This is a genomic window from Blautia sp. MCC269 (genome assembly GCF_018785655.1).
Taxonomy (GTDB): domain Bacteria; phylum Bacillota; class Clostridia; order Lachnospirales; family Lachnospiraceae; genus Blautia_A.
In genome coordinates this window covers 1-57,671 of record NZ_WQQE01000010.1, presented here as the reverse complement: position 1 = coordinate 57,671, position 57,671 = coordinate 1, and the positions used below count along the sequence as shown (strand labels likewise).

Genomic DNA, 57,671 nt, shown 5'->3' with positions numbered 1-57,671 from the left:
AGGGAGATGTGGCTGTACGGAAGGGAAATCCGATAGGATGATGTGTGTGACTGGATAAAAGGGGGATCAGATGGTCTGGTATGAGTGGTTGAAGTGGAAAGATGGTTCAGGGTGGAATGTAGAGTGGTTTCCCGAGAGTTGGATGAGTCATCAGCGCTGCGCTGGATGACCGGGACGAAAGGCTGAGTTTCCCTGTGGTCTGACGGGAGATGTCGAGTCGAGGTGCTGCGCTTTCGACTTGGGTGTAAATCGGCGTAACGTTACATTGCCAGCACCGTAGAATCCATCGCCCCACCAGTATATATTCACATTTCCACAGCTTTGAAAAGCCAAAAACTTTATTATCAAAAATTAAAAACAATTTTCCCTACGCTTTTATCACAAAAGCGAAATATCCTCCTCCGGAGGAAGCAGCTTCTTAAAAAATCGATACAACAGCATCGAATTTATAAAAGCTACAAGTCCAAATCCAAAGAAAAACCAGCAGCATGCGTAAAGTGGCTGCAGCTTTGCATCGAGATAGGTCATATATAATGGAAAGATCGTGATCACCGCAATGGCGATCGTTGTGGGGAAATGCATAAATGCCAGCAGAAATGCATTTCTGCAAAGTGCCCCCAGTGTATTGGCAAAGGTTGCGATCACCGGGAATATGTATAAAGTAAAAATTATCAGCAGAGTCAGAACTCCCACAGAAAGATAAAACAGCATATGTGCAGCGCTTCCTTCTGCATGGAGCAGAAAGCGGATATTCAGGATGATCATGGCTCCGGCAGCAAGGATCAGCAGCCATATGATCAGTGACTGTTTGAAGCTTTCCTTAAAAGCTCTGAAAAATGTTTTTGTTGTGCCGTTGTTATTTCCTTTTACTGTACGCATCATGCAGTGATAAAGGGCAGTCAGTGACGGCCCGATGGTGATCACGGGGATGCAGCAGAGAATAAAAAGAAGATTGGCGATCACGATGTCACCCAGCTTGTTGAGAAATACATGGACGACATTATCTTCATTTAAAAGATTCATAACGAAATACCTCCTTATATAGAAATGTAGAAATGAAAAACGGACCATATGGGGAAAGTCCGATACAGCTAATCTTAGCACAGTTTTTGATTGTGTGTAAAGAGAGGGAACGCAGATAAGCATCCAGCGTATCACGAAGCGTGTTGCCGGTTACAGGGTGAACAGTAATACGCCTCACAGAGAATATGGATCGTAAATATAAATATCCATCTGACTGTGAAAAAAACGATATTGATGGGGATTTTTGCGGGAAAAATGGAGGATACAGAACGTTTTATGGGACTGTACAAAAAAACATGGAACTTTGCGTGCACATGTGAAAATGATGGCACGCATGGAATTATGTTAGGAAAGGAAAAGTGTGTTTTTCGGAAAATGACATTTATACATGTGCTGAGTTAGTAAAAACATACAAAAACAGATATGTAAAAATGTTGGTTTTGCTACAAGGAAATAAATGGGTGCCAAAATATGCTCATAAATAGTGAAAAATATGAAAATATATGTAAGAAATGAAAGAAAACATATAAAAATGACGAATAATTAACAAAGTATGAACAAAAAATGGATAAAATGAATAAAAAGTAACATTTTTCCATATTGAAATGACAATAATCCATTTATCATTTTTCCATGTGCAATTATAATAATATCAACGGCCAGGGACGTGGAAAAATATAAAAACTGACCAAAGAAAGAGGGAAAATAAGAAAGATTTAAAAGGAGGAAGAAGTTATGAATTTTAAAAGAGTAGCAGCATTATTGTTAGCAGGTGCCATGGTAATGACAGCAGTTCCGGTATATGCCAAGGGCGACGATGTTACACTTTCCGTATCCATCTGGGACACCAACCAGGAGCCGGGAATCAAAGAAATTCTCGCAGACTTCACAGAGAAGACAGGAATCAAGACAGAGATCTCCGTTGTTAAATGGGATGAGTACTGGACAATGCTCGAGGCCGGTGCACAGGGTGGTTCCCTTCCGGACGTATTCTGGATGCACTCCAACGAGAGTCAGAGATACATGTCCAACGATATGCTTCTTGATCTGACCGATAAGATCAAAGACAGCGATCTGATCGATCCGGAGAACTATCCGGAGGATATCTGGGGACTGTATACATACGATGATAAATATTATGCAGTACCGAAGGATATAGATACAATCGCTCTCTGGTACAACAAGACATTATTTGACGAGGCAGGACTTGATTATCCGACAGCTGACTGGACATGGGATGATGTTACAGAGGCAGCTAAGAAGCTTACTAAGGATGATGGTTCCCAGTACGGTCTCGGAATGAGAAATGATAACAACCAGGCCGGATACTACAACCTGATCTATGATAACGGCGGATACATCATCAGCGATGACAAGACAAAATCCGGCTGGGATGATGAGAAGACGATCGCAGCTATGCAGACACTGGAAGGATGGATCAAGGATGGCGTGATCCCGTCTCTTGAGACAATGTCCGAGAACAACGAGGACGTACTTTTCGAGGCTGGCAAGATCGCTATGACATGCCAGGGCTCCTGGATGCTTGCAGCATTTAAAGAGAACGAGTACACAGCAGCTAACTGTGATTGTGTAGAGCTTCCTAAAAACGCTGAGACAGGCAGAAGAGCTTCCTCATATAACGGACTTGGATGGGCAGCATCTGCTTCCGGTGAGCACACAGACGAAGCTTGGCAGCTGATCGAGTACCTCGGATCCAAAGAGGCTCAGGAGAAACAGGCTGAGCTTGGTGTTACAATGAGTGCATACAAAGATACATCTGATGCATGGGCTAAATCCGCAGACTTCAACCTTCAGGCTTATCTGAACATGATGGATGACATGGAGATCCGTCCATACTCCAAATCTACTGTAACATGGGAGAACGAGGACAACGAGATCCTTAAAGGCGTATACACAGGCGACATCACAATGGAAGAGGCTTGCAAGCAGATGGCTGATCAGATGAACGAGAAGCTGGCTGAGGAGTAAGCATTAAGAAACACCGATAATTAAGTGCAGTAATGAGAGGGGCCGCCGCACTCAGGTGCAGCGGCCTCATACATAGAAGGAATAGAAGGAGTGATTCTTATGGCTAAAACTACCAAGTCACAGGCACGGACAAAGAGAGAGCGCAGTGAGTTCCTCTGGGGCTGGCTGTTTATTCTCCCAACAACAATCGGACTGATCGTATTGAACATCATTCCGATCTTCCAGACTATTTACCAGAGCTTTTTCAAGACAGGAGATTTTGGTAAAGGAAATATCTTTATCGGTTTACAGAACTACCAGAAGGTTTTTGCAGATAAAGAGATCTGGCAGGCACTGATCAACACATTCAAATATGCGATCGTGGAGGTCCCTTTTTCCATTGTCATCGCACTTGTTCTTGCAGTACTTCTTAACAGAAAGATGAAGGGCCGTTCTATTTACAGAACCATCATCTTCCTTCCGATGGTAGCAGCTCCGGCAGCGGTAGCCATGGTATGGAGATGGCTGTTCAACTCTGATTATGGTCTTATCAATAACGTTTTCCATGTTCATGTAAACTGGGTTTCTAATCCGAAAATTGCAGTATTTGCAGTTGCGATCATCGGTGTATGGTCTATCATCGGTTACAATATGGTTCTTTTCCTGTCAGGACTTCAGGAAATCCCGAGAGATTATTATGAAGCAGCATCCATTGACGGTGCAACAGGCGTGAATGCATTCTTTAACATCACGGTCCCGCTTCTTTCACCAACCATTTTCTTCGTACTTGTTACCCGTGTGATCGGATCCCTTCAGGTATTCGACCTGATCTATATGGTTATTGACAAGTCAAACCCGGCACTTACCAAGACTCAGTCACTGGTTTACCTGTTCTATAAATATGCATTTATCAATAAGAACATGGGATACGGCGCTACGATCGTAGTAGTACTTCTTATTATCACCATGATCCTGACAGTATTCCAGATGATCGGTCAGAAGAAATGGGTATTCTACAACTAAAAAGGGGGATTAACCATGGATAGTATGGAAACAAAAAAGAAATTAACCACTATTTTAATACATGTCATACTGATCATTGTGTCCATAACGATGCTTGTGCCATTTATCTGGATGATCCTGACAGCTTTTAAAACTGTAACGGAAGCAACATCTGTAGATCCTTTTACCATTTTCCCGAAAATATGGAGAAAAGACGCGTTTATTTCTGTTATCAATAACATGAACTTCCTGCTTCTGTACAAGAATACACTGCTTCTGATCTTCTTCCGAGTAGTGTGTGCGGTTCTTACAGCAACTATGGCAGGCTATGCATTTGGACGACTGAACTTCAAGGGCCGTGATCTCTGCTTCAGTCTTGTACTGTTCCAGATGATGGTTCCGGTACAGATCTTCATCATCCCGCAGTACCTGATGGTCAGCAAGATGGGTATGCTGAATACGATCTTTGCCCTTGTATTCCCAGGTATTGTTACTGCATTCGGTACTTTCCTTCTGAGACAGGGATATATGGGACTGCCGAAGGATCTGGAGGAGGCTGCCAGACTTGACGGATGTAACATCGGTCAGACCTTCCTTTACATCATGGCACCACTTACAAGATCCAGTATGGTCGCACTTGGAATTTTCACAGCTGTATTCGCATTCAAAGATCTGATGTGGCCGATGATCGTTAATACAGATAAGGATATGCTGGTACTTTCTTCCGCACTTGCAAAGATGCAGGGCCAGTACGTATCCAAATTCCCGGAACTGATGGCTGCATCTCTGATCGCCTGCATTCCGATGATCGTGATCTACATGATCTTCCAGAAACAGTTTATCGAAGGTATTGCTACCAGCGGTGGAAAACTGTAATCAGAAATATTACATAAGGTAATACAAGACCGCTGACAATGTATATAACTGAGGATTTGGTTATTGAGGTTGTCAGCGGTATTTTTATCGAAGCAAATGCCAAAATGCACAGTTATTTGATGATTCTTAAGGAAAGAGGCGGATATTTTTATCCGCAGTAAACGAAAAAAGGAGAAAATTATGCCGATCAAATTTCACGAGGGATCAAAGACATTCCACATTTATAACAAACATTTAAGCTACATCACCTGTATCATGGAAAATGGCCAGATGGAGAATCTGTACTATGGAAAAGCTATCCGCGATAAAGAGGATTTCAGTTATCTTCACGAGGAGATCATGCGTTCCCTGATGGCTGTATGCGTTCCGGAACCGGGACTTCTTTCCATGCAGTATACCAAACAGGAGTATCCTGTTTACGGAACCGGTGATTACAGAAATCCTGCCCTTACTGTTCGTCAGGAGAACGGAAGCGAGATCGTAGATTTCAAATATGTTTCTCATGAGATTTACGGCGGCAAGAAGAAGCTTGCCGGTCTTCCGGCAACCTACACAGAGAACGAGGAAGAGGCAACATCTCTGGACATTACACTTCATGATTCTGTGATGGACACAGACCTTGTTCTTACATATTCCGTATATGAGGATTACCCGGTGGTCACCAGAAGTGCACGCCTTGTTCAGAAAGGGAATCAGAAGATCCGTCTTGAGAACGTGATGAGTGCAGCAGTGGAGTTCCCGGATATGGATTATGAGATGATCCATCTTTCCGGTGCATGGGCACGTGAGCGCTATGTAAAAACACGCAAACTTGAGATGGGTATACAGGCTGTACAGAGTCTTGCAGGAACCGGCTCCAGCTCTGAGCAGAATCCGTTTATCGCGCTGAAGCGTCCTCATACAACAGAAGATACAGGCGAGGTTTTCGGCTTCAGCTTTGTGTACAGCGGAAACTTCCTTGCACAGGTTGAGGTTTCCACCTACGAGATGACACGAGTTATGATGGGAATCAATCCTCAGGGCTTTTCCTGGGAACTTTCCAAAGATGAGGAATTCCAGACTCCGGAGGTCGTTATGGTATACAGCGATAAGGGCTTAAACGGAATGAGCCAGGCTTACCACAGACTGTACCGTGACCGCCTGATGCGCGGAAAATGGAGAAATCATGCACGCCCGATCCTTCTTAATAACTGGGAGGCAACCTATTTTGATTTTGATGAGGAAAAAATCCTTAATATTGCAAAAAAAGCCAAAGAGGTTGGGGTAGAGCTTTTCGTTCTGGATGACGGATGGTTCGGAACCAGAAACGATGATTACCAGGGCCTTGGCGACTGGTTCGTAAATAAGAATAAGCTTCCAAACGGAATTTCCGGACTTTCCCGCAAGATCGAGGAGATGGGCCTGAAATTTGGCCTCTGGGTAGAGCTTGAGATGGTAAACAAGAACAGCGACTGCTACAGAGCACATCCGGACTGGCTCATCGGAGCACCGGACCGTTTTGAGTCCCACTCAAGACATCAGCACGTTCTTGATTTTTCCAGACCTGAGGTTGTAGATTTTATTTATGATTCCATCTCCAAGGTTATCGAGGAATCTTCCATTTCCTACATTAAATGGGATATGAACCGCTACATGTCCGAGCCTTTTAGCCGCGGCGCATCTGCAGCAGATCAGGGCAAGACTATGCATAAATATATCCTTGGTGTATATGAGCTGTATACAAGACTGACAGAGAGATTCCCTGACATTCTTTTTGAATCCTGCGCAAGCGGCGGAGCAAGATTTGATCCAGGAATGCTGTACTTTGCACCGCAGACATGGACCAGTGATGATACCGATGCAGCAGAGAGAGAAAAAATCCAGTACGGTACCTCCTTTGTTTATCCGATCGTCAGCATGGGATCTCATGTATCAGCAGTACCGAATCATCAGCTGCATCGTACCACACCGCTTTCCACAAGAGCAAATGTGGCATATTTCGGAACCTTTGGCTATGAGCTGGATCTGAACCTTTTAAGTGCCAAAGAGATCGAAGAGGTAAAGGCACAGGTGGAATTCATGAAGGAACATCGTGACCTGATCCAGGTGGAGGGTGATTTCTACCGTATCTTAAGCCCGTTCGAAGGAAATGATACTGCATGGATGGTTGTTTCCAGAGACAAAAAACAGGCAGTTGCCGGATACTATGAAAGACTGAACAAGGTCAATGCTTCCTGGATGCGTTTGCGCTTCAAGGGTCTTGACGAGGATCAGCTTTACAAAGTAAAATGGGAAGATAAGTGCCTGAAAGCTTACGGAAATGAGCTGATGTATGCAGGAATCCCGGTTGATCGTGACTACTGCAATAAGACAAACGGTGATTTCCATTCTGTATTGTATACAATTGAAGCAGAGGACTGATTTCTGTAAATGATGGAATAAAAATTATCTGCAGAAAAAACATTCGCCTGACCAGAAAAATAACAGGCCGCCGGATATGGCGGCCTGTTATTGGGTGGCGAAGCAGCTCACAGGCAGAAACATAATATATGACATCAGGGAGGTGACAAGTTGCTTCATACAGTTGGTTTTACAAGCTCGGACAGCTTTAAATGTCTGGAGAATTTAAAGAAAGGTGCGGTGGATCTCTGTCTTACTTATTGTGGATGGGAAAAATGCGATCCGGGACATCGATTTGGACCAAATAACAGGATCTCTCATGTACTTCATATCGTGGAATCCGGAAGCGGAGTTTTTGAGATGGATGGCCATCAGTATCATCTGACAGGTGGAGAAGCATTTCTGATCCCATCCAGTGTGGAGGCCTGGTATGAGGCAGACATGGACAATCCCTGGACATATCGCTGGGTAGGATTTGAGGGAATGACTGCGGAGGAAGTGATCCATGTAAGCGGATTCAGCCGGGAAAATCCGGTCCGAAGGATCCACTGTATGGAAAATGCTGCAAAATATATTGATGCAATGGTCCAGACCAACAAGCTCGTTTTTGAAAATGAGCTGAAACGGAACGGACTTCTGCTGCTTCTTTTTTCTGACCTGATCACAGATAACCGGGATGCATGTCTGAGAGAAGGCAAGCTTCTTCCATCCCACAGATATCCCAATTCCGTTTATGTGGAGCAGGCAGTGGATTACATTGCAGCCAACTTTGACAAGCGTCTGAAGATCAATGAGCTGGCAGACCGCATTGGTGTCAACCGGAGCTATCTTACCAGCTCGTTTAAAAAAAGCCTCGGATGCTCGCCGCAGGAATATCTTATGAATCTTCGCATCGAGAAGGCAAAGACTCTTCTGAAAAACGGAGATATTCAGGTCAGTGAAGTAGCTGCAAAAGTAGGGTATGGAGATCCGCTGGCTTTTTCCAAGGTATTCAAGGCAAGAACAGGAAGAAGTCCGAGAGAATACAAGGAAGAAAAGAGAAAACTTGTAGTGAAGGGGAAAAAAGGGGATTATACGGAATCTGAGGACTGATTCTGTGATATATTTCACGAAGAAAAAAACTCTCTGTCTGTGCCAGAATATATAAAATTCTGGTATCGGGCAGAGAGTTTTTTATGTCATAAGAAATGTTATAGAAAATTACTTCCAGGTATCTCATGCAACAAAACAACAATTATTAACATCAAAGTACATATTTTAAACAAGTTTCTGGTAGTATGATAAGATCACAAAGAAAACGAAGCGGGACTGCACCGCAGAAATAGCAGAAAATCAGGAATTTTAAAGAAAAATATAACAATTCCGGATAAGAGATCCAACAAAGAAAGCAGGAGGAAACGAACATGATCAAAATTACATTCATGGGAGCTGGAAGCACGGTTTTCGCAAGAAATGTACTTGGCGACTGTATGTGCACACCGGCACTTCGCGAGAGCGAGATCGCACTTTATGATATCGACGAGAAGAGACTGGAGGATTCCAGGATTATCTTAAGTGCCATCAACCACAACGTAAATGAGGATCGCGCAGTGATCAAAACATATCTCGGTGCTGAGAACCGTAAAGATGCACTTCGTGATGCAGACTTCGTAGTCAATGCCATTCAGGTAGGCGGCTATGAGCCATGTACAGTAACAGACTTTGAGATCCCGAAGAAATACGGCATCAAACAGACTATCGCAGATACCCTGGGAATTGGTGGTATCATGCGTGCACTTCGTACCATTCCGGTTCTGGAAGAGTTCGCACGGGATATGGAAGAGGTCTGCCCGAACACTCTGTTCCTGAACTACTCCAACCCTATGGCAATGCTCACCGGCTATATGCAGCGTTTCACAAAGATCCGCACCGTAGGTCTCTGCCACAGCGTTCAGGTCTGCTCCCAGAAACTTCTTGAGGGAATGGGAATGGAAGACAAGCTTGAGGGACGTACCGAGCTGATCGCAGGTATCAACCACATGGCATGGCTTCTTGAGATCCACGACAAAGACGGAAATGATCTGTATCCGGAGATCCGCAGAATTGCCGAGGAGAAGAATACCTCCGGTGAGAAGCATGAGGACATGGTGCGTTATGAGTATATCCGTCATCTTGGATACTATTGTACAGAGTCCAGTGAGCACAATGCAGAGTATAATCCGTTCTTCATTAAATCCAAATATCCGGAGATGATCGAGGAGTTCAATATTCCGCTTGACGAATATCCGAGAAGATGTATCAAACAGATCGAGGGCTGGGAAAAAGAGCGCGAGGATATTCTCAAGGATGGCAAGATCGGCCATGAGAGAAGTAAAGAGTATGCTTCTTATATCATGGAGGCTGTTGTTACAAACACACCGTACAAGATCGGTGGAAATGTTCTTAACAACGGTTACATCGATAACCTTCCGTCGGATGCTTGCGTAGAGGTTCCATGCTATATCGACGGAACCGGTGTACATCCGGTAAAAGTGGGCAAGCTTCCTACACAGCTGGCAGCTATGAATTCATCCAATGTCAGCCCGCAGCTCCTTGCTATTGAGGCAGCAGTGACCAAAGACCGCCAGAAAATCTATCAGGCAGCCATGATGGACCCGCACACAGGTGCAGAGCTGAACATCAAAGACATCCAGGCAATGTGTGATGAGCTGATCGAGGCACACGGGGATTATATGAAGATGTACCGCTAAGGCAGGAAATGATCGGAAAGCAGCAAAAACTTTGAAATAAATATGCAAGGCGGCATAGAAAGGCCGGAACACCAGAATGGGGAGGGTGTTTCGGCCTTTCTTTATATGGAACTTTTGATAAATAATAAAAACAACTTGTTCGCATGTATATACAAGTTATAAAATAATTACAGATGAAACGAACAGGATAAATACAGATCAAAATACAAACGAAGGGAGGAGCTTATGGCAGAAAACGGAAAAGCAAAATATTATGCACTGATGGAAGAAATGAAAACAGACATTCTTTCCGGAAAGATCCGTCCGGGTGAGAAGCTTCCCTCTGAAAACCAGCTCAGTGTACGCTATGGGCTGAGCAGGCATACGGTGCGAAAGGCTCTGGGGATCCTGGCAGGAGATGGATACATAGAATCCTTTCAGGGAAAAGGAACCTTCTGTGCGGATGTGCTCCGTCAGATTCACGGGACCGGAAACATCGCAGTGGTGACTACATATATCTCGGATTATATTTTTCCAAGGCTGATCCAGGGAATCGATGAGGTGCTGTCCGATAACGGGTACAGTATCATCCTGAAAAATACAGGAAACAGCCGCCAGAAGGAGGCAAGATTCCTGGAAGAGCTGATCAGCAAGGGAATTGACGGACTGATCATCGAACCCAGCAAAAGTGAGTTGTTGTGCAGACATGTAAGCCTGTACGAAACACTGGACAAGTATCAGATCCCCTATATTTTTATCCAGGGACTGTATACGGAGATGCAGGAAAAGCCCCACATCCTCATGGATGACGCAGGAGGCGGTTATCTTGTGACAAAACATCTCCTGGACTCCGGCAGGCGCAACATCGCGGGATTTTTCAAGGCAGATGACCGTCAGGGAATCGAACGGCATAAGGGCTATGTGAAGGCTTTGCAGGAGCATGAAATTGCCTATGATCCGGATAAGGTGGTCTGGTTTCACACCGAGGACCGGCGAAAAAAGCCGGCTCTTATGGTCCGGAACATGGTCCGACAGAACAGCTTTCCGGATGGGATCGTGTGCTACAACGACCAGATTGCTGTCCAGGTAATGGAAGAACTGGAACGTCAGGGCAAAAAGATCCCGGAAGATGTTGCGGTAACCGGCTATGATAATTCACTATATGCAAGACAGGGACAGGGCATTACCACTATCACCCATCCCCAAGAAAAACTGGGAGAGATGGCGGCAAAGCTTCTCCTGGAAAAGCTAGGCGGTGTGCCTGATGAAGAAAGTACCGTAGAACGTCTGATCCGTCCGGAACTGATCATACGGGGCAGCAGCGTGAAAGCAGGGGCATGAGCACAGATACATAACCGTTTTATCAGATCGTTTTATTAGAAAATGAAGCAATATAGCTTACAGAGAGCCTTATAACATTTCAAAAGATCGGACGCATGTTGGCAGCAGAAATGGGCTGCAGATTTTCAGGAATGTTATGCATATGATATTAATTTTATTTTAAGGAGGATCTTTCACATGAAAACAGGAAGAGATTATAAATTCTGGTTTTGCACAGGTTCACAGGATCTTTACGGAGATGAATGTCTCCGCAAGGTAGCCGAGCATTCAAAGATCATCGTAGAGGAACTGAATAAATCCGGTGTACTTCCGTTTGAGGTTGTATGGAAACCAACGCTGATCACAAATGAGCTGATCCGTAAAACCTTTAATGATGCCAATGCAGATGAAAACTGTGCCGGCGTGATCGCGTGGATGCACACATTTTCCCCGGCAAAATCCTGGATCCTTGGCCTTAAAGAGTATCGCAAACCGCTGTGCCATCTTCATACACAGTTCAATGTGGAAATCCCCTATGACACCATTGATATGGACTTTATGAATGAGAACCAGTCCGCACACGGCGGCCGTGAGTTTGGCCATATGGTAACCCGCATGGGAATCGAGAGAAAAGTCATTGCAGGACACTGGGCAGACAAAAAGGTCCAGGAGCGTCTGGCATCCTGGATGCGTACTGCAGTTGGTATCATGGAGAGCAGCCATATCCGTGTATGCCGTGTAGCCGACAATATGAGAAACGTAGCTGTAACAGAGGGCGATAAGGTTGAGGCTCAGATGAAATTCGGATGGGAGATCGATGCTTATCCGGTTAACGAGATCGCAGAATATGTACAGGACGTAAGCCAGGGAGATATTGATGTTCTGGTAGAAGAATATTATAATAAATATGACATGATTCTGGATGGACGTGACCCTGAGGAATTTAAGAAGCATGTAGCAGTCCAGGCAGGGATCGAGATCGGTTTTGAGCGTTTCCTTGAGGAGAAAAACTATCAGGCTATCGTAACACACTTCGGTGATCTGGGCGCCCTGAAACAGCTTCCGGGACTTGCGATCCAGCGACTGATGGAAAAAGGCTACGGCTTCGGTGGCGAGGGCGACTGGAAAACAGCAGCTATGGTCCGTCTGATGAAGATCATGGCAGCCGGCAAAAAGGACGCCAAGGGTACATCTTTTATGGAGGATTACACTTATAACCTGGTACCTGGTAAAGAGGGAATCCTTGAGGCACATATGCTGGAGGTTTGCCCATCCGTTGCTGATGGCAAGGTCAGCATGCGTGTATGCCCGCTTTCCATGGGAGATCGTGAAGATCCTGCAAGACTGGTATTTACTTCTAAGACAGGTCCTGGAATCGCAACATCCCTGGTTGACCTTGGTGACCGTTTCCGTCTGCTGATCAATGAGGTTGAGTGTAAGAAAACAGAGAAGCCGATGCCTGCACTTCCGGTAGGTACTGCATTCTGGACACCGAAGCCGGATCTTTCCACAGCAGCAGAAGCATGGATCCTTGCCGGCGGCGCACATCACACTGCATTTACCTATGACCTTACTGCAGAGCAGATGGGTGACTGGGCAGCAGCTATGGGTATTGAAGCGGTTTATATTGATGGCGATACAACGATCCGGAATCTGCAGAATGAGCTGAGATGGAACAGCATGTATTTCAGCAAATAATATGGGAGGTTTTTTACAATGGGAGTAAATGAGGCAAAAACAGCAATTCTTGAGAATCGCACGGCTCTTGGTATTGAGTTTGGTTCCACAAGGATCAAGGCAGTTCTGGTGGATGATAAGAACCAGCCCATCGCATCCGGAGCCTATGAATGGGAGAACCAGTATGTGGATGGTATTTGGACATACAGCCTGGAGGAGATCTGGAAAGGTCTCCAGGGCAGTTACCAGGATATGGCAAAAGATGTCCGGGAAAAATATGGCGTGGAACTGACAAGCGTAGGTGCTTTCGGTGTCAGTGCCATGATGCACGGATATATGCCGTTTAATAAAGCGGGAGAGCTGATGGTCCCGTTCCGCACCTGGAGAAACAATATCACGGGAGAAGCCTCTGAGAAGCTGGCAGAGCTTTTCCATTACAATATCCCTCAGAGATGGAGCATCGCACACCTGTATCAGGCGATCCTTAACGGTGAGGGGCATGTAAAAGATATCGATTATATCACCACTCTGGAAGCCTATGTGCATTGGAAACTCACCGGAAAAAGAGTTCTTGGTATCGGTGATGCGGCAGGTATGTTCCCGATCGACAGCGAGACAAAGGACTATAACGAAGAGATGGTGCAGAAGTTTGATGAGCTGGTTGCATCTTATGGATTCCCATGGAAACTCCGTAACATTATGCCGGAAGTCATGGTTGCAGGTCAGGATGCCGGAGTTCTTACTGAGGAAGGCGCAAAACTTCTGGATGTAAGCGGAACGCTGAAAGCCGGAATTCCGATGTGTCCGCCTGAGGGAGACGCAGGAACCGGTATGGTTGCCACAAACAGTGTCCGTCAGCGTACCGGAAATGTTTCTGCAGGAACATCCGTATTTGCCATGATTGTCCTGGAAAAGGCTCTTTCCAAACCGTACAAAGAGATTGATATGGTCACCACTCCGGCAGGAGATCCGGTTGCCATGGCCCATTCCAACAACTGTACTTCGGATCTGAACGCATGGGTAAATGTGTTTAAGGAATTTGCGGAAGCCATGGGTATGAAAGTGGATATGAACAAACTGTTCGGAACTCTTTATAACAAAGCCCTGGAAGGGGATCCGGACTGTGGTGGACTTCTTTCCTACTGTTATTTCTCCGGCGAGCATATGACCGGTTTTGAAGAGGGACGTCCACTGTTTGTACGTTCTCCTGAGAGTAAATTTACACTGGCAAACTTTATGAGAAACAATCTTTACACCTGCCTTGGTGCCATGCGTGTAGGTCTGGATATCCTTCTCAATCAGGAGCATGTAAAGATTGATAAGCTTCTGGGACACGGCGGCCTCTTTAAGACAAAGGGTGTTGGCCAGCAGATCCTTGCAGATGCGGTAAATGCGCCGGTATCCGTAATGTCCACAGCAGGAGAAGGCGGAGCCTGGGGAATTGCGCTTCTGGCTTCTTATATGATCAACAAAAAAGACGGCGAAGACCTTGCGGATTTCCTGGATGAAAATGTCTTCAAAGGAAACGAAGGAAGTACACTGGCACCGGAAGCAGAAGGTGTGAAGGGATTTGATGCGTTCATGAATCGGTATATGAAAGGCCTTGGCATTGAGCGTGCGGCTGTAGAATCCAGGATCTGGTAAAGAGCAGAACGGATTGAAATATAAATCTTTGATTTGCAGGAATAATGAAAATGAAATCAGAGGAATATAAATGAAACAGACAGATCATGAAAAGAAACCGGCTCCAGGCCAGATCGTACATGTCGTGATCGATCGTCCGATGAATACTTACCATCCGGAGCACAAGGAGCTTTTCTATCCGGTAAATTATGGATACATAGAAGGAATCATTGCTCCGGATGGCGAGGAGCAGGATGTATATGTTCTGGGCGTGGATCATCCGATAAAGGAATTTACAGGTAAAATCATCGCTGTTATCTACCGTCTTAATGATGTGGAAGATAAATGGGTGGCAGTACCGGAAAACATGACTATGACGGCAAAGGAAATCATGGCGCAGGTAAGCTTTCAGGAACAGTATTTTAAGACAGAGATAGAGATGATTGAATAAAAGGCAGCAAGTGACATTAAATAAGGAGAAAACATCACAATGGAAAAATCAACAGTTTATTTTACAGATTTTCGTTGTCCTGTGGGAACCAGCCAGCTTGATAAGCTGAAAAAACTCTGTGTTGCTGCCGGAATCAGAGACATTGACATGGACGGAAAATTTGTAGCCATTAAGATGCATTTCGGTGAGCTGGGAAACCTGGCATTTCTTCGCCCGAACTATGCAAAAGCTGTGGCAGATCTCTGCAAAGAACAGGGCGGGCTGCTATTTCTGACAGACTGCAACACTCTTTACCCGGGAAGCAGAAAGAATGCTTTGGAGCATCTGGACTGTGCAAACCTCAATGGTTTTAATACCATTACTACAGGCTGCCAGATTATTATTGGAGATGGACTTCGAGGAACAGATGAGATAGAGGTTCCGGTAGTAAACGGAGAATACTGCAAAACTGCGCTGATCGGACATGCGATCATGGATGCGGATATTTTTATCAGTCTCAGTCACTTTAAAGGGCATGAGTCAACAGGATTCGGCGGTGCTCTGAAGAATATCGGTATGGGCTGCGGAAGCCGTGCAGGAAAGATGCAGCAGCATGCCAGCGGTAAACCTGCCATCAACGAAGAAGTCTGTCGTGGATGCAAACGCTGCGCGAAAGAATGTGGAAGTGATGCCATTACTTATGTAAACAAAAAAGCAGTTATTGATTATAATAAATGCAAGGGCTGTGGCCGCTGTATCGGAGCCTGCAGTTTTGATGCTGTTTACAATCCGAATAGCAGTGCTAATGAAATGCTTGACCGCAAGATGGCTGAGTATGCACAGGCTGTCTGTCATGGACGTCCACATTTTCATATTGCACTGGTACAGGATATCAGCCCGAACTGCGACTGCCACGGTGAGAACGATGCGCCGATCCTTCCGGATATCGGAATGTTCGCAAGCTTTGACCCGGTAGCTCTGGATCAGGCATGTGCAGATGCCTGTCTCAAGGCAACGCCGATCGAAAACAGCCAGCTTGGAGAGCATCTGGCAGAGCCAGAATGGCACTGTCATCACGACCATTTCAAAGACTCCAACCCGAATGTAGAATGGAAAGCAACTCTGGACCAGGCAGAAAAGATCGGCCTGGGAACAAGAGAGTATGAGCTGAAAAAGATTAAATGATAAATTTTCTTGGCGGTTGATATACTTACAAGGGGGAAAAGATGTTTACATTATTTAACACCGAAAGTCTCTGGATAGGCACAGATCTGAAAAAATTCAATGAAATTCGGGACATTCTGGACAGGGAAGGAATTTGCTATAAGTATAAAGTAAGCGATCAGTTAGGCCTGTGGATGGGAAAGGGTACTGTTCGTGGAAACTTTGGAAGCATCGGCAATTCACCAGATCAGTTCAAGCAGTACGAAATTCTGGTAGAAAAGAAACAACTGGAAAATGCCAGAATGGTGATACGGAAATAATTATATTTTATACAGAAAACAGGAGCAGACATTGGAAGACATGTAACTGCTCCTGTTTTGTGTTGAAAAAGTATATCCGGAAACCATTCAGAAATGGCTGGAGAAGAAATAAATTTACGGAAATGCTATAGCAGCTATTGAAATTCATAGTAACTTGTATCCCGTACCTATCTTTTATATAATATTTCCAATAATAAAAAAGGAGATATTATTATGGAAGGGGAAGAACTGAAAGACAAGATACGGGAGAAGGCGTTTGACCTTGGAATCAATCTGGTGAGATCCTGCTCTGTGACGAAATGGTAGGAAATTCCGATCCAGGAGCCGGAATTCTGGCCGCAGAATATCTGGCCCTGGGTAAAAAATGTGATCGTGCTTGGAATTCCGTTATATTCACCCATGATGAGTACCACGCCATCCATGGTCTATCAGGAGCTTTACGATACCAGCAACCGGGTGTTGGATGATATGGCATATCGTCTGACGAATTATATTGTGAACAGGCTGGGATATAAGGCCATCTTTTTTCCAAGGGACTGTTATTATAACATTGATGTGCTGGTAGATAATCCTAATGCAGCATTTTCTCATGTGATGGCAGGATATTATGCAGGAATGGGAACTATCGGTGACAGCCATAATCTGATCGCAAAGGAATTTGGCCCGAGACTGCGTATCGTCTCCATTCTTACAGATGCCCCGCTCCCTGCAGATCCCATGCTAGAAAAAGATCTCTGCATTCACTGCAGGAAATGCCTGAAAAATTGTCCATCCCATTGTTTCAAGGAAAGTGAAAGCGGTGTATATGATATGGATAAAGTTGCCTGCACAAAATACCATGTAAAGATCCGTGATGAACACCACTGGCCCTGTGGTGTCTGCGCCAATGTCTGTCCCGTTGGCGAGGACAGAAAAATGTACCGTGGAACAAAGGTGATCACAGACGAGGGAATCCGCCATTGCCAGTCCTTTGGGTCATGACATGAGAATATGATAAGAAAAAAGACATTGTTACCTGAGATAGATACGTATCTGCCAGGGGGCAATGTCTTTTTTATGGAAACTTCCACAAAATGCCTTGAATTGTGGGAAACAGGATGATATGATATCACCAAAGCATATTTTCTATTAATTTCAAGGCATTCTGCCGTCTTATAATCTAAATTACATTTCAGAAATTCATGCTTTTAATTCCCTAAAAATTATGAAAGCAGGAGTTCTGGATAAAATTAAAGTACAAATTGTTCTTTCACTCCTGCAAAACAGGAGGTGCTGCCTATGGCAAAAAGAAAGAATCGTAAAGTTACAGCAGAAAAGAGTCAGAATGCCGGAAAACATCTGAAGGCAAACAGAAAATATAAGGATACAGTATTTCGGATGTTGTTTTCTGACAGAAAAAATTTACTGTCACTTTATAATGCGGTTAACGGGACGACATATGATAATCCGTCGATGCTTGAGATTGTTACTTTGGAGAATGCTGTTTATATAGGAATGAAGAATGATCTGTCATTTATTGTGAATACGAATTTATTTCTGTATGAACATCAGTCTACATATAACCCCAATATGCCATTAAGAGACTTGTTGTATATTGCTGCAGAGTATCAAAAACTTGTGGACAATAAATCTTTGTATTCGCCGATATTACAAAAAATTCCGGAACCGAATTTTATTGTATTTTACAACGGAACTGAGAAAAAAGAAGAAAGTTGGGTAACCTATCTTTCTGAGGCGTATGAGGATTTCAGCGGAGAGGCAAATCTGGAACTTAAAGTACTTATTCTGAATGTTAATGAAGGGCATAACAGAAAACTGATGGAAGAATGTCATATATTGAGAGAATATGCACAATATGTTGCAAAAGTAAGAAAGTACACAAAAGAAATGAACCTGGATGGAGCTGTTGAGCTGGCTGTGGATGAATGCATCCAGGAGGGAATTCTTGTGGAATTTCTCCGAAAGAATAAGAGTGAGGTGGTAGCGATGAGTATATTTGAGTATAACCAAGAAGAGGAAGAAAGAAAATGGAAGGAATCCGTATATGAAGCCGCAAGAGCGGAAGGAAGAGCGGAAGGAAGAGCGGAAGGAAAAGCAGAAGGAAAAGCAGAAGGAAAAGCAGAAGGAAAAGCAGAAGGAAAAGCAGAAGGAAAATTACAGGCAAAAAAAGAAATTGTACAGTCTCTGGCAGAAAGAGGCATGAATTTGGGAGATATCGCAGAAATAATAAAAGTATCACAGAAAACGATTCAGGAATGGCTAGATCAGAAATAAAGCATAAAGAGAGAAGCATATTGCTTTTTTTGAAATTTTATTGAAAATATTTCTCCATAATGTTATCATTGGACACGAAAAACACAGAAAAAACGAGAAAACATAAGGCTGTTATGCAGGTATCTGCAATATGGTCTGAAGCAGCCGGTGAGAGTGTCAGAAAACAAAAGCAATGGGTGGCAGAATGTTTGATGACCAGGGCTATACAGGAGGAGAAAAACAATGAAATTAACCATGCTTGGAACAGGTAACGCACTGGTAACAGAATGCTACAATACATGTTTCGTGCTCAGCGATGAGTACGGCCATTTTCTGGTTGACGGAGGCGGCGGAAATACTGTACTTTCCCAGCTGAAGAAGGCAGGTATTGACCTGATGGATGTCCATGAGATCTTTGTTACACATAAGCACGTAGACCATATCATGGGAATCGTCTGGGTGATCCGCATCATCTGCCAGAATATGAAAAAAGGTACTTACCAGGGCGAGGCGAATATCTATGCCCATGATGAGGTGATCGGACTTCTGAAAGACATGGCCTTTAAGCTTCTGAATAAAAAGGAGACACAGTACATTGGTGACAGACTTCACCTGATCGAAGTAAAAGACGGTGAGGAGAGAACGATCCTCAATAAGAAAGTGAGCTTCTTTGACATCGGTTCCACCAAGGCAAAACAGTTCGGATTCCAGATGATCTACGACGGTGGAAAGGTACTTACCTGCTGTGGCGATGAGCCATACAACGAGTGCGAGGAGAAATACGCCAAAGGCAGTGACTGGATGTTCCACGAAGCATTCTGCCTGTACGGACAGCGTGATATCTTCAATCCTTATGAGAAACATCACTCCACAGTCAAGGATGCCAGCGAGCTTGCTGAAAATCTTGGCGTGAAAAACCTTGTACTGTATCATACAGAGGATAAGAACATTAGGAAACGTAAAGAACTCTACGGCGCAGAAGGCAGAGAGTATTATCACGGAAATCTGTTTATTCCGGATGATCTTGATGTGATTGAAATGTGATAATTGTAAAAAAGGAAGGATCGGAAGCGTGGCATATGCTGCGTTTCCGGTCCTATTTTATATCATGGAAAATTATTTCGTAATGCTCCAATGACATAAAAGAGTCCTCCAGGAAGAAGTCTTTCCTGTTCTGTAAAAATTTTGTGGAAGATAATTTTACGAAAAGCTTATGAGCCGGATAGATCGTCCGGATATACTTACAAATTTCATAGTGTATCCATCAGAAAGAAAATGCTTGTAGGACAAAAAGGTATCGTTTACAATAATACACAAATAATATTTTACAAATTACGAGGTGACAGAACATATGCCAGTAACAGACAACATCACACTTGAAGAAAAATACAGAAAACTCCAGGAAATCCTCCGCTCTCTGGGAAGCGTAGCCGTAGCATTTTCCGGCGGCGTAGATTCTACCTTTCTTCTGAAAGCTGCCCAGGAAACACTTGGCGACAAGGCCATGGCCATTACCGCATGTCCCTGCTCCTTTACTGACAGAGAGCTGAAAGAAACAGAGGATTTTTGCCAGGAAAATCATATCCGACAGGAGATCTGTAAGATCAACGAATTCGACATTCCAGGCTTCCGCCAGAACCCGCCGGACCGTTGCTACATCTGCAAAAAAGCCATCTTCACCAAACTCTGGGAAGCAGCAAAATTCCACCATATGAACATGATCGTGGAAGGCTCCAATATGGATGACCTGGGAGATTACCGTCCTGGAAAAAGAGCCATTCAGGAGCTTGGGGTCCGAAGTCCTCTCCAGGAGGCCGGCCTCTATAAAGAAGAGATTCGCAAGCTGTCAAAGGGCATGAACCTTCCAACCTGGAACAAGCCATCCTTTGCCTGCCTTGCTTCCAGATTTGTATACGGTGAGACCATCACCGAGGAAAAACTTCACATGGTAGACCAGGCCGAGCAGTTTCTCATGGATCTGGGATTCCATCAGTTCCGTGTCCGTATCCACGGTACCATGGCAAGGATCGAGGTTCCGGAAGAAGATATCCTGAAAATTGCAGATAATGAAACAAGAACAAAGATCACAGAGAAATTCCGCACATTGGGATTTTCTTACGTGACTCTGGATCTTCAGGGCTTCCGTTCCGGAAGTATGAATGAAACACTGGGAAAATAAGTATCAGAAAATAAAATAATCCCCCGGAAATACCGCGCGAGAAGTATTTCGGGGGGATTGCTGCACGAATAGAACCGGAGGCTCCGTTACTGTGTTCAAATCTTAATTTTCGGATTGAGAATATTTGTCTGGCAGGCTGTATATCTTACATATAATCCTTCAGCACATTATGATCCCGGAGCACCTTTTCAACCACAGTACCCTTTACAACATTGAGAAGTGGTTTTTTCAGTGCATTCAGAGGTCCTGGCAGCTGGATCTCAAGAGGAGATTTTCCATCCATCAGCTTCACGCTGCTGTCAAGAAGCTCACGGATATCATAAACGCTTCCCCATACTTCCGGAACACCACGGTCTACACCAAAAAGTCCATATACAGCTTCCATTGCGGTACGTACGGAATACTCTGTTGTGAATATGGTATCACGTGGAGTCTCTGCAAACTGACCCAGGAATGCGAAGTTTACGCATCCATCCGGGATAACATCCGGGCGGTCACCTTTGGCGCGGGGCATAAAGAATGCAGTGATATACGGCATCATAGTCGGAACGCAGACAGCACTGTTTTCAGCCATGTCGTCGATCTGATCTACCGGAACACCCAGGTGGTACAGCCACTCAGCGGTAATTTCCTTACCGGTACATTCTTTCATCGGTTTTTTGATATAGTCACCAGGAACATCGGTGAACAGTCCGTATACCCATACGCAGACTTTCTTCGGATCCTGCTCCTTGAACTGTCCCTGACGGTTGATGGTCCAGCTTAAGAGCCATTTGGAATCCTGGCAGCTTACGATACCGCCGGTAACAACCTTGCCAGAACGCGGGTCACGCTGGCAGATATTGGTGATATACGGGATGATGCGGTCATCCAGAGTCGTGATGGTAGCAGATTCCCAGTTTGTTTTGGAAATATCAGAGCAGAATTTTTCCGGATGTCCGAAGGACGGATCCTGGGCTGCGATATTTTTCCACAGGGACCATACGCCGCTGGTGCGGACTTCTGCGTCACCGTTTGGAGCATGATTCTGGTCGCCATAGATGGTGCCTTCTGTACAGCTTCCGTTTGTGACAAAAACATAATCATTTTCAGTAAGAAGAATGCCCTGTTCCACACCTTTTACCTTACATTCAATGGCGGAGGCGATCTTTTTGCCATCCTTGAAATCAAAGATCACGTTTGTGACCTCGGTATTAAACTGGAAGTCAACACCTGCATCCTCCAGATATTTTTTCATAGGAAGGATCAGGGATTCATACTGATTGTACTTGGTGAACTTCAGGGCACTGAAATCCGGAAGTCCTGCAATGTGATGGATGAAACGCTGGAAGTAAAGCTTCATCTCCAGAGCACTGTGCCAGTTCTCAAATGCGAACATGGTCCTCCAGTACAGCCAGAAAGTGGAATCAAACACTTCATCATCGAAAACATCCTCGATAGTTTTGTCGTAAAGATCCTCATCCTTTGTCATAAACAGCTTCATGATTTCCATGCAGCCCTTCTGGCTTAAGTTAAATTTTCCGTCGGTATGAGCGTCCTGCCCACGGTTAACGGTTGCACGGCACAGAGAATAATTGGGGTCATGTTTATTCAGCCAGTAAAATTCATCCAGAACAGAAGCGCCTGGTTTTTCGAGGGAAGGAATGCTGTGGAAAAGATCCCAGAGACATTCGAAATGATTTTCCATCTCACGGCCGCCACGCATGATATAACCTCTGGACGGATCAAAAATTCCATCGCAGGCACCGCCGGCAATGTCCATGGCTTCCAGGATGTGGATATGGTCCCCGGGCATCTGTGCATCTCTGACCAGGAAGCAGGCAGCTGCCAGGGAAGCAAGGCCGCTTCCTACGATGTAAGCATGCTTGTCATCCACACCCTCCGGCTTCTCCGGGCGGGCAAAGGCTTCGTAGTTGCCGTTGGAATAATAGATCCCCTTGCTGTTTTTGTCATATTTTCCACGTTCGGTATTGCGGTAGTTCTCGGTAGTTTTCTTTACATGGAAAGTTTCCTCTTCATTGATCTCTTTTGTTTTTTTCATCAGCATGGCTGCGCCGGCTCCGGCTGCCGCAAGTGCTGCAAGTCCCATGAATCCTTTTTTATCTGACATATGACATCCACCTTTCGTAAATGAGATACCTGTTTGTATCGGATTAACTGTTCTTTGTTGCTGTTGAGGCTATGATAGCCCATCCGGAAAAAAGATTCTATTTACAAAACACCGGAAATGTTCAGTTTTTTATCATTATGCCTGTTTTGATAAGTTTTTATTCTGTACGCACACCGGCAGTTTTGTTTTTTGCGGCAAAATTGTGGATGGCATTGTCGATACATCCATACAGTGCAGTTGCGGTGTCATCCACGATTCCGTGGTAATCTTCGCGCATGCCATTTTTGATCCAGTCCAGCATAATGCCTACAAAGCTGTATTTATAGAGATCTGCGATAAAAATTTTCTGCTCTTCTGTAATGAGGATGTCTTTTGATTTCTCAGTTACCACACCCATCAGCAGATCACAGGTGAGCGCAAACAGATAATTCTCGATCTGTTCCCGTCCAACGCTGCGGTATACATTTAAGATGAACGGTTTGTTTTCCATTACGGCATCAAAGATCTGAAGAAGTCCCTCATGCCAGGTAGAAGAAGTTTTTTTGCCCTGGAGGGCGATCCTGGCATCCTCCAGACAACTCCACTCCACAAGATCGTAGATATCTTTGAAATGATAGTAAAAAGTCATGCGGCTGATCCCGCAGTCTGTAGTCAGGTCGTTGATGGTGATCTTATCTAAAGGCTTCTTAAGAAGCAGACGTTTCAGGGATTCTTCCAGAGCAAGTTTGGTTGCGTTTGTCATAATTGCTGGCCTCCTTTGGCAAGTTTATGGTTATTAATATAACATGAAAATGCACAGAAATTCTATGGATGGCGGTGACTTTTCTGTGAAAAGATGATAAACTATATGAAAAATTTATAATGTTGCAAAAATATTATCATAAACCGGCATTACAGATGGAGAAGAGTATGACATGAAGAGGAAACCAGTATATATCCTGTGTATATTTGCAGCGATCGCAGTTCTGATCTATATGACAGGAGAATCCTATTACAGCGGCATTACAAAAAAAGCAGGTCTTGAGAAAAAAGAAGAAAAAGTATATCAGTATCAGTATGACCTGATCGTGGACAGTCCGGATTCCCAGTTCTGGCAGGCTGTATATGCAAGTGCACGGAAAACTGCGGCACAGAACGACGTCCTTCTGGAAATCATGGGACCGGATCGGGGAACCTCCTATGACAAACTGGACTACATGAACATGAGTATTGCGGCCAAGGCAGACGGGATCATTTTGCAGTACAACGGGGAAGCCGGTCTGGAGAAAGCCATTGATACTGCAGTAGAAAATGGCATACCAGTGGTCACAGTCATGAGTGACGCGGTGCACAGCAGGCGGCAGAGTTTTGTGGGTGTCAGCGATTATCAGCTGGGCATGGCTTACGGGGAAATTGTTTCCAGTTATGTGGACGAAGATACGGAAAAGATCCTGATCCTTCAGAAAAGAGACATTGATGATATGAACGAAAGCCAGATCTATACCCAGATCAGCAATGCAGTCCAGGCAGCATCCGGAAAAAATGACATCCGGATCAAAGGAAGAAATCTTTTGTCTACAGGAACCTTTGAGACTGAGGAAGCAGTTACGGATATTTTTCAGCAGAAACGGAACATCCCGGATATTCTGGTCTGTATGGATGAGGAGACCACGGAATGTGCCAGACAGGCAGTGCTGGACTTCAACCTTGCAGGAAAAGTTAAGATCATCGGTTATTACACATCGGAGGATATCCTGGCAGCAGTGGAAAAAGGTGTCATTTCCGTGACCTGCGACGTGGATACCACACAGCTGGGACAGTACAGTGTGGAAGCGCTTACCAATTATATCAAAGATGGAAGAACGAATTCTTACTATAATGTAGACATTAATTTTCTTGACCGGGCAGCGGTGGAAAAAATGAGAAGGGAGGCAGACACAGATGAAAAAGCTTCGGTGGAGTGACCTTTCTCTTGTCAGCAAGATCGTGATCGAGGTAGGCGTCCTTGCGGCGCTGATGTTTACGATCAACATGCTGTTTTATGTCCGGATCAACAATTCCATGCAGGAGATGGATGATGTATACGCCAGCAATGCCCAGATCACAGAACTGGGGCAGGTTTTTGAGGATGTACAGGACAGCATGTATCAGTATCTGAAGGTAAAAAGTTCCCAGGCACTGATGGATTATTACCAGAACGAAGCCAAATACAGGCAGGAACTGGAAAAGCTCAATGATCAGAATATAGAGGATTCTGTAAAACTTCTGGAGAAAAAGATCCGGAAAATGTCCGAATCCTATCTGTCCTGCACAGCAGGAACCGTAGCTGCCAAGCGAGGCAGAAATGTGGAAAAGTACAAGCTGAAATACGACGAGAGCCTGGAACTTTACAGCTATATCCAAAGCTCCATGGATGAACTGAACAAGCAGCTTTTTAAAGAAAATTCCCAGACCTACGGGGCTCTCCGGGCAGTTATGAAATATCTGGAGATCAGCAATACGGTGATCATGCTTCTGGGGGTAGTCTGCGGAATGATCCTTCTGATCATGGCTACAAGAGGGATGTTCCGGCCGCTGACAAACATGGCGGAAACCGCACAGCTGGTAGGTCAGGGAAACTTTAATGTGAAGATGCCGCCAACCGATGCCAAAGATGAACTGGGGGTGGTGACAAGGGCTTTTAATACCATGGTGGAGAATCTCGGCCTTTACATCGCAAGGACAAAGGCAGGTATGGAAAAAGAGCAGCAGATGATGGAACGGGAACTTCTGATGGAGACACATCTGAAGGAAGCACAGCTGAAATATCTCCAGTCCCAGATCAACCCGCATTTTCTTTTTAATTCCCTGAATGCAGGAGCACAGCTCGCCATGATGGAGGATGCGGAAAAAACCAGTATTTTTGTGGAAAAGATGGCAGATTTTTTCCGTTATAATGTAAAGAAGGGTGAGGAAGATGCTACACTGGAGGAAGAGCTGGAAGCAGTAGACAATTATATTTACATACTGAATGTGCGTTTTGCAGGAGATATCCATTTTTCCAAAAAGGTGGAATGTGATGTGGAAAATGTGCGTGTTCCCAGCATGATCCTGCAGCCGGTTGTGGAAAACGCGGTCAATCATGGAATCCGCAATATTGACTGGGAAGGCCATATTGAACTGAGTGTGGAACGCTGGAAAGATCATATTGAGATCAGTGTCCGGGATAACGGACAGGGAATGACGAAAGAACAGATTGAGAAAGTTCTTTCCAAAAAGATCCACAACAGTTCCAGTGAGGGGGATTCCACGGGAATTGGTATGAATAACGTGATCAGCCGTCTGGAACTGTACTATGAACAGGACGGACTGATGGAAATTTACAGTGAAGGGGAAGGAATGGGAACAGAGGTTGTGATCAACATTCCTGTGGAGAGGAGCGAAAATAATGTACAGAATCCTGCTTGCTGATGATGAAGGGATCATGCTGGAATCCCTGAAAAGTATCATAAGTTCCAATTATGGAAATGAATGTGAGATCCATACTGCAAAAACCGGCCGTGCAGTTGTGGAAGAAGCGGAAAAATATCCGCCGGACATCTGTTTTATGGATATCCAGATGCCGGGGTTGAGCGGAATCCAGGCCATCCGGGAGATCCAGAAATTCAACAGATCTGTAGTGTTTGTGATCATCACTGCCTACGATAAATTCAATTATGCAAAAGAAGCCGTAAACCTGGGAGTTATGGAATTTCTGACCAAGCCGGTCAACAAAAAAGTAATCCTGGAAACCTGTTCAAAAGCCATGGATCAGGTGGATTCCACAAGACAGAAACGAAGCGATGATCTGAAGATCCGTGAAAAATTGGAAACCGTTGTGCCCATGATTGAAAGCGGATATATCAATAATATCCTTCTGCAGGATGATTTTCAGACATATCAGGATAATTACAAGGAACTTCTGGATATCCAGGAAGAATACGGATATATGATCGTGGCAGAATTCGGGGATTCCACAGAAAACGGAGTGCTTACCAATGCAGTGGGAGCCAGTGTAAAGGCCAATAAATTTTATTCTACATTCCGGGAGATCGCTCAGGGATTTTTTGAATGTCTGGTGGGCCCCATCATGGGAAACCGTATTGTGATCCTTGTTCCGTACCGAAATCCCAAGGAGTCTTATGAGGAGCGCGTGGAAGTGGTAACAAGGACCAGAAACATGGTACATAAGCTGGAAAGCAGGATCGACAGCAAATTCCGCTGTGGCATCGGCCGGGTGAAGGAACTGGGAAGCACCATGAAAGAATCTTTCAAGGAGGCGATGATCGCACTTCGGGAAAGTACCAGCCATGTGATCCATATCGAGGATGTTCCGGCAGCGCAGAAATACGACGGGGAGTATCCAAGAGACCTGGAGCGCCGCTATGAAAACCGAGTGATCGACAAGGATGTGGCAGGAGCCTTAAACTGCGCGGAAGAATTTTTCCGGTGGATGGAGAACCAGCCGGGAGTCAGTATGGAGGATATGCAGATCAAGGTGCTGGAACTTGTGATGGGAGTGGAAAAAAAGGCCTTTTTTGCCGGAACCGTGAAATATGCCATCAGCTACCGCAGAAATTATATTCATGAACTTCAGGCGTGTACAGATATGGAAGGCATGAAAAAATGGTTTTTGGACAAAACCTCGGAGATCTGCAGCAACATGGAAAGTGCAAGGGAAAAAGAGGCAGTATCCATCATCGAAAAAGCAAAGTCCTATATCCGGGACAATTACAAAAAAGATATCTCGCTGGATGAAGTATCGCGGGAAGTGGATATCAGTCCCTATTATTTCAGCAAGCTCTTCAAGCAGGAGACAGGAGGAAACTTTATTGAGTACCTTACAGAGATCCGGCTTCGGAATGCAAGGGAACTTCTCAAGGATTCCGGGCTTTCCATCAAGGAGATCTGCGCGGAATCCGGATACAGTGATCCAAATTATTTCAGCAGGATATTCAAAAAATATGAAGGTGTGACACCAAGTGAATTCAGGGAGAGGTTGAGGTAAGACATCATGAGCGGGGGAAAAATATTCAGGAAATTTTTGATTTTTTTATGTCTGGCAGCATTGATGCTGACTGGCTGCACTTCTGCAAAAACGGAGGAAGCGGCACAGCAGGAGACAGACGGAAAGGAAGAAAACGGAGAAAAGAAGATCCAGATCGGGCTTACCGTGGATTCTTTTGTTATTGAACGATGGATCCGCGACAGAGATGTATTTGTGGCAACAGCAAGGGATCTTGGGGCAGAGGTAAATGTACAGGATGCAGGAGCCGACGCCCAGGAGCAGATCAGTCAGATCGATTACTTTATCAAGAAACATATGGATGTGATTGTGATCATCGCAAGGGACTGCGGTGCGCTTTCGGAGGCTGTGGAACGTGCACACAGCTCGGGGATCCGGGTGATCTCCTATGACCGTATGGTGAATGACGCCAATACGGATATGTACATCTCCTTTGACAACCGTATGGTGGGAGAGATCATGGCACAGTCTATGGAGGAAGCCATTCCGGACGGCGGAAAGATCTTTATGATCCAGGGATCCGCCACAGATAACAATGTCGCAATGGTAAAAGAAGGGTTTGAGGATACACTACAAGGCAGCAATCTTCAGGTAGTATATGAAGCCAACTGTGAAGGATGGACAGCGGAACTGGCCGTGGATTATGTGGAAGAGGCGCTGGAGGAGTATCCGGATGTAAAAGGAATCATGTGCGGAAATGATGATATTGCCAGCCAGGTGATCCAGGTTCTTGCGGAGAACCAGCTTGCGGGGCAGGTGATCGTGGTAGGACAGGACGGAGATCTGGCAGCCTGTCAGCGTATTGTGGAGGGGACCCAGTATATGACCGCATTTAAGTCCATTGAGGATCTGGCCCGCCAGGCAGCGAGGTATGCAGTGAAGATGGCAGAAGAGGGAAAAGTTTCTTCTGATGTGACAGATACGGTAAATGATGGAAGCTATGATGTCCCGGCGAAGGTGCTGGAGCCGGTAGCAGTTACCAGGGATAATATTGATGAGGTGATCATAGACGGAGGGTTCCACAGAAGAGATGAGGTGTATCTCAATACGGATTATGATACAGAATAACAGGAATCCATATGTGCAATAACATACAATTATGACAAAAATCAATAGCAGATTTTTGGCGCAAAAATGTCTTGCTTCGTGCAAGGCATTTTTCTTTTGCAAAAAAATGTCTCTGTCATTGCCAACTATGTCCAGATTGTCCTGTGCTATAGTAACATCATCAAAGGAAACGTGATTCCAAAAACAAAAATGAAACGGAGGATTTTACAATGAAAAGAAAAATGGTATCTGCACTTCTTTGCGCGACAATGGTAGCTGGTATGGTGGTAGTTCCGGCAGCGACAGCACAGGCAGCAGACAAAAAAGTGATCGGTGTTACCATGCCGACCAAGGATCTCCAGAGATGGAACCAGGATGGCGAGAACATGAAGAAAGAGCTGGAGGCAGCAGGATATGAAGTAGACCTTCAGTATGCATCCAACGACGTAAGCACACAGGTTTCCCAGCTTGAGAACCAGGTAGCAAACGGATGCGACCTTCTGGTTGTGGCATCCATCGACGGAAGCAGCCTTGGCGAGCCGCTGAAACAGGCCAAAGAAAAAGGAATTCCGGTTATCTCCTATGACCGTCTTCTTATGAATTCCGATGCAGTTTCCTATTATGCAACATTCGATAACTACAAAGTAGGACAGAAACAGGGCGAGTACCTGGTAGATGCACTGGATCTTGATAATCAGGATGGACCGTTTAACATCGAGCTGTTCACCGGAGATCCTGGTGATAACAACTGTAACTTCTTCTTCGGTGGTGCGATGGATGTTCTCCAGAAATACATCGACGACGGCAAACTGGTAGTAAAATCCGGACAGACCGAGTTTGAGCAGGTTGCTACTGCAAACTGGGACAGTGCAAAAGCACAGGACAGAATGGACACCATCATCGCAGGTAACTACTCTGACGGAACAAACCTTGACGCAGTTCTCTGCTCCAATGATTCCACAGCACTTGGTGTTGAGAATGCACTGGCAGCTTCCTACACAGGAGAATATCCGATCATCACCGGTCAGGACTGTGATACACCGAACGTTAAGAACCTTGTAGCCGGAAAACAGGCAATGTCCGTATTCAAAGACACAAGAGCTCTTGCTTCCGCAGTAGTAAAAATGGTTGACTCCATCATGAAAGGTGAGGAGCCGGAAGTTAATGATACAGAGTCCTATGACAACGGAACAGGTGTCATCCCGACATACCTTTGCGACCCGGTTGTTGTTACAACAGATAACTACAAAGAGATCCTGATCGATTCCGGATACTACACAGAGGATCAGATCAAATAAGTGAATTTTTAAGGACAGAAATTTATCACATGCAGGCGGGGATCATAACCGCCTGCATGAACAGTGGAAAGGGAGGGAAATTGAGTTGGCTAAGATACTTCTGGAAATGAAAAATATCACCAAAACTTTCCCAGGTGTAAAGGCACTGGACAATGTTAATCTCCAGGTTGAGGAAGGCGAGATCCACGCACTGGTAGGTGAGAACGGTGCCGGTAAATCTACATTGATGAATGTATTAAGTGGTATTTATCCGTATGGCTCGTATGAAGGAAATATTATTTATGATGGTGAGATCTGTAAATTTAACACCATCAAAGACAGTGAACATAAAGGGATTGTAATCATCCACCAGGAACTGGCACTGATCCCGTATATGACGATCGGTGAAAACATGTACCTGGGTAATGAAAGAGGCAAAAGCTTTTCCATCAACTGGAATGAAACTTATGGGGAAGCAGATAAATATTTGAAAATAGTAGGACTGGAGGAGTCCTCCAGAACTTTGATCAAGGATATAGGTGTAGGTAAGCAGCAGCTGGTTGAGATCGCAAAGGCACTTGCAAAAAATGCAAAACTTCTTATTCTGGATGAGCCTACCGCATCACTGAACGAAGACGATTCCAAAGCTCTTCTGGATCTTCTTCTGAAATTTAAGAAACAGGGAATGACTTCGATCATCATTTCCCATAAATTAAATGAGATCTCTTACGTAGCAGACAAGATCACCGTTATCAGAGACGGTTCGACCATTGAGACGCTGGATAAAAAGAAAGATGATTTTTCTGAGCAGAGGATCATTCAGGGAATGGTCGGACGTGAGATGACAGACCGGTTCCCGAAACGTCCGGGTGTAAAGATCGGCGATGTTTCCATGGAGGTCAAAAACTGGAATGTTTATCATCCGCTGTATACAGAGCGCAAGGTGGTAAATAATGTATCTTTTAAAGTGCATAAAGGTGAGGTTGTCGGTATCTCAGGACTGATGGGAGCAGGCCGGACAGAGCTGGCCATGAGTATTTTCGGTAAGAGTTACGGAACAAAGATCTCCGGACAGGTATTTATGAATGGAAAAGAAGTGAAGCTCAATACTGTCAAGGAGGCCATTGACAATAAACTTGCCTATGTTACAGAAGACCGAAAAGGAAATGGACTGATCCTTTCCAAGTCTATCAAAATGAATACTTCTCTTGCAAATATGGCAGGGATCAGCAATGGAAAAGTGATTGATACGGACAAAGAATACGCAGTTGCTGAGGAATACCGGAAGAAACTGAAAACCAAATGTCCGACAGTTGAACAGAATGTTGGAAACTTAAGTGGTGGTAACCAGCAGAAAGTCCTTCTTGCAAAGTGGATGTTTGCGGAACCGGATATTCTGATCCTGGATGAACCTACAAGAGGTATCGACGTAGGTGCCAAATACGAAATTTACTGTATCATCAACGACCTGGTGGCAGCAGGTAAATCCGTGATCATGATCTCTTCTGAACTTCCGGAAGTGCTTGGAATGTCAGACAGAATCTATATCATGAACGAGGGCAGATTTGTCGGTGAGGTAAGTGGTGAGGAAGCTACTTCTGAACTGATCATGTCCAAGATCGTGAAGTCAGGTAAAGGAGAGTAAGAAGATGGAGAAAAAGATTAGTTTTTCAGAAATATTAAAGAAATATACCATGGTCATTGTGCTTGTTTTTGTAGTGATCATGTTTTCGGTGAACACGAAGGGTGTTATGCTTCTTCCACAGAATGTAAATAACCTGGTAGCACAGAATGCGTATGTATTTATTCTTGCAACTGGTATGTTGTTCTGTATCTTAACCGGTGGTAACATCGACCTTTCTGTTGGTTCAGTTGTATGTTTTGTTGCTGCTGTCGGTGGTAAGATGATGGTTCTCAACAGCATGAATCCGTATCTTACCATGATCGTGATGCTTCTGGTAGGTATTGCCATTGGTGCATGGCAGGGATTCTGGATCGCTTACGTCCGGATTCCTCCGTTTATCGTTACTTTGGCTGGTATGCTTGCTTTCCGTGGTCTTTCCAATGTTGTTCTGGAAGGTCAGACTCTTGCTCCGATGCCGGATGCTTATCTTGGTCTTTTTAATAACTATATTCCGGATTTCCTTGGCGGAGGTGAAGGTTTTAACAGAACCTGTTTTGTAGTTGGTATTATTGTCTGCATCGTTTATGTTGCGCTGGTTATGAAGAACCGTGCGGATCGTGCGAAGAAAGGTTACAGTGTTGAGGCTTTTGGTGGTACTGCGGTGAAGATGGTCCTGATCTGTGCAGTTGTTCTTGCTTTTATGTTCAGACTTGCTCAGTACAAAGGTATTCCGAATTCTCTTCTCTGGGTTGCAGTGATCATCGCGATCTATACATACATTGCTTCCAAGACTACAACCGGTCGTTATTTTTACGCAGTTGGTGGTAATGAGAAGGCTACGAAGCTTTCCGGTATTGATACGAACAAAGTTTATTTCCTTGCTTACCTGAACATGGGTCTTCTGGCAGCTATCGCAGGTATGGTGACAATGGCCAGACTGAATTCTTCCAACCCGCAGGCTGGTACAAACTTTGAGATGGATGCGATCGGTGCCTGCTTTATCGGTGGTGCTTCTGCTTATGGTGGTACCGGTACCGTTCCTGGCGTTATCATTGGTGCACTGCTGATGGGTGTTTTGAATCTTGGTATGAGTATCATGGGTATTGACCAGAATATCCAGAAGGTTGTCAAAGGTATGGTTCTTCTTGCAGCCGTTATCTTTGATGTTGTAAGTAAGAGAAAATCTTTTATCGTAAAATAATAATAGTCAGCGAATCAGGACAGCAGGTTTTCGGAGTGATCCGGAACCTGCTGTTTTTGGGTGTATATACTGTTGTTTTATGTAAGGTTATTTTGTTACTGTTCACTGGTCAATGTCATTTAGTTAATTTTCAAGGTTAGATCTTATACATGAGGTCTAACCTCTTTTTTAGTTTTTCCCTAAATAGGGGTTGACACTTCAACTCAAATGTGCGGCCGCTCTCACTACTGATTGGTTTTTAGAAGTAGTGAGAGCGGCCCTTGTAGTTAAAGAAGCATCTGCACGATGCAAATACAACTACAAGGAGATTTTTTTATGCTACAAAACCAAATCAAAACCATATTTAAAAGGGCACTGAAAAAGTCTGATTCTAAAAAAGAATTGGGCTTTTTTGTGAAAATTTCGGTCGCCCGGCAAAGGAACCAGAAATGATGTTTAAACTGCTTTTCCTGAAAAAACTGTACGATCTTTCTGACGAAGCCCTGATTAGCAGCGCCCAGACGGACATGGCATATAAATTTTTCCTTGACCTGGAACCAGAAGCAAAAATGATAGATCCCAGTCTTCTCACAAAATTCAGAAAAACTCGTATTACAGAAGATATTCTGGAAGAAATGTTAAAAGAAACCATTCAACAGGCTTTGGATAAAAATCTGATCAAATCGGGAACCATTATCGTTGATTCCACCCATACAATTGCTTCTGTCTGGGCAAAATCTCCAACGCAGATTCTGCGGGATATGAGCAAACAACTTCGGAAAGAGGTTTATAAAACAGCTTTTGAATTATCAGAGCGATTTCCTGAGAAACCCTCTTTGGAAGCAGGACTGGATGAAGAAATTGCCTATACTAGGGAACTACTCCAGGTTCTGGAGGAAGGAATAAAATCCTGTGGAAATAAAAAGATACAGAAACTTTCTCATGAAATGAAAGAACTACTAGAAGATGAGCGGCTCAAAGAGATCCGATCCAAAGATGATAAAGATGCACGGTTTGGACATAAAACGGCAACCAGTACGTTCTATGGATATAAGAATCATCTTGCGATGACTGAAGAACGTCTCATTGCGGGGATCACTGTAACAGATGGAGGAGCACCAGATGGGCAGGAATTACCAAAACTGATAGAAAACGCGAAGGAAAATGGAATAAAAGTTACAGAAGTTATAGGCGATATGGCATATGTCAGTGATGACAATCTGGAAGTCTGCGGAAAAGAGATTACATTGATTGCCAGAACCAATACAGCAGTAGCTGCTGCAGCAAACGGGAACCTTGAGGAAGGTTTCTGCTTTAATAAAGATGCTGGGATGCTGCAGTGTCCTGCCGGAGAGCTTTCCACGCGTGTAGAAAAAAGAACGGCAAAAAATGGGAATACTTATTTAAGATATATATTTAGCAAAGTAACGTGTCGGAAATGTCCCCAAAGAGAAAAATGCCGTGTAGGAAGATCAAACGCTAAAACAAGAAGCTACAGTATCACGCAAGCAAGCGAGAAAAATCTTGAAAGGCTTAAATTTGAAGAAAGCGAATATTTTCAGGAGCGAATGAAGATTCGGCACAGGATAGAAGAAAAGAATGGAGAACTAAAGGAAGCTCACGGTTTGCGTAAAGCAGATTCGAGAGGTTTATTTGCTATGCATCTGCAAATGTATTTTACGGCATTTACAGCAAATGTAAAACGAATAGTAAGATTAGATGAGCTGGCTATGGAGTAAACCATAGCTTTTTATGATTTTCCTAAGTAAAGATTTGAAAATAATATAAAAGAAAAACTTCCACTTAAGAAGAAATGGAAGTTTTTCAGTGCCCTTCAAATACAAGGGGTGTGGCACTTTTATCTGCATACACGAAACATAGTAATGTTTTATCTCCGCTTACTTTTTTTCTGAATTCCTTTCATTTTCCGTTTTGTTATGAATTGATAGTCTGTTCTGAATCCACAGGTTTCGTGGAGATCGTCAGTGATTTTCTGACGTTCATATACCGGCATGAAACCCTGTTCTTCTACATCTGCAAATTTTATGTCTTTTAAAATATGGAGCAATTGTTCTGTAGTATAAGTTCCTTTCAAAGCGCGGTTTAATAACCGGATTTGTATAGGACTGAGTGATATAAAAGGACTCGGAATTTTTTGATTTTGATGTTGTTATACGCACAATAATTACCGCTTCCACTGTTATAGTACATATCACTAAATATTACTATATAATAAAAATAAAAATTTGACAAAAAAATAAGCCTGTTTCAAGGCTTTGCGGTACTTTTTTGAATTTCAATGTGTCAAACTCCCGTGTAACAAGAAAATAAAAAAATATAAAGTTTTAGTTGTTGCCCGTTATCTTTTCTGATATAATAAGTCCAAATCTTAATACTCTGCCGTGATAAAATGTGAAACTGTCACGAAGGAGGCTAAAAGGAGAAACTACAAATGAAAGAAAAGAAAGAACGGGCCAAACGTCTGCCCACTTTTGCGGAATCGATCACACCGATCGTCGCAATGCTCCTGATCCTTACCATCGGAAAAGGCGTATTCGGCTACAGCACAGAGCCGCTTCTGATCATGGTAGCTGCAATCGCAGCATTTATCGCGTTCCGTGTAGGCATTACCTGGGATGAGATGATGGATGAGATCTGCACCAAGATCGCAAAGGGCATGCCTGCCATCCTGATTCTTGTATGTGTTGGCGCTATGGTTGGTACCTGGATGGCATCCGGTACCATTCCGATGATGATTTATTACGGCGTCCAGATCGTAAACCCGAAATTCATGCTGGTTACCGCGTTCCTGATCGAGGCAGTGGTTTCGGTTGTTACCGGTACCTCCTGGGGTTCCGTTGCAACCATGGGTGTTGCCCTGATGGGAATCGCAAGCGCCCTTGGCGTATCCCTTCCGGCTACTGCAGGCGCCTGCATCGCAGGTTCCTACTTTGGTGACAAGATGTCTCCGCTGTCCGATACCACAAACCTGGCTCCGATCGCGGCAGGCAGCACACTGTATGAGCATATCGGACATATGTTCTACACCACTGTCCCAGCAACCATCGTTTCCCTGGTGGTATATGCCATTGTTGGTATGAACGCAGATGTAAGCGCAGATATTACTTCTGACACCGTTACTACTTTATTAAGCCAGCTTTCTTCCATGTACAGCTGGAACCTGCTGATCATCATTCCGGTAGTGATCGTGCTGGGCGGCTCCCTGCTTCAGAAGCCAACCATTCCGGTTATGCTTCTTTCTACTTTTGTAGCAGGCTTGGAGAGTGTCTTCATTCAGCACGTAGCGTTAGGAGATGTGTTAAAGGCAACCGTAAACGGTTTTGATGTATCCATGATCCACCGTGCAGGATTTGACACCGAGACCTGTTCCGAGGCCGTAACCAAGCTGTTAAACCGCGGCGGTATGAACGGCATTATGAGCACCACACTTCTGGTATTCTGCGCATTCTGCTTCGCAGGTATCATGAGCCGGGCTGGCTGTCTGGATGTGGTACTCCAGAAGATCTTAAGCGTGGCAAAGAGTACCGGTGCGCTGATCACCGCAACCGTTGCAGCCTGCATTACCATGGCACTGACCACCGGTAACTCTTACCTTGCCATTCTGATTCCGGGCGAGATGTTCCGTGACGCTTACAAAGAGCGCGGGCTTGCGGCAAAGAACCTGTCCAGAACCCTTGAGGATGCCGGTACCGTAGTTGTACCGCTGATCCCGTGGTCCGCAGCAGGTGCTTACATGGCTTCCACCCTTGGCGTAGAGACTTTGGATTACCTTCCATGGGCAATCCTGTGCTACACCGGCTGGATTTTTGCAATCATCTGGGGCTTTACCGGATTTGGTATTGCCAAGCTCGATGATGAGAAGAAAAAGGAGAACTAAATACGATGTCCAGAGTGCTTTTGATTAAAAACGCGAATCTGTATGATCCGGATCCAAAAGGAATCCGTGATATCCTGATCGTAGATGAAAAAGTATTTTCTGTGGCAGAACACATCGATCCACCGGAACTTTCTGCTCCGGTGGAAGTTGTTTCTGCAGATGGAAAAATGGTAATTCCTGGTTATGTGGACCAGCATGTTCATGTGATTGGCGGGGGCGGCGCAAAGCTTCTGGTTACACGGCTTTCTTCCCTGCATGAGGAAGTGCGTGATGCTGTAAAGGCAGGGGTTCCGGTGGAAAAAGCCATCCGCATCTGCGGGGAGAACCCGGCCAGAGCCAACGGATTATTCCCGAAAAAGGGCTGCATCCGTCCGGGCAGCGACGCGGATCTTGTGATCCTGGATGAGGAATTTCTGGTAGATACGGTATTTGTCCGTGGACAGAAAATGGTGGAGTATGGAAAAGCACTGGTAAAAGGCACCTTTGAGACAGACTGACAGAAGCTTTGAAATAGAAAAGCGGAAAAGAAAGAGACAGGAGAATTGACATTATGATCAAGTTACTGAAAAACGCGAATGTGTACGCACCGGAGAAACTGGGAAAGAAAGATATCCTTATTGAGGGGGAAAAAATCCTTCTGATGCAGGATACTATTGAGGGATATGAGGGACTTCCGGGAGTGGAAACCTATGATCTGGAGGGAAAGACCGTTGTTCCGGCTTACATTGACATGCACGTGCATATCACAGGCGGCGGCGGAGAGCAGGGGCCGGCATCCCGTGTACCGGAATCCCAGCTCAGTGAATTCTTCAAAAATGGTATTACCACGGTAGTCGGACTTCTGGGAACCGATGGCGTAACCCGCAGTGTGGAAAATCTGGTCGCAAAAGCTCGCGCCCTGACCGAAGAGGGCATGACCGTGTACACTCTGACCAGTTCCTATGGTTACCCGCCGACCACCCTGACCGGAAGTGTAGAGCGCGATATCATCCTGGTTCCACCGATGATCGGTGTGAAGGTAGCGGTATCGGACCACAGAAGCTCCAACCCAGGCGGAGAAGAGCTGATCGCGCTGGCTACTGCAGCGCGCAGAGCCGGCTTACTCAGCAATACCCCTGGCCTGGTAACCATGCACATGGGTGACGGAGAGGGAAGACTGGATCCGATTTTCTATGTGCTGGATCATTCCGACGTTCCAGCCAAGAACCTGCTGCCGACCCACATCTTACGCAATCCTGGACTGATTGATGCCGGCGCGGATCTGGTGCGCCGTGGCGGCTACATTGACTGCACCGCCGGCGCCGATGATGTGGAGGTCGAATCCGATGCTCTGAAGCTCTATGAGCTGTTGCACCGCGAAGATGTGAGCCTGGATCATGTAACCATGTCCAGTGACGCGTTCGGAAGCCAGCCGCGCTTCAACGAAGAGGGCGAGTGCATTGGCCTGACCTACGCGTCCCCGAAGTATCTGCACCGTACCATCCAGATCCTGGTAAGAGAGGGCATGCCGCTGGAGGATGCCTTACAGCTTCTGACCAGCACTCCGGCCGTACTCCTTGGCAAAGAAGGAATCAAGGGCTGTGTAGCGGAAGGCGCAGACGCAGACCTTCTGGTACTGGATGAGAATCTCAACATCAACAGCCTGTTTGCCCGCGGCAAGGTCGCTGTGTGGGAGCAGGAAGTGAAGATGAAGGGCAGATTCGAGCAGTAAGGAAAAACATACAGGAGAAGGACTGTGATTGACTTATTGGTGGTGCTTCTGCTTATGGTGGTACCGGTACAGTTCCTGGTGTTATCATTGGTGCACTTCTGATGGGTGTTCTGAATCTTGGCATGAGTATCATGGGTATTGACCAGAATATCCAGAAGGTTGTTAAAGGTATGGTTCTTCTGGCAGCGGTTATCTTCGATGTTGTCAGCAAGAGAAAATCTTTTATCGTAAAATAATAATAGTCAGCGAATCAGGACAGCAGGTTTTCGGAGTGATCCGGAACCTGCTGTTTTTGGGTGTATATACTGTTGTTTTATGTGAGGTTATTTTGTCGGTTTTCGTGGTTTTATGGGGGATGTGCTTGTTTTTAGGAGAACGTTATATTATAATAAGGGCAAGTGACAGAAAATACGAAATTATGTTGTCGGGAGGCTGTAATGGGAAATACAGTAACGATCTGTTTTGCAAATAATAAGGGCGGCAGCGGAAAGTCCACCAGCTGTTCCAATGTGGGAGCGGCACTGGCCGGCATGGGTAAGAAGGTACTGATGGTAGACGGTGATATGCAGCTGAATCTTTCCCTTTCTTTTTTTTCGGAGGAAGAAGTGCTTGAGATGGCAGCAGGGGAAAAGAATCTCTACTATGCTATCGGTCATCAGTCGGATCTCAGCGATTTTATCGTGCATACGAAGTATGAGAATCTGGATCTGGTTCCGTCGTCTACGCTGATGAGCTCCGTGGAATATGAGCTTTTTACAAAATGGCAGAGAGAGTTTATCCTGCGGAAATGTCTGCAGAAGGTTAAAGATTCCGGAGTGTACGATTACATTCTCATTGATGCACCGCCTACTCTTGGCGGCTGGGTGATGAATATTTTATGTGCATCCGATTATGTTCTTGTTCCGGTAGAGGCAAGTCCGTGGGGTATGTTTGGTCTTGCAAATATGTTTGATTTCCTCAATGAAGTCAGGGAGATCGCTCCGGATTTAAAGGTTTTGGGAATCGTAGTAACCAAGGCAGATGCCAGAAAGAATTATTTCAAACAGACTATGGAAACACTGAAAGAAATGGAAGGAATCTATCTTTTCGAATCTTTTATCCGTGTAGACAGCTCCATCGAATGGTCCCAGGACAGCAGTGAACCAGTTGTGGAGTTCAAAAAAAGCAGCCGCAGCGCAAAAGAGTACATAGCATTGGCAGAGGAGGTAATGAATCGTGTCAGTAGGTAAAGCAAGCATCGCAAGAGCAGTAAATGCAGAAAAAGCATCCAAAACAGAAACAAAAACAGAGGTAAAAGAGGCTGAGGTTAAAGCAGCAGAGAAGCCGTCAGAGGTAAAAGCTGAAACAGCTGAAAAAGCGGCAGAAAAAACTACAGCAAAGAAAACAGCAGCCAAAGCTCCTGCAAAGAAGACCACAGCAAAGAAAGCAGCCGCAACAAAAACAACAGCAAAGAAAACCACTACCAGAAAAACAACAGCATGTAAAACCGCAGCAAAGAAAACAGCTGCAGCAGAAACAACAGGAACTGTAGCCCAGAACGTGATCAGCGGAGGAAACGCCGACGAACTCCAGGCCAAATTCCTCACCCCAAAGAAAGATGAGCCGGACAACAACCAGCCAGTAGGAATTAAAGACGAGCTTCCGGTTTATCTGCTGTAATCTTTGATTGAATTTTTTGAAAAGATAGTAATTGACAAATAAAAAGACTGCTATATATCTATATCACTATTGATAAGGTATACAGCAGCCTTTTATTTTGCCCTATAAAAATCTCAGTGGGACAGCGAAGCGCCTCCCTCGTATCTTTCTACATATTGTAATATGCAGCATACAATCCATTCTTCTCAAGCAGTTCAGCATGAGTGCCTCTTTCGGCGATACCCTCCTCCGTGATCACAATGATCTCATCCGCATCACGGATCGTAGAAAGCCGGTGCGCGATCGTAATGGTAGTACGATTTTTTGAAAGTTCCTCCAGACTCTTCTGAATCCAACGTTCGCTTTCGTTATCCAGAGCGCTGGTGGCCTCATCCAGGATCAGGATCGGAGGATTCTTAAGGAATACACGTGCAATGGAGATCCGCTGCTTCTGTCCGCCGGAAAGGCGTGTGCCACGTTCTCCGACATAAGTGTCGTATTTATCCGGAAGCTCCATGATAAAGTCATGGATACTCGCACATTTGGCGGCTTTGATGATCTCTTCATCGGAAGCTCCGGGCTTTCCGTAGGCAATATTATCCTTGATGGTTCCATCAAAAAGATAGACATCCTGCTGTACCATACCGATCTGGCTTCGAAGGCTCTTAAGAGTCAGCCCGCGGATATCCTTTCCGTCTACAGTAATGGAACCGCCGGTCACATCATAAAATCTGGGCAGGAGAGAGCAGATCGTGGTTTTTCCGCTTCCGGAAGGTCCCACCAGGGCAATGGATTTTCCAGCCGGGATATCAATAGAGATATCGGAAAGCACAGGAGTTTCATCATCGCTGTAATGAAAAGAAACATGGTCGTAACGCACATGTCCTTTCACGTCCGTAAGCTCCGCAGCGTTGTCTGCATCCCTGATCTCGGATTCTGTTTCCATCACATCCAGGAAACGGCGGAAACCGGAAAGACCCTTCTGCATCATTTCCACAAGTTCCACCAGGATCTGGATGGGGCTGATAAAGATTCCGATATACAGGGCATACATGGCAAGATCTGCAGTCTGCATTTCACCCTGAGCGATCAGATAGCCGCCGTAAACAAGAGTTACCAGGTACATCATGCCCTGGAAGAAAAGATTGGAACTCATGAAACTTCCCATGCAGTGATAATTATCTCTTTTGGAAACAAGGAACGCTTCATTGCTTTTCTTAAATTTGGCACGTTCGATGTCCTCGTTTGCGAAGGACTGCACCACGCGGATTCCGGAAAGCGTATCCTGAAGACTGGCATTTACATCTCCGATCTTACGACGGTTTTCCATGAAGGTTTCCTGCATTTTTGCATTCTGGCGGAAGGAAAACACAAACATCACGATCACCAGGAGGATCAGCGGCAGTGCAAGCTTCTTGTTGATAAAGAACAGGAAGATAAAAGCACCGACGATCTTTACCAGAGAGATAAAAAGATTCTCAGGACCATGATGTGCAAACTCGGAAATGTCAAAAAGGTCACTGACCAGCTTGCTCATCATCTGACCGGAATTATTCCTGCTGTAATAGGAAAAAGACAGCTCCTGGTAATGGTCAAAAAGCTCCCGGCGCATATCACGTTCCATCTTTGCACCCATCATATGTCCCTGATAGGTTACATAATATTTGCAGAGACTTTGCACAATGTACATAACAAAAAGAGAAGCTGCAATCACAGGGAGGGCATGAAGAATCATATCCTTATCCTGTGTAAAGAGAGTTTTTGTCATAGTACGAAGAATCTGGGGATAAGCAAGATCTACCAGACTGATAACGGCTGCACAGATCAGGTCAATAAAAAAGACCGCTTTGTACGGGCCGTAGTAGTGGATGAATTTCTTGATGGTATTCATCGGAAAAGTACCTCCGTTTTTATGAAATGTATAGTGTTGTCTGGGCAAAAAACATTGCTGCCGGACATTCTATGTTCATCTTATCATAAGTAAGAATAAAGTCAAGATAAGTGAATTTCAGGTCTGTTTCGTTTCTGCATACTTTCTGAGAATAGAAGCTATATGGCTGCTGTTCACAGGGAATATTCCGCGAGGGATTGCTGGCAACGGAGCGGATAGTGATATGAGGAGATATATTTTTGGGAAAAAATCAAATTACTCCTTGACATAGAAGAACAAAACCCGTATAGTGTATTTCAGATTTGGTGTGTAACTGATAAGCAGGCATTAACCAGTCATAAATGTTATTATTTGACGTTTATGGGGGTTGGTGTCTTTTTTGTTGCCCACTTAAAAGACTCCCGCTCCAAAACGTCGAAAGAAAAGGAGAGAAAACATGAAAGACAAGATTTTCGGAGTTTTGCAGCGAGTGGGACGTTCCTTTATGCTTCCCATAGCAATCCTTCCTGTGGCAGGCCTGCTTCTTGGATTCGGCAGTTCCTTCACAAATGAAACAACCATTGCAACCTACGGACTTCAGAAGATTCTGGGAGACGGAACGATTTTACATGCACTCCTGATCATTATGAACAAAGTCGGAAGCGCGGTATTTGATAACCTGCCGCTGATCTTTGCAGTAGGTGTGGCCATCGGTATGGCAAAAAAAGAGAAAGAGGTAGCAGCTCTTTCTGCACTGATCGCTTACTTTGTTATGAATGTAGCCATCAATGGTATGCTGGTAGTAAATGGTAAGATCACAGCAGACGGACAGATCGCAAAAAGCGTTCTGGAAGGTACTGTAACCTCTGTCTGCGGCATCCAGTCCTTACAGATGGGTGTGTTTGGCGGTATCATCGTCGGCCTTGGTGTTGCAGCTTTGCACAACCGTTTTCATAAGATCGTGCTTCCAAACGCACTTTCCTTCTTCGGTGGTTCCAGATTTGTGCCTATCATTTCCACCATTGTATATATGTTTGTGGGAATCCTGATGTATTTCGTATGGCCGGCAGTCCAGAACGGTATTTATGCTCTGGGCGGTCTTGTAACAGGCAGCGGCTATATCGGAACTCTGATCTTCGGTATTATCAAACGTGCGCTGATCCCCTTCGGACTTCATCACGTATTTTATATGCCATTCTGGCAGACAGCCGTTGGCGGGACTATGGAGGTTGCAGGCCAGATGGTACAGGGCGGACAGAACATCTTTTTCGCCCAGCTTGCAGATTCCGCAAATGTAGCGCATTTCAGCGCAGATGCAACAAGATATTTTTCCGGAGAGTTCATTTTCATGATCTTCGGTCTTCCGGGAGCAGCTCTTGCCATGTACCGCTGTGCAAAGCCTGAGAAGAAAAAAGCAGCAGGCGGACTTCTTCTTTCCGCAGCCCTTGCATGTATGCTTACAGGAATCACAGAGCCACTGGAGTTCTCTTTCCTGTTTGTAGCTCCTGCATTGTTTGCGGTACAGGTTGTTCTTGCAGGCGCGGCTTATATGATCGCACATATGCTGAACATTGCAGTAGGACTTACCTTTTCCGGCGGTTTCCTTGATCTGTTCCTGTTCGGGATCCTTCAGGGAAATGCAAAGACAAGCTGGCTCAGGATTATCCCGGTAGGTATCATTTACTTTATTCTCTATTATGTGATCTTCACCTTCCTGATCAAAAAGTTCAACTTCAAGACTCCGGGACGTGAGGATGACGACACAGAAACAAAGCTTTATACAAAAGCAGATGTAAACGCGAGAAAAGAAGCCGGAAAAGCCGGTGAAGCAGCAGGAAGTACATCCGCAGACCCGGTAAGTGAAGCCATCACAGCCGGTCTTGGCGGAAAGAAAAACATCAGTGATGTGGACTGCTGTGCAACAAGACTCCGTATCACCGTCCATGATGCAGCAAGAGTTAACGACGACATTCTGAAAACAACAGGCTCCAGAGGAATCGTGAAAAAAGGCCAGGGCGTGCAGATCATCTACGGTCCGCAGGTAACTGTGATTAAATCCAAGCTGGAGGATTATCTGGAGACAGCGCCGAATGAATATTTTGAAGGTGCAAATGAGAAAGAAACAGACAATGCGGAAAATCAGGCTCAGTCTGATACAGAGCGTACAGCAGAAAGTACAGGTGAGGCTACTCAGAACACAGCTCCGACATCCGAAGCCAGCACGCAGCCAGAGAAAAAGGTTCTCAGAACAGCGATTGTCTACAGCCCGGTAACCGGTATCGCCGCAGACCTTTCCACAGCGCCGGATGAAGGCTTTGCGGAAGGAATGATGGGAGAGGGTGCTGTAGTCACACCGAAGGACCCGGTGATCTGTGCTCCGGAAGACGGCGAGGTAGAGTTTATTTTTGACACAAAGCATGCCATCGGATTCCAGACAGATACAGATCTTCCTATGCTCCTCCATATCGGCATTGATACTGTAAAGCTGGAAGGAAAAGGCTTCGAGATCCTGGTAGAGCAGGGACAGCATGTAAAAAAAGGCGAGCCGTTGATGAAGATTGACATCCCGTATCTTACAGAAAACGCTCCGTCCTTATGTTCTCCGATCCTTTGCACAGAGATCGAGGATGATCAGAGAGTACGCCTTCTTGCCAATGGAGAGATCAAGGCAGGAGAGCCGTTGTTCGCAGTAGAGACTGTGGAAGAATAGGAAATTTTTCAGCAATAATATAGAAGATTGGTTTTGTGAAAAGCGCGCCTAATGCCCGGGCGCGCTTTTCCTGTGGCAAAGAAAATAACTGTCTGTCAGAAGGGCTTTACACAAAAGAAAGATTCTGTTACGATAAAGAAAATCAACAGCTGCAGACAAAAATGTCGACTGAAAATCCGGGGCAGACAGTGGTGGAATGTGGAAAAGCAGCAGGATATATAAAAATGGTGGGGAAAAAGATGTACAGAGTGAGCAAGGTATTGAACAATAATGGCATCATTGCCATAAATATGGAAGAAAACCAGGAATATGTACTTCTGGGAAAAGGTGTGGGATTTGGAAAGAAGGTCAGCCAGCGTTTTGATGCTCCGGCAGACTGTACTATTTACAGGCTGGCTCAGGAGACAGAACGTGGCTCAGCAAAAGAACTGGCAAAGAGCGTAGCACCGGAATTTCTGGAGATCGCAGATGAGATATTGAGAGAAGCTGAGAAGACCTTTGGGAATACCATAGACAGAAGGATCCTGTTTCCCCTTGCTGATCATATTTCCTTTGCAGTGGGACGTATCCGGAATCATGAGCAGATCAGCAATCCTCTGACTGAGGATATCAAGGTGCTTTTTTACAGCGAATTCAAGGTGGCGGAGGTATTGAAGAAGATCCTGAAGGAGCGGATGGATATTGAAATCGACGAGCATGAGGTGGGATATGTGGCACTTCATATTCACTCAGCACTTGGAGATGAAAAGGTGTCTGTTGCCATGCAGACAGCAAGAACGGTACGGGAATGCATCGCCATGATCGAGATGGCCACAGGAAGAAAGATCGATGTGATCTCCCTGTCCTACAACCGTATGATGAACCATATCAAATATATGGTAGCCCGTGTCTCCACAGGGGAGACACTGAAGCTGGATATGAATGAATATATAGAAGAAAAATATCCGGAATCCTACAGGATCGCGGAGGATGTCTGTGAGAGCCTGGGCAAAAGCCTGGGTAAAGAGCTGGATCCTATTGAAATTGGTTATCTTGCCATGCATATTGAGAGGACAGTGGAACAATAACCATAAATGGCTGATCAGTCCCAGAGATTTACACAATAAATTCAATGGCTTTTTTGACAGCAGTACTCATGGTAGTACTGCTGTTTGTGACTAGGCAGACTTCCCTCTGAGGGAGCGGCTCCTTAAGCTGAAGGGCAAAAATCTTCCCGTCATTGATCACTTCCCGGGCAAGGGGCTCGGGGTAAAAGCCGATTCCCAGATTGTGGACGATCATGGGAAGGACCTGGTCTGTAGTTGCTGCCTCGATGTCAGGATGAAAAGAAACACGGTTTTCCATAAAGTAATTCATATACATTTCTCTGGTGCTGGTTCCTTCCGCAAGACCTACAAAGGGCAGATCCTGAAGCTCATGGATGCTGATAGGGGCAGTGGTCAGATCCTTATATTTGCTTCCGCATACAAGGATCTCCCGGTAACGCAGGAGACTTTTTTTCTGTAAAGGCTTGCGGATGGAGATCGGAGTGGTGACAATAGCGAAATCCACCGCATAATTTTTCAGTGCCTGTACAGCCTGGGGAGTAGAATGGTTGAAAAGGCGCAGGCGCACATGAGGATATTGTTCACGGAACAGCTCCAGCTTTTCCAGAAGGATCAGACGCAGGGCATTTTCACTGGCACCGATGGAAACCAGGCCATGCTCCAGCTCCCCGTTCTGTCGTATCTCCTCTTCCCCAATACTCAGCTGTTCAAAAGCCAGGGCAACGTGTTCGTAGAGCTGGCGGCCTTCCGGTGTAAGAGCGATTCCTTTGTTGGAGCGGAGAAAAAGAGTACATTTCAGTTCCTGCTCCAGGTTGTTCATACAGCGGGTGATATTTGGCTGGTTGTTATGAAGAGCCCGTGCTGCCTTGGTAAAACTTTTATACTGGGCTACATAATAAAAGATGCGGTAGTAGTCGTAAGTGATCATGTATAGTCTCCATCCTGTGATATGATTTTAATATGTTTACGATATTAATAATACTTTTTACATTTGCTTCTGAGCAAACTATAATACACCCGAGGAAAAAAATCAATGACGGGAGTGATTTGGAGTGGTTTCAGGAGGCAGAAAGCTGCAGAGCGCAGACAGGCAGATGTCAGAAGCTTTTATTACAAGTATATTTCTGGCAATGTCCGGCGGATTTCAGGATGCCTACACATATTTTACAAGAGATGAGGTGTTTTCCAACGCCCAGACCGGCAACGTGGTTCTGATGAGCCAAAATTTTATGACAGGACAGTGGGGAGACGGTTTAAGGTACCTGTTCCCTGTTTTAGCCTTTGCCATTGGTGTTGTAGCGGCGGAGCGAATCCAGAATACCTTTAAATATGCAAAAAAACTTCACTGGAGGCAGATGATCCTGCTGATCGAGATCCTGATCCTTTTTGCGGTGGGATTTATGCCGGGAGAATTGGATATGCTGGCAACCGTACTGGTATCCTTTTCCTGCGCCATGCAGGTACAGACCTTCCGGAAGGTGGGCGGTTATTCCTATGCAAGCACTATGTGCATCGGAAATTTACGAAGCGGCACGGCGGCGTTGTCCGTGTATTGTCGTGAAAAACGTCCGGAACAGCTGAAGCAGGCTCTTTATTATTTCGGAATAATTTTCTTTTTTGCCATTGGAGCCGGTGGCGGAGGAAATCTGTCCATGAGGCTGGGGATCCCGGCAATCTGGGTATCGGATGTTTTGCTTCTGATCAGCTTTATTCTGATGTTTTCCAGTAAACATAGAGATTAGAAAGGGTGAGGAATTGTGGAAAACAGCACATTATTCCCAAGAGAGGAAAAGGCGGAGCTTTTATTTGAAAAGATCCTGAAGGATCCGGAGGCGTGCAGACGGCTGACGGAGACCTTCTATGAATCCATGGATGCGGATACAGACATAGAATGCGGATATCTTCCTCCGGAAAAATTCGCCTATGCATTGCTGGACGCATATAAAAACCGTGATCTGACAGCTCTCCTTATGGCAATCTGCCAGAACAGTATGTTTGATCTTCTGCGAAATTCTTTTCTGGCACCGTTCAGGTTCAATGCAGACGGACAGGAGAATCCGGTGCTTCTCACGGATGAAAATGGAAATTTTCTGCGGGAAAAGGGAATCCATGTAAGTGACAGGGATTATGATCGGTTCCGTAGGATATACAGGGAGAAACCGGGCGTAAAGATGTATCTGGCGTATGGCTACCGGAAGCGACATGCCTATGATGAAGCTACCATGGAAGTAGAAGAGTACAAAATGGGCGAACATATCGGAGTGCTGCTGGTGTATGAGCTTCCGGACAGCGTAAAGGAAAAGGAAACGGAGGCACAGGCCTATGCAGCTGTATGGGATATTATGATGGCAATCCAGAAGAAGCTTCCAAGAGCCTTTGTGTATTATGGGCAGGATTCTGTGGAGGATGGTGGAAAACGTTATGACGGACTGGGCGTTTTTCTCCCCATCCATAAATTTGCGGACCGACTGGAAAAAATGATCGGGATCGCTGATGAGATCGTAATGAAATAGAGTGTACAAAAAAGGACTGCTTTTGTATTGCTCCGGTTATCAGAAGGATAGTTGATGACCGGAAGCTACAGAAAGCAGTCCTTTTTGTATGCCCATCAGGTGCAGTAGCGGAACATTTTGTCCGTAAGGATCCTGGCGAAAATAAGGCCCAGGGGAAGAGCAACGATGATCAGGATCGCAGCTGCAAACCAGGAGGCGGAAACATTTAGGGACATGATCCCCAGATTGTAGATCGCCCGGTAGAGATAAAGTCCGGGAACCATGATCACAATGGATGGCACGGTAATGGAAATCCTGGGATATCCCACTTTTGTTTTGATGAGGGAGGCCAGAAGTCCGGCTGTCAGTGCTCCGAAAAAAGCCGCGGCAGCAGGTGGAAAACCGGCAAGATCAACAAGCTCCAGACGTAAAGTGTTGGACAGTGCGCCGATGAAGGCGGCAGCTGCGGCTAGACGGACAGGGCTGTTGAACATGACCGAAAAGCCGAATACCCCGCAGAAGCTTGCCAGAAGCCGGAACAGGATCCTCTGAGCTGCCGAAAGCTCCAGAGGCAGGAAATCCACAGGCTTCAGATGAAGAAGCAGTGCCATCAGCCAGGCAGAGACAGCAGCCACCATTACAACAATAATGGCGTAGGCCAGTCGTTCCAGACCGGAACGCATATCCAGCTTGGCAAGGTCGATCCCGCTTGTGATAAACGGAAAGCCCGGAATGATAAACAGCATGGAACAGATGTATCCGGCCTCATGCTGGACGGAAATGTGGAACAGAAGCTCTGCCAGCTTCAGGAAGCCTGCATATACAAGACAGGCGGAGGAAACAGAAACTGCAATGCACATAAACAGAGTAAAATGATGCTTGCCAAGCTTGCAGCGGATGGCGTTTCCGATGCCTGCGCCTGCAAAAGCCAGGATCATTTCCAGCGGGCCACCGCCCAGAAGAAAAGTAAATGCACCACAGGCCAGTGCAGAAGCCAGTCCCAGGGATGCAGGGGAATAAAGCCCGTGGATCCGCTCGATCTCATCTAACTGACTGTGCAGTGCTTCACCGCTCATATGGATACCCTCCGCAGGAAAATCACTGACAAAATGTTCCAGCCTGTTCAGTCTGGAAGTATTTACGCCGGTGGTAGTCAGACTAAGTGCATGGGAAAAACTGCTCTCACCGTCAAAGCAGGTGTAGCTTATAGACATTAGTCCGATATCTGCGGAGCAGGTGATGCCAAGTGCTTCTGACAATGTATTCATGGAACTCCGTACCCGCCAGGCACCGGTCCCACAGGAGAGAAGCATCATGCCTGTACGGCCGATCAGGGAAGCTTTTTCGGAAAGAGAAGCCTCGGTGATGGGCTGGCTGTTCCTGGCGCTTACGTAGTTGTGCCAGGGGATTTCCATATGATTACGTTTGATCAGAATATCTGACATAGAAATCACTTCTTTCTATATATTAAAATCATATAGTTGCTATTATAAATATATATAATAACTATAATCAGATATATTGTAGCTATTATTCTGAAAAAGTCAAGTGTAGATGAAATAAAATCTGACAGCACCAAAACGTCACTGTTAAAGATTTATCATTTTTTTGCGTAAAATGAATTTTTTTGGTTGCTTTTACGTACAATTTATGTATAATTGTGGATAGGGATGTTGGAATGACCAATTCCTATGGCAGGATGACAAAAACCTGCAAAAGTAGGTGGCTATCATAATTACTATTAAAGAAGAGAGGTAAATGTTAAGATGGCAAAAATCGATTTAACAAAGTATGGTATTACCGGAACAACTGAGATCGTGTACAATCCTTCTTACGATGTATTATTCGAGGAAGAGACCAAATCTGAGCTTGAGGGCTTTGAGATTGGTCGGGTCAGCGAGCTTGGTGCTGTCAATGTAATGACAGGTATCTACACAGGACGTTCCCCTAAAGACAAATATATCGTTATGGATGAGAACTCCAAAGACACAGTTTGGTGGACATCCGATGAGTACAAAAACGATAACCATCCGGCAACTCAGGAAGCATGGGCTGCAGTTAAAGATCTTGCTAAGAAAGAGCTTTCCAACAAGAGACTTTTCGTAGTAGATGCATTCTGCGGAGCTAACAAAGATACACGTATGGCTATCCGTTTCATCGTTGAGGTTGCTTGGCAGGCACACTTCGTAACAAACATGTTCATTCAGCCAACAGCTGAGGAACTTGAGAACTTTGAGCCAGATTTCGTTGTTTACAACGCATCCAAGGCTAAAGTTGAGAACTACAAAGAGCTGGGTCTTAACTCTGAGACAGCTGTAATGTTCAACATTACAAGCCGTGAGCAGGTTATCGTAAATACATGGTACGGCGGAGAGATGAAGAAAGGTATGTTCTCCATGATGAACTACTATCTGCCGCTTAAGGGCATTGCTTCCATGCACTGCTCTGCAAATACAGACCTTAACGGAGAGAACACAGCAATCTTCTTCGGTCTTTCCGGAACAGGTAAAACAACACTTTCCACAGATCCTAAGCGTCTTCTGATCGGTGATGACGAGCACGGCTGGGATGACAACGGAGTATTCAACTTCGAGGGTGGATGCTACGCTAAGGTTATCAACCTTGACAAAGAGTCTGAGCCGGACATCTACAATGCGATCAAGAGAAACGCTCTTCTTGAGAATGTAACACTTGATAAAGATGGAAAGATCGACTTCGCTGACAAGAGCGTAACAGAGAACACACGTGTTTCCTACCCGATCAACCACATCGAGAACATCGTTCGCCCGGTATCTTCTGCACCGGCAGCTAAAGAAGTTATCTTCCTGTCCGCAGATGCATTCGGCGTACTTCCTCCAGTATCTATCCTGACACCGGAGCAGACACAGTACTACTTCCTTTCCGGATTCACAGCTAAACTTGCTGGTACAGAGCGTGGAATCACAGAGCCTACTCCTACATTCTCCGCTTGCTTCGGACAGGCATTCCTTGAGCTTCACCCGACAAAATATGCTGAGGAGCTCGTTAAGAAAATGGAGAAGAGCGGTGCGAAAGCATACCTCGTTAACACAGGATGGAACGGAACTGGAAAACGTATCTCCATCAAAGATACTCGTGGTATCATCGATGCTATCCTTGACGGATCTATTCTTAAAGCTCCGACAAAGAAGATCCCATTCTTCAACTTCGAGGTTCCGACAGAGCTTCCAGGCGTAGATCCTGCAATCCTTGACCCACGTGACACATATGCAGACGCTGCAGAGTGGGAGACAAAGGCTAAAGATCTTGCTGCAAGATTCGTTAAGAACTTTGTTAAATATGAAGGAAATGCTGCTGGTAAAGCACTCGTTGCTGCTGGCCCGCAGGCATAATCGATCATTCCAACTGAATACAGATCGTAGATTTGACCGGGAGTGGATTTATCCGCTCCCGGTTTTATAATATCTGTAATACCTTAAAATCCTACTATAAAATATAAAAAATCTTTGGCTTGACTAACAGATGGTGCAAGGTGTATCCTTTCTGGGAAGTCAAGCGGAAGACCCGCAAGACTGTAAAAATTCTCTTTGCACTGCATTACATTCGAACAGGATGCGAGATCAACAGTACAAACTGAGCAGGCGATGCCTTTGGAGTTTTTTATTCTGAGGGCGTGGGGCCGGGCCGCAGGAAGCGGCAGCGGATATGTTTACGAGATAAGAATTTCAGACATATCTGCGGGACAGTGTATGTTTCGCAGGTATGTCTTTTTTACTGCAAAAATATGGATGGAACAGAAGGTAGAAACTGGGAGATCCCTATGTAGATAAGAAAGAACACCGGCGGAAATCGCAGTTCAGCGAGTAGTGAAAGAACCGCCGGTTTTTTCACGGAAAATGTTGTGCCATAAGAAAGACCAGAATCATATGCTAATCAAAAGGAGGTCCTGTTTATGGAACACACAAAAAACGAAACGATTATACACGACACAGATAAAGAAAGCTCATGGGAACAGCAGACGGCGATGAAGGTGTCCGGGATCAGTATCCTGGTAAATCTGCTGTTATCCATATTTAAACTTATCGCCGGTATTGCGGCGCATTCCGGAGCGATGATTTCTGATGCGATCCATTCTGCATCCGATGTGGGAAGTACTTTTATTGTTATCATCGGTGTCCGTCTTTCTGCAAAAAAATCGGACAAGGAGCATCAGTACGGACATGAGAGAATGGAGTGCGTTTCTTCCATTGTTCTTGCGGGGATGCTGCTTGTAACAGGTCTTGGCATCGGCATTACCGGTGTCCGTGATATTGTAAAAAGTACATCCGGCGGAACGATCGCCATCCCTGGGACCCTTGCGCTGATCGCGGCAGTGGTATCCATCGTGACAAAAGAGTGGATGTTCTGGTACACAAGAGGTGCTGCGAAGAAGATCAATTCCGGAGCACTGATGGCAGATGCATGGCATCACCGCTCTGATGCACTTTCCTCTATCGGAGCCTTTGTGGGTATCTTCGGAGCAAGACTGGGATACCCCATCCTGGATCCTGTTGCCAGTATCGTGATCTGCTTTATGATCGCCAAAGCTGCGATCGATATTTTCAGGGATGCTATTGACAAGATGGTAGATCACTCCTGTGATGCAAAAACCGAAGAATCGATGCGCCGTGAGATCCTCAAGGTGCCGGGCGTCAGAAGAGTGGATCTTCTTCGAACCCGCCTTTTCGGATCCAAAATGTACGTGGATATCGAGATCGCGGCGGCAGGAGAAATATCCCTCAACGATGCACATGATATTGCGGAAAATGTGCATCATACCATCGAAGATAAATTCAAAGACGTAAAGCACTGCATGGTGCATGTGAACCCCATCAATGGATAAAAAACAGGCCGCCGGAACGACAATGATAAGGTCGTTCCGGCGGCCTGTTCTTTGCATAGAGAAACACCCGGTAGGGGAGCTACCGGGTGTTTCGAGGGGAGTATAAATAATTAAATAAGGGGTTATGTAAAAAAAATTTTTGAAGGGTAAATTCTTTTTACAAGAATGATTATAATATAAACTGGAAAAAAAAGCAATATCATTTTGGCGAATAATCTCCAAACTTTTTGGGATACTATTTCCTGTAATAAAAAGCGGCAGAAAGCTTCAGAAAGCCGCAAAAATCAACTTCATCAGGAGGTAATTCAAATGGCGAAAAATTACGAAACAGACAGAAATGAGTCCAATTATGCGGGAAAAAATTACGGGGAAAGTGATTCCAGAAACTGCGGAAAAAACAGTTCCAGAAACAGCTCCAGAAATTCTTCTAAAAACAGTTCCAAAAACAGCTACGGCAACAGTTACGGAAACAAAACATCCGACGAGTACGATTCAGAGAAAGACAGAGAGTCCGACAGATACTAGATATTCAGGGTAAGTGATCCGGAAGATACTAGGCAGAGGATCAATACGCAATAAGCAGAAGCACCATTTTTATGCGGTACAGGATCCATCAGTCAGTTGGCCGGATCATACAGAAAAAATCGGAAAAAAAGCGGGAAAAAGTCAGAGCTGGCTTTCTCCCGCTTCCATACATATAAGGGAACATTCCTACAGAAGCTTCCATATAATATAGCAAAAAGAGGAGAGATTTTTCCATGTTTCAGATCGAAACTATCTCTGCCAAAATGCTGGATTATTATGTGGAGCGCAGTGACGCCGTTATCATAGATCTCCGGGACCCGGTCTCCTACAAAAAGGGACATGTCCGGAACGCAGTAAACATTCCATACCATGAGCTGGAAGAATATCTTGAGAAAAAACAGGATCAGAGGTACCAGTTTCCAAAAGATAAGATCCTGATACTATACTGTGACCGCGGTGGTGCCAGCATGCAGGCCGCCCGGAGCCTGGCAAGAGCGGGCTGCCGCACCCGGTCTGTGATCGGCGGATTTGCAGCCTACAGAGGCCGGAATCTTGTAAGCGGATAAAACAGAGTAATAGATCAGAGGAAACGGGAAATCGCAGGGCGGCATCGAAACGGAATCACTGTTCGCTCCGTGACCAGCATTGAAGGGGATTACGAATGCATGACTGGCAATGGCTTGTGCTTGTATTTTAAAGGAAATCATGATAATGTAAAGAACAGGAATAAAAATGACACAAACCACAAGGAGAAAAGATTATGAAATATATGTTCGCATCCGATGTACATGGTTCGGCATACTACTGCCGGAAAATGCTGGAAGCATATGACGAAGAGAAGGCGGAGAGACTGGTACTTCTGGGAGATCTGCTTTATCACGGTCCGAGAAATGACCTTCCGAAGGAATACGCACCGAAGGAAGTCATCCGCCTTTTAAATGAAAGAAAAAATCAGATCTACGCAGTACGCGGAAACTGTGAGGCAGAGGTAGACCAGATGGTCCTTGACTTCCCGGTGATGGCAGACTACTGCATTCTCGCCATCGATGGAAAAACTCTGTACGCCACACACGGTCACATCTACAACAAAGATAACCTTCCGCCAATGATGGACGGCGACATCCTGATCCACGGCCATACACATGTGCTGAAAGCAGAAAACATGGGAAATTATATCCTTCTGAACCCAGGTTCCGTATCCATTCCAAAGGAAGGCAACCCGCCAACCTACGCAATCCTTGAGAACGGAATTTTTACAATCAAAGACTTTGAAGGAAATACAGTACGGGAGATCACTTTATGAATCTGTGGGAATTAACAGCGCCCTGCCATTTCGGAACAGAGGCGGTACTGAAACGTGAAATACTGGACCTTGGTTATGAAGTGATCAAAGTGGAAGACGGAAGAGTAACTTTTGAGGCAGACGCCCAGGGTGTGGCAGACGCCAATCTGTTCCTCCGCACCACAGAACGCGTCCTTCTGAAAGTAGGCGAAGTAAAAGCCGAGACATTCGACGAACTTTTTGAGAAGACCAAGGCTCTCCCATGGGAGAATTACATACCGAAGAACGGTAAATTCTGGGTAGCCAAGGCAAACTCCATCAAGAGTAAACTTTTCAGCCCATCCGATATCCAGTCCATCATGAAAAAAGCCATCGTAGAACGTCTCAAAGGCATCTACGGAATTTCCTGGTTCCCGGAAGACGGTCCGGAATTCCCAATCCGTGTGGCATTTATGAAAGATGTGGCCTTGATCGGGATCGATACTTCCGGCGTATCTCTTCATAAGAGAGGATACCGTCAGATGACCGTGAAAGCACCCATCACAGAGACACTTGCCAGCGCACTTCTGATGCTGACCCCGTGGAAAAAAGACCGTATTCTCGTGGATCCTTTCTGCGGAAGTGGTACCTTTCCCATTGAGGCGGCAATGATGGCAGCGGATATGGCACCTGGAATGAACCGCCACTTCCTGGCTGAGAGCTGGGAACATCTCATCCCGAAGGAATGCTGGGAAGATGCAAGAGAAGAAGCCAGAGAGCGGGTAAATCTTGATATTGAGACGGATATCCAGGGCTTTGACATCGATGCGGCAGCTATCAAGGCAGCACGGGCCAATGCAAAGATGGCAGGAGTGGACAAACTGATCCATTTTCAGCAGAGACCGGTCAGCGAACTCCGCCACTCCAAACCGTTTGGTTTTATTGTGACCAATCCGCCCTATGGTGAGCGAATCGAGGAAAAAGAGAATCTTCCGGCACTGTACCGTGAGATCGGCGAGAGCTATAAGCGCCTGGATCGCTGGTCCATGTATCTTATCACCGCCTATGACAAGGCAGAGAATGATATCGGCCGAAAAGCAGACAAGAACCGTAAGATCTATAACGGAATGATGAAAACCTACTATTACCAGTTCCTTGGACCACGTCCGCCGAAGAAAGGAAGTATAAAAGAATGAAAAAGATCATTTTTGCCACTGGAAACGAGGGGAAAATGAAGGAGATCCGAAGGATACTTGCGGATCCCCAGCTTGAGATCCTTTCCCTGAAAGATGCCGGAATCCATGCGGATATCGACGAAAATGGAAAAAGCTTCGAAGAAAATGCCATGATCAAAGCTGAGGCCATCTGCAAAATGACCGGTGAGATCGTTCTGGCAGATGATTCCGGCCTTGAGATCGACTATCTGAATAAAGAGCCGGGAATCTATTCCGCACGTTACATGGGAGAGGACACTTCCTACCACATCAAAAACGCGAACCTGATCGAACGTCTGGAAGGTGTACCGGATGAGAAACGTACCGCACGTTTTGTCTGTGCCATTGCGGCGGCTTTCCCGGATGGCAGAAGAGAGACGGTCCGTGCCACCATGGAGGGGCGCATTGGATACGAGGAAAAAGGCGAGAACGGTTTTGGCTATGACCCGATCTTTTATCTTCCGGAATATGGCTGCACTTCCGCAGAACTTTCCATGGAAGAAAAAAACAGGATCAGCCATCGCGGAAAAGCCCTTCGCCTTATAAAGGAAGAACTTGTATGAAGGTGCTGATCGTGAGCGATACCCACGGAAGAGATGAAAACCTGGAGATCGCAGTAAACCGGGAAGCTCCTTTTGACATGCTGGTGCATTGTGGAGACGTGGAAGGCAGAGAATTTTATATCGAAGCCCTCGCAGACTGTCCCTGCAGCATTGTATCCGGAAATAATGATTTTTTCTCCGATCTTCCAAGAGAAGATGTGATCGACATTGAAGGAAATAAGGTACTGGTGACACATGGTCACTATTATGGCGTGTCCATGGCTTTTGACCAGCTGGCAGATGCTGCAAAACAGCGTGGCTGCAATGCGGCATTTTTCGGACACATTCACGTGCCGGTCCTGGAAAAAGAAGACGGAATTCTTCTTGTAAACCCCGGAAGCCTGGCCTTCCCAAGGCAACGGGGCAGAAGACCCAGCTATGCAGTTCTGGAAACGGACGGAAACGGCGGGATGGATGTGGAGATCCGGTACTTATAAATAAGAAGTATTATATAGAAAAAAAGAAATGCCGCAGAGTTGTATACTCTGCGACAAACAAAAAGACGCCTGTACAATATTTACAGAGACTATGAAAAAATCTCTGTAAATAGGATTCTTCTATGATAAGAAAGGGTGAGTAACTTAAAAACTAGGCTTTTCACCCTTGCTTTATATATAACAGTTGTTGAATGGCATGTCAAGAGCAGGCGGTTCCCCGCCT

At 45.3% G+C, this 57,671-nt stretch carries 46 protein-coding genes, 3 pseudogenes and 1 riboswitch; of the genes and pseudogenes, 42 read left to right on the top strand and 7 right to left on the bottom strand.

Annotation, left to right across the window (positions count from 1 at the left end; translation table 11 throughout):
• Positions 1–378: 378 nt before the first annotated feature.
• The gene (locus GPK88_RS03700; RefSeq protein WP_021977213.1) at positions 379–1,023 is read right to left on the bottom strand and encodes a YesL family protein; all 645 of its coding nucleotides are present in this window, start codon (positions 1,021–1,023) and stop codon (positions 379–381) included.
• A 735-nt stretch (positions 1,024–1,758) separates the two neighbouring features.
• Here GPK88_RS03700 and GPK88_RS03695 point away from each other — a divergent pair.
• From GPK88_RS03695 to larE, 16 genes are all read left to right on the top strand, one after another.
• A complete protein-coding gene (locus GPK88_RS03695) occupies positions 1,759–3,012 on the top strand; it encodes an ABC transporter substrate-binding protein (RefSeq protein ID WP_021650446.1) in 1,254 nt (417 codons plus the stop codon).
• A 99-nt stretch (positions 3,013–3,111) separates the two neighbouring features.
• Entirely contained in the window at positions 3,112–4,014 is a 903-nt protein-coding gene (locus GPK88_RS03690) for a carbohydrate ABC transporter permease (protein WP_021650445.1), read from the top strand.
• A 15-nt stretch (positions 4,015–4,029) separates the two neighbouring features.
• Positions 4,030–4,869, top strand: coding sequence for a carbohydrate ABC transporter permease (locus tag GPK88_RS03685; RefSeq protein ID WP_021650444.1), 840 nt, complete (start codon positions 4,030–4,032; stop codon positions 4,867–4,869).
• A 180-nt stretch (positions 4,870–5,049) separates the two neighbouring features.
• Positions 5,050–7,269, top strand: a complete 2,220-nt coding sequence (locus GPK88_RS03680) for an alpha-galactosidase (protein WP_215707538.1) — start codon at positions 5,050–5,052, stop codon at positions 7,267–7,269.
• A 150-nt stretch (positions 7,270–7,419) separates the two neighbouring features.
• A complete protein-coding gene (locus GPK88_RS03675) occupies positions 7,420–8,340 on the top strand; it encodes an AraC family transcriptional regulator (RefSeq protein ID WP_021976649.1) in 921 nt (306 codons plus the stop codon).
• A 311-nt stretch (positions 8,341–8,651) separates the two neighbouring features.
• Positions 8,652–9,977: an alpha-glucosidase/alpha-galactosidase gene (locus GPK88_RS03670; protein WP_015526048.1), complete on the top strand. Its 1,326-nt coding sequence runs from the start codon at positions 8,652–8,654 to the stop codon at positions 9,975–9,977.
• A 225-nt stretch (positions 9,978–10,202) separates the two neighbouring features.
• On the top strand, positions 10,203–11,297 hold the full coding sequence (locus tag GPK88_RS03665) for a GntR family transcriptional regulator (RefSeq protein ID WP_021976650.1): 1,095 nt from the start codon (positions 10,203–10,205) through the stop codon (positions 11,295–11,297).
• A 177-nt stretch (positions 11,298–11,474) separates the two neighbouring features.
• Complete coding sequence (araA, locus tag GPK88_RS03660) at positions 11,475–12,974, top strand: L-arabinose isomerase (protein ID WP_021976651.1); 1,500 nt, start codon at positions 11,475–11,477, stop codon at positions 12,972–12,974.
• Positions 12,975–12,992: 18 nt separating this feature from the next.
• The gene (locus tag GPK88_RS03655; RefSeq protein WP_173772373.1) at positions 12,993–14,597 is read left to right on the top strand and encodes a xylulokinase; all 1,605 of its coding nucleotides are present in this window, start codon (positions 12,993–12,995) and stop codon (positions 14,595–14,597) included.
• Between the two features lie 70 nt (positions 14,598–14,667).
• Entirely contained in the window at positions 14,668–15,027 is a 360-nt protein-coding gene (locus tag GPK88_RS03650) for an inorganic diphosphatase (protein WP_244094577.1), read from the top strand.
• Between the two features lie 39 nt (positions 15,028–15,066).
• A complete protein-coding gene (locus GPK88_RS03645) occupies positions 15,067–16,191 on the top strand; it encodes a DUF362 domain-containing protein (RefSeq protein ID WP_173772375.1) in 1,125 nt (374 codons plus the stop codon).
• A gap of 41 nt (positions 16,192–16,232) precedes the next feature.
• Positions 16,233–16,490, top strand: a complete 258-nt coding sequence (locus tag GPK88_RS03640) for a hypothetical protein (RefSeq protein WP_021976655.1) — start codon at positions 16,233–16,235, stop codon at positions 16,488–16,490.
• A 366-nt stretch (positions 16,491–16,856) separates the two neighbouring features.
• Complete coding sequence (locus GPK88_RS03635; RefSeq protein WP_173772377.1) at positions 16,857–17,471, top strand: 4Fe-4S dicluster domain-containing protein; 615 nt, start codon at positions 16,857–16,859, stop codon at positions 17,469–17,471.
• A 297-nt stretch (positions 17,472–17,768) separates the two neighbouring features.
• Positions 17,769–18,764, top strand: coding sequence for an RpnC/YadD family protein (locus tag GPK88_RS03630; protein WP_215707537.1), 996 nt, complete (start codon positions 17,769–17,771; stop codon positions 18,762–18,764).
• Positions 18,765–18,986: 222 nt separating this feature from the next.
• Positions 18,987–19,787 (top strand): MBL fold metallo-hydrolase, encoded by an 801-nt coding sequence (locus GPK88_RS03625; protein WP_173772379.1) that lies wholly within the window; start codon positions 18,987–18,989, stop codon positions 19,785–19,787.
• A 307-nt stretch (positions 19,788–20,094) separates the two neighbouring features.
• The gene (gene larE, locus GPK88_RS03620) at positions 20,095–20,922 is read left to right on the top strand and encodes an ATP-dependent sacrificial sulfur transferase LarE (protein ID WP_173772386.1); all 828 of its coding nucleotides are present in this window, start codon (positions 20,095–20,097) and stop codon (positions 20,920–20,922) included.
• A 145-nt stretch (positions 20,923–21,067) separates the two neighbouring features.
• Here the strand turns inward: larE and GPK88_RS03615 are convergent, their stop codons facing one another.
• A complete protein-coding gene (locus GPK88_RS03615; protein WP_118062734.1) occupies positions 21,068–23,032 on the bottom strand; it encodes an oleate hydratase in 1,965 nt (654 codons plus the stop codon).
• Positions 23,033–23,189: 157 nt separating this feature from the next.
• Positions 23,190–23,774 carry a TetR/AcrR family transcriptional regulator gene (locus GPK88_RS03610; RefSeq protein ID WP_021976662.1) on the bottom strand — a complete coding sequence of 195 codons (585 nt, stop codon included), beginning with the start codon at positions 23,772–23,774 and terminating at the stop codon, positions 23,190–23,192.
• 172 nt (positions 23,775–23,946) lie between these two features.
• Here GPK88_RS03610 and GPK88_RS03605 point away from each other — a divergent pair, with 172 nt between their 5' ends.
• The 8 genes and pseudogenes from GPK88_RS03605 to GPK88_RS03570 form a co-directional block, all read left to right on the top strand.
• Positions 23,947–24,975, top strand: a complete 1,029-nt coding sequence (locus tag GPK88_RS03605) for a sugar ABC transporter substrate-binding protein (protein WP_118062733.1) — start codon at positions 23,947–23,949, stop codon at positions 24,973–24,975.
• A complete protein-coding gene (locus GPK88_RS03600) occupies positions 24,953–26,461 on the top strand; it encodes a sensor histidine kinase (RefSeq protein ID WP_021976664.1) in 1,509 nt (502 codons plus the stop codon). The genes GPK88_RS03605 and GPK88_RS03600 overlap by 23 nt, the downstream gene beginning before the upstream one ends.
• Positions 26,439–28,037, top strand: coding sequence for a response regulator transcription factor (locus GPK88_RS03595; protein ID WP_118062732.1), 1,599 nt, complete (start codon positions 26,439–26,441; stop codon positions 28,035–28,037). The genes GPK88_RS03600 and GPK88_RS03595 overlap by 23 nt, the downstream gene beginning before the upstream one ends.
• Positions 28,038–28,043: 6 nt before the next feature.
• Positions 28,044–29,123 (top strand): sugar ABC transporter substrate-binding protein, encoded by a 1,080-nt coding sequence (locus tag GPK88_RS03590; RefSeq protein ID WP_118070680.1) that lies wholly within the window; start codon positions 28,044–28,046, stop codon positions 29,121–29,123.
• A gap of 248 nt (positions 29,124–29,371) precedes the next feature.
• Positions 29,372–30,400 (top strand): multiple monosaccharide ABC transporter substrate-binding protein, encoded by a 1,029-nt coding sequence (chvE, locus tag GPK88_RS03585; RefSeq protein ID WP_242996933.1) that lies wholly within the window; start codon positions 29,372–29,374, stop codon positions 30,398–30,400.
• Between the two features lie 85 nt (positions 30,401–30,485).
• Positions 30,486–32,024: a multiple monosaccharide ABC transporter ATP-binding protein gene (gene mmsA / locus GPK88_RS03580; protein ID WP_173762987.1), complete on the top strand. Its 1,539-nt coding sequence runs from the start codon at positions 30,486–30,488 to the stop codon at positions 32,022–32,024.
• Between the two features lie 4 nt (positions 32,025–32,028).
• Positions 32,029–33,204, top strand: a complete 1,176-nt coding sequence (gene mmsB / locus GPK88_RS03575; RefSeq protein WP_118062728.1) for a multiple monosaccharide ABC transporter permease — start codon at positions 32,029–32,031, stop codon at positions 33,202–33,204.
• Positions 33,205–33,593: 389 nt separating this feature from the next.
• Positions 33,594–34,922: pseudogene (locus GPK88_RS03570) on the top strand (IS1182 family transposase); the annotation flags it as partial.
• A gap of 149 nt (positions 34,923–35,071) precedes the next feature.
• Here GPK88_RS03570 and GPK88_RS19740 read toward each other — a convergent pair.
• Positions 35,072–35,299: pseudogene (locus GPK88_RS19740) on the bottom strand (IS1634 family transposase); the annotation flags it as partial.
• Between the two features lie 336 nt (positions 35,300–35,635).
• Here GPK88_RS19740 and nhaC point away from each other — a divergent pair.
• The 6 genes and pseudogenes from nhaC to GPK88_RS03540 all read left to right on the top strand — a co-directional run bounded on the left by nhaC (position 35,636) and on the right by GPK88_RS03540 (position 40,451).
• Entirely contained in the window at positions 35,636–37,081 is a 1,446-nt protein-coding gene (nhaC, locus tag GPK88_RS03565; RefSeq protein WP_015526033.1) for a Na+/H+ antiporter NhaC, read from the top strand.
• 5 nt (positions 37,082–37,086) lie between these two features.
• Positions 37,087–37,578 carry an amidohydrolase family protein gene (locus tag GPK88_RS03560; RefSeq protein ID WP_015526032.1) on the top strand — a complete coding sequence of 164 codons (492 nt, stop codon included), beginning with the start codon at positions 37,087–37,089 and terminating at the stop codon, positions 37,576–37,578.
• 53 nt (positions 37,579–37,631) lie between these two features.
• Positions 37,632–38,792, top strand: a complete 1,161-nt coding sequence (iadA, locus tag GPK88_RS03555) for a beta-aspartyl-peptidase (RefSeq protein ID WP_015526031.1) — start codon at positions 37,632–37,634, stop codon at positions 38,790–38,792.
• Positions 38,793–38,827: 35 nt separating this feature from the next.
• Positions 38,828–39,028 (top strand): annotated as a pseudogene (locus tag GPK88_RS03550) (sugar ABC transporter permease); the annotation flags it as partial.
• A 201-nt stretch (positions 39,029–39,229) separates the two neighbouring features.
• On the top strand, positions 39,230–40,021 hold the full coding sequence (locus GPK88_RS03545) for a ParA family protein (RefSeq protein WP_015526030.1): 792 nt from the start codon (positions 39,230–39,232) through the stop codon (positions 40,019–40,021).
• Positions 40,008–40,451 carry a hypothetical protein gene (locus GPK88_RS03540; RefSeq protein ID WP_180214173.1) on the top strand — a complete coding sequence of 148 codons (444 nt, stop codon included), beginning with the start codon at positions 40,008–40,010 and terminating at the stop codon, positions 40,449–40,451. The genes GPK88_RS03545 and GPK88_RS03540 overlap by 14 nt, the downstream gene beginning before the upstream one ends.
• Before the next feature lie 148 nt (positions 40,452–40,599).
• On the opposite strand, the gene GPK88_RS03535 is transcribed toward GPK88_RS03540, so the two are convergent.
• Entirely contained in the window at positions 40,600–42,321 is a 1,722-nt protein-coding gene (locus GPK88_RS03535; RefSeq protein WP_118062727.1) for an ABC transporter ATP-binding protein, read from the bottom strand.
• Positions 42,322–42,757: 436 nt separating this feature from the next.
• On the opposite strand from GPK88_RS03535, the gene GPK88_RS03530 reads away from it, so the two are divergent.
• Positions 42,758–45,010, top strand: a complete 2,253-nt coding sequence (locus tag GPK88_RS03530; protein WP_118062726.1) for a PTS sugar transporter subunit IIABC — start codon at positions 42,758–42,760, stop codon at positions 45,008–45,010.
• A gap of 239 nt (positions 45,011–45,249) precedes the next feature.
• Positions 45,250–46,077, top strand: coding sequence for a PRD domain-containing protein (locus GPK88_RS03525; protein ID WP_118062747.1), 828 nt, complete (start codon positions 45,250–45,252; stop codon positions 46,075–46,077).
• Between the two features lie 28 nt (positions 46,078–46,105).
• Here GPK88_RS03525 and GPK88_RS03520 read toward each other — a convergent pair whose 3' ends face one another.
• Positions 46,106–46,984 carry a LysR family transcriptional regulator gene (locus tag GPK88_RS03520; protein WP_092070206.1) on the bottom strand — a complete coding sequence of 293 codons (879 nt, stop codon included), beginning with the start codon at positions 46,982–46,984 and terminating at the stop codon, positions 46,106–46,108.
• 166 nt (positions 46,985–47,150) lie between these two features.
• Between GPK88_RS03520 and GPK88_RS03515 the strand changes: the two genes are divergently transcribed.
• Together GPK88_RS03515 and GPK88_RS03510 are read left to right on the top strand one after the other, a co-directional pair.
• The gene (locus GPK88_RS03515; RefSeq protein WP_118070799.1) at positions 47,151–47,798 is read left to right on the top strand and encodes a YoaK family protein; all 648 of its coding nucleotides are present in this window, start codon (positions 47,151–47,153) and stop codon (positions 47,796–47,798) included.
• Positions 47,799–47,813: 15 nt separating this feature from the next.
• Positions 47,814–48,569, top strand: coding sequence for a DUF4866 domain-containing protein (locus GPK88_RS03510; RefSeq protein ID WP_173763151.1), 756 nt, complete (start codon positions 47,814–47,816; stop codon positions 48,567–48,569).
• Positions 48,570–48,664: 95 nt separating this feature from the next.
• On the opposite strand, the gene GPK88_RS03505 is transcribed toward GPK88_RS03510, so the two are convergent.
• Positions 48,665–49,993, bottom strand: a complete 1,329-nt coding sequence (locus tag GPK88_RS03505) for a threonine/serine exporter family protein (RefSeq protein ID WP_118062723.1) — start codon at positions 49,991–49,993, stop codon at positions 48,665–48,667.
• 321 nt (positions 49,994–50,314) lie between these two features.
• Between GPK88_RS03505 and pckA the strand changes: the two genes are divergently transcribed.
• The 8 genes from pckA (at position 50,315) to GPK88_RS03465 (ending at position 57,448) form a co-directional block, all read left to right on the top strand.
• Positions 50,315–51,919, top strand: coding sequence for a phosphoenolpyruvate carboxykinase (ATP) (pckA, locus tag GPK88_RS03500; RefSeq protein ID WP_118062722.1), 1,605 nt, complete (start codon positions 50,315–50,317; stop codon positions 51,917–51,919).
• Positions 51,920–52,150: 231 nt separating this feature from the next.
• Positions 52,151–52,275, top strand: a riboswitch (NiCo riboswitch).
• A 204-nt stretch (positions 52,276–52,479) separates the two neighbouring features.
• Positions 52,480–53,409, top strand: coding sequence for a cation diffusion facilitator family transporter (locus GPK88_RS03495; protein ID WP_021976237.1), 930 nt, complete (start codon positions 52,480–52,482; stop codon positions 53,407–53,409).
• Positions 53,410–53,718: 309 nt separating this feature from the next.
• Positions 53,719–53,934 (top strand): hypothetical protein, encoded by a 216-nt coding sequence (locus GPK88_RS03490; protein WP_021976238.1) that lies wholly within the window; start codon positions 53,719–53,721, stop codon positions 53,932–53,934.
• 233 nt (positions 53,935–54,167) lie between these two features.
• Complete coding sequence (locus tag GPK88_RS03485) at positions 54,168–54,500, top strand: rhodanese-like domain-containing protein (protein ID WP_118062721.1); 333 nt, start codon at positions 54,168–54,170, stop codon at positions 54,498–54,500.
• Positions 54,501–54,694: 194 nt separating this feature from the next.
• A complete protein-coding gene (gene yfcE / locus GPK88_RS03480) occupies positions 54,695–55,237 on the top strand; it encodes a phosphodiesterase (protein ID WP_021976240.1) in 543 nt (180 codons plus the stop codon).
• Positions 55,234–56,391, top strand: coding sequence for a THUMP domain-containing class I SAM-dependent RNA methyltransferase (locus tag GPK88_RS03475; protein ID WP_118062720.1), 1,158 nt, complete (start codon positions 55,234–55,236; stop codon positions 56,389–56,391). The genes yfcE and GPK88_RS03475 overlap by 4 nt, the downstream gene beginning before the upstream one ends.
• Positions 56,388–56,972 (top strand): XTP/dITP diphosphatase, encoded by a 585-nt coding sequence (locus GPK88_RS03470; RefSeq protein ID WP_021976242.1) that lies wholly within the window; start codon positions 56,388–56,390, stop codon positions 56,970–56,972. Before GPK88_RS03475 ends, GPK88_RS03470 begins: the two co-directional genes overlap by 4 nt.
• A complete protein-coding gene (locus GPK88_RS03465; protein ID WP_021976243.1) occupies positions 56,969–57,448 on the top strand; it encodes a metallophosphoesterase family protein in 480 nt (159 codons plus the stop codon). Before GPK88_RS03470 ends, GPK88_RS03465 begins: the two co-directional genes overlap by 4 nt.
• The last annotated feature ends 223 nt before the right edge of the window (positions 57,449–57,671 follow it).

Coding starts and splice junctions, on each gene's coding strand:
- GPK88_RS03700 (WP_021977213.1), bottom strand. CDS start 1,023: ATGAATCTTTTAAATGAAGATAATGTCGTCCATGTATTTCTCAACAAG.
- GPK88_RS03695 (WP_021650446.1), top strand. CDS start 1,759: ATGAATTTTAAAAGAGTAGCAGCATTATTGTTAGCAGGTGCCATGGTA.
- GPK88_RS03690 (WP_021650445.1), top strand. CDS start 3,112: ATGGCTAAAACTACCAAGTCACAGGCACGGACAAAGAGAGAGCGCAGT.
- GPK88_RS03685 (WP_021650444.1), top strand. CDS start 4,030: ATGGATAGTATGGAAACAAAAAAGAAATTAACCACTATTTTAATACAT.
- GPK88_RS03680 (WP_215707538.1), top strand. CDS start 5,050: ATGCCGATCAAATTTCACGAGGGATCAAAGACATTCCACATTTATAAC.
- GPK88_RS03670 (WP_015526048.1), top strand. CDS start 8,652: ATGATCAAAATTACATTCATGGGAGCTGGAAGCACGGTTTTCGCAAGA.
- GPK88_RS03665 (WP_021976650.1), top strand. CDS start 10,203: ATGGCAGAAAACGGAAAAGCAAAATATTATGCACTGATGGAAGAAATG.
- araA (WP_021976651.1), top strand. CDS start 11,475: ATGAAAACAGGAAGAGATTATAAATTCTGGTTTTGCACAGGTTCACAG.
- GPK88_RS03655 (WP_173772373.1), top strand. CDS start 12,993: ATGGGAGTAAATGAGGCAAAAACAGCAATTCTTGAGAATCGCACGGCT.
- GPK88_RS03650 (WP_244094577.1), top strand. CDS start 14,668: ATGAAACAGACAGATCATGAAAAGAAACCGGCTCCAGGCCAGATCGTA.
- GPK88_RS03645 (WP_173772375.1), top strand. CDS start 15,067: ATGGAAAAATCAACAGTTTATTTTACAGATTTTCGTTGTCCTGTGGGA.
- GPK88_RS03640 (WP_021976655.1), top strand. CDS start 16,233: ATGTTTACATTATTTAACACCGAAAGTCTCTGGATAGGCACAGATCTG.
- GPK88_RS03630 (WP_215707537.1), top strand. CDS start 17,769: ATGGCAAAAAGAAAGAATCGTAAAGTTACAGCAGAAAAGAGTCAGAAT.
- GPK88_RS03625 (WP_173772379.1), top strand. CDS start 18,987: ATGAAATTAACCATGCTTGGAACAGGTAACGCACTGGTAACAGAATGC.
- larE (WP_173772386.1), top strand. CDS start 20,095: ATGCCAGTAACAGACAACATCACACTTGAAGAAAAATACAGAAAACTC.
- GPK88_RS03615 (WP_118062734.1), bottom strand. CDS start 23,032: ATGTCAGATAAAAAAGGATTCATGGGACTTGCAGCACTTGCGGCAGCC.
- GPK88_RS03610 (WP_021976662.1), bottom strand. CDS start 23,774: ATGACAAACGCAACCAAACTTGCTCTGGAAGAATCCCTGAAACGTCTG.
- GPK88_RS03605 (WP_118062733.1), top strand. CDS start 23,947: ATGAAGAGGAAACCAGTATATATCCTGTGTATATTTGCAGCGATCGCA.
- GPK88_RS03600 (WP_021976664.1), top strand. CDS start 24,953: ATGAAAAAGCTTCGGTGGAGTGACCTTTCTCTTGTCAGCAAGATCGTG.
- GPK88_RS03595 (WP_118062732.1), top strand. CDS start 26,439: ATGTACAGAATCCTGCTTGCTGATGATGAAGGGATCATGCTGGAATCC.
- GPK88_RS03590 (WP_118070680.1), top strand. CDS start 28,044: ATGAGCGGGGGAAAAATATTCAGGAAATTTTTGATTTTTTTATGTCTG.
- chvE (WP_242996933.1), top strand. CDS start 29,372: ATGGTAGCTGGTATGGTGGTAGTTCCGGCAGCGACAGCACAGGCAGCA.
- mmsB (WP_118062728.1), top strand. CDS start 32,029: ATGGAGAAAAAGATTAGTTTTTCAGAAATATTAAAGAAATATACCATG.
- nhaC (WP_015526033.1), top strand. CDS start 35,636: ATGAAAGAAAAGAAAGAACGGGCCAAACGTCTGCCCACTTTTGCGGAA.
- GPK88_RS03560 (WP_015526032.1), top strand. CDS start 37,087: ATGTCCAGAGTGCTTTTGATTAAAAACGCGAATCTGTATGATCCGGAT.
- iadA (WP_015526031.1), top strand. CDS start 37,632: ATGATCAAGTTACTGAAAAACGCGAATGTGTACGCACCGGAGAAACTG.
- GPK88_RS03545 (WP_015526030.1), top strand. CDS start 39,230: ATGGGAAATACAGTAACGATCTGTTTTGCAAATAATAAGGGCGGCAGC.
- GPK88_RS03535 (WP_118062727.1), bottom strand. CDS start 42,321: ATGAATACCATCAAGAAATTCATCCACTACTACGGCCCGTACAAAGCG.
- GPK88_RS03530 (WP_118062726.1), top strand. CDS start 42,758: ATGAAAGACAAGATTTTCGGAGTTTTGCAGCGAGTGGGACGTTCCTTT.
- GPK88_RS03525 (WP_118062747.1), top strand. CDS start 45,250: ATGTACAGAGTGAGCAAGGTATTGAACAATAATGGCATCATTGCCATA.
- GPK88_RS03520 (WP_092070206.1), bottom strand. CDS start 46,984: ATGATCACTTACGACTACTACCGCATCTTTTATTATGTAGCCCAGTAT.
- GPK88_RS03515 (WP_118070799.1), top strand. CDS start 47,151: ATGTCAGAAGCTTTTATTACAAGTATATTTCTGGCAATGTCCGGCGGA.
- GPK88_RS03505 (WP_118062723.1), bottom strand. CDS start 49,993: ATGTCAGATATTCTGATCAAACGTAATCATATGGAAATCCCCTGGCAC.
- pckA (WP_118062722.1), top strand. CDS start 50,315: ATGGCAAAAATCGATTTAACAAAGTATGGTATTACCGGAACAACTGAG.
- GPK88_RS03495 (WP_021976237.1), top strand. CDS start 52,480: ATGGAACACACAAAAAACGAAACGATTATACACGACACAGATAAAGAA.
- GPK88_RS03490 (WP_021976238.1), top strand. CDS start 53,719: ATGGCGAAAAATTACGAAACAGACAGAAATGAGTCCAATTATGCGGGA.
- GPK88_RS03485 (WP_118062721.1), top strand. CDS start 54,168: ATGTTTCAGATCGAAACTATCTCTGCCAAAATGCTGGATTATTATGTG.
- yfcE (WP_021976240.1), top strand. CDS start 54,695: ATGAAATATATGTTCGCATCCGATGTACATGGTTCGGCATACTACTGC.
- GPK88_RS03475 (WP_118062720.1), top strand. CDS start 55,234: ATGAATCTGTGGGAATTAACAGCGCCCTGCCATTTCGGAACAGAGGCG.
- GPK88_RS03470 (WP_021976242.1), top strand. CDS start 56,388: ATGAAAAAGATCATTTTTGCCACTGGAAACGAGGGGAAAATGAAGGAG.
- GPK88_RS03465 (WP_021976243.1), top strand. CDS start 56,969: ATGAAGGTGCTGATCGTGAGCGATACCCACGGAAGAGATGAAAACCTG.